The organism is Klebsiella sp. F11 (genome assembly GCF_056712265.1).
This window is the reverse complement of record NZ_CM160060.1, coordinates 169,284-226,236: the sequence shown is the minus strand read 5'-3', so window position 1 is coordinate 226,236 and position 56,953 is coordinate 169,284. Positions and strand designations below refer to the sequence as shown.

General features: G+C 58.8%; 52 protein-coding genes (2 of these 52 only partly in view). 30 read left to right on the top strand and 22 right to left on the bottom strand.

Annotated features, from left to right (window positions below):
- The 3 genes from eptB to AC1M2H_RS01185 all read right to left on the bottom strand — a co-directional run.
- On the bottom strand, positions 1-37 hold the 5' portion of the coding sequence (eptB, locus tag AC1M2H_RS01195) for a kdo(2)-lipid A phosphoethanolamine 7''-transferase (protein WP_480149997.1). Its footprint begins 1,655 nt before the window's first position; the window shows 37 of its 1,692 coding nt (coding positions 1-37); its start codon is at positions 35-37; its stop codon lies beyond the left edge, outside the window.
- A 231-nt stretch (positions 38-268) separates the two neighbouring features.
- Positions 269-1,471 carry an L-lactate MFS transporter gene (locus tag AC1M2H_RS01190; protein WP_480149996.1) on the bottom strand — a complete coding sequence of 401 codons (1,203 nt, stop codon included), beginning with the start codon at positions 1,469-1,471 and terminating at the stop codon, positions 269-271.
- Between the two features lie 338 nt (positions 1,472-1,809).
- On the bottom strand, positions 1,810-2,454 hold the full coding sequence (locus AC1M2H_RS01185; RefSeq protein ID WP_480149995.1) for an autotransporter outer membrane beta-barrel domain-containing protein: 645 nt from the start codon (positions 2,452-2,454) through the stop codon (positions 1,810-1,812).
- A gap of 158 nt (positions 2,455-2,612) precedes the next feature.
- Here AC1M2H_RS01185 and tag point away from each other — a divergent pair, with 158 nt between their 5' ends.
- Both tag and AC1M2H_RS01175 read left to right on the top strand, forming a co-directional pair.
- The gene (gene tag / locus AC1M2H_RS01180; protein ID WP_480149994.1) at positions 2,613-3,194 is read left to right on the top strand and encodes a DNA-3-methyladenine glycosylase I; all 582 of its coding nucleotides are present in this window, start codon (positions 2,613-2,615) and stop codon (positions 3,192-3,194) included.
- A complete protein-coding gene (locus AC1M2H_RS01175; RefSeq protein ID WP_480149993.1) occupies positions 3,172-3,618 on the top strand; it encodes an N-acetyltransferase in 447 nt (148 codons plus the stop codon). Before tag ends, AC1M2H_RS01175 begins: the two co-directional genes overlap by 23 nt.
- On the opposite strand, the gene AC1M2H_RS01170 is transcribed toward AC1M2H_RS01175, so the two are convergent.
- Positions 3,581-5,911: a molybdopterin guanine dinucleotide-containing S/N-oxide reductase gene (locus AC1M2H_RS01170; protein ID WP_480149992.1), complete on the bottom strand. Its 2,331-nt coding sequence runs from the start codon at positions 5,909-5,911 to the stop codon at positions 3,581-3,583. The genes AC1M2H_RS01175 and AC1M2H_RS01170 overlap by 38 nt on opposite strands.
- Positions 5,912-6,196: 285 nt before the next feature.
- Here AC1M2H_RS01170 and AC1M2H_RS01165 point away from each other — a divergent pair, with 285 nt between their 5' ends.
- From AC1M2H_RS01165 to ghrB, 5 genes are all read left to right on the top strand, one after another.
- Positions 6,197-7,213: a LacI family DNA-binding transcriptional regulator gene (locus AC1M2H_RS01165; protein WP_480149991.1), complete on the top strand. Its 1,017-nt coding sequence runs from the start codon at positions 6,197-6,199 to the stop codon at positions 7,211-7,213.
- 110 nt (positions 7,214-7,323) lie between these two features.
- On the top strand, positions 7,324-8,073 hold the full coding sequence (locus AC1M2H_RS01160) for a sugar phosphate isomerase/epimerase family protein (protein WP_480149990.1): 750 nt from the start codon (positions 7,324-7,326) through the stop codon (positions 8,071-8,073).
- 3 nt (positions 8,074-8,076) lie between these two features.
- Complete coding sequence (locus AC1M2H_RS01155) at positions 8,077-9,015, top strand: sugar kinase (RefSeq protein ID WP_480149989.1); 939 nt, start codon at positions 8,077-8,079, stop codon at positions 9,013-9,015.
- A 100-nt stretch (positions 9,016-9,115) separates the two neighbouring features.
- Entirely contained in the window at positions 9,116-10,396 is a 1,281-nt protein-coding gene (locus AC1M2H_RS01150) for an MFS transporter (protein WP_480149988.1), read from the top strand.
- A 24-nt stretch (positions 10,397-10,420) separates the two neighbouring features.
- Positions 10,421-11,392, top strand: coding sequence for a glyoxylate/hydroxypyruvate reductase GhrB (gene ghrB / locus AC1M2H_RS01145; RefSeq protein ID WP_480149987.1), 972 nt, complete (start codon positions 10,421-10,423; stop codon positions 11,390-11,392).
- A 98-nt stretch (positions 11,393-11,490) separates the two neighbouring features.
- Here the strand turns inward: ghrB and AC1M2H_RS01140 are convergent, their stop codons facing one another.
- The gene (locus tag AC1M2H_RS01140; RefSeq protein ID WP_480149986.1) at positions 11,491-12,201 is read right to left on the bottom strand and encodes a DUF3053 domain-containing protein; all 711 of its coding nucleotides are present in this window, start codon (positions 12,199-12,201) and stop codon (positions 11,491-11,493) included.
- A gap of 389 nt (positions 12,202-12,590) precedes the next feature.
- Between AC1M2H_RS01140 and AC1M2H_RS01135 the strand changes: the two genes are divergently transcribed.
- Together AC1M2H_RS01135 and cspE are read left to right on the top strand one after the other, a co-directional pair.
- Positions 12,591-12,881, top strand: coding sequence for an HTH-type transcriptional regulator (locus AC1M2H_RS01135; RefSeq protein ID WP_480149985.1), 291 nt, complete (start codon positions 12,591-12,593; stop codon positions 12,879-12,881).
- Between the two features lie 261 nt (positions 12,882-13,142).
- Entirely contained in the window at positions 13,143-13,355 is a 213-nt protein-coding gene (gene cspE / locus AC1M2H_RS01130) for a transcription antiterminator/RNA stability regulator CspE (RefSeq protein WP_004868803.1), read from the top strand.
- A gap of 100 nt (positions 13,356-13,455) precedes the next feature.
- Here cspE and AC1M2H_RS01125 read toward each other — a convergent pair whose 3' ends face one another.
- Positions 13,456-15,075 (bottom strand): ABC-F family ATP-binding cassette domain-containing protein, encoded by a 1,620-nt coding sequence (locus AC1M2H_RS01125; RefSeq protein ID WP_480149984.1) that lies wholly within the window; start codon positions 15,073-15,075, stop codon positions 13,456-13,458.
- A gap of 397 nt (positions 15,076-15,472) precedes the next feature.
- Between AC1M2H_RS01125 and AC1M2H_RS01120 the strand changes: the two genes are divergently transcribed.
- Positions 15,473-15,682: a YdgH/BhsA/McbA-like domain containing protein gene (locus tag AC1M2H_RS01120; RefSeq protein WP_426813807.1), complete on the top strand. Its 210-nt coding sequence runs from the start codon at positions 15,473-15,475 to the stop codon at positions 15,680-15,682.
- 87 nt (positions 15,683-15,769) lie between these two features.
- On the top strand, positions 15,770-15,958 hold the full coding sequence (locus AC1M2H_RS01115; RefSeq protein ID WP_480149983.1) for a hypothetical protein: 189 nt from the start codon (positions 15,770-15,772) through the stop codon (positions 15,956-15,958).
- Between the two features lie 98 nt (positions 15,959-16,056).
- Here the strand turns inward: AC1M2H_RS01115 and glyS are convergent, their stop codons facing one another.
- The 3 genes from glyS to AC1M2H_RS01100 all read right to left on the bottom strand — a co-directional run bounded on the left by glyS (position 16,057) and on the right by AC1M2H_RS01100 (position 19,490).
- Positions 16,057-18,126: a glycine--tRNA ligase subunit beta gene (gene glyS, locus AC1M2H_RS01110; RefSeq protein ID WP_480149982.1), complete on the bottom strand. Its 2,070-nt coding sequence runs from the start codon at positions 18,124-18,126 to the stop codon at positions 16,057-16,059.
- Positions 18,127-18,135: 9 nt separating this feature from the next.
- Positions 18,136-19,047 (bottom strand): glycine--tRNA ligase subunit alpha, encoded by a 912-nt coding sequence (glyQ, locus tag AC1M2H_RS01105; RefSeq protein WP_004126458.1) that lies wholly within the window; start codon positions 19,045-19,047, stop codon positions 18,136-18,138.
- Positions 19,048-19,184: 137 nt separating this feature from the next.
- Entirely contained in the window at positions 19,185-19,490 is a 306-nt protein-coding gene (locus AC1M2H_RS01100) for a YsaB family lipoprotein (RefSeq protein WP_480149981.1), read from the bottom strand.
- Between the two features lie 179 nt (positions 19,491-19,669).
- Between AC1M2H_RS01100 and AC1M2H_RS01095 the strand changes: the two genes are divergently transcribed.
- A complete protein-coding gene (locus AC1M2H_RS01095; RefSeq protein ID WP_480149980.1) occupies positions 19,670-20,665 on the top strand; it encodes an acyltransferase in 996 nt (331 codons plus the stop codon).
- A gap of 26 nt (positions 20,666-20,691) precedes the next feature.
- Here the strand turns inward: AC1M2H_RS01095 and xylB are convergent, their stop codons facing one another.
- Together xylB and xylA are read right to left on the bottom strand one after the other, a co-directional pair.
- A complete protein-coding gene (xylB, locus tag AC1M2H_RS01090) occupies positions 20,692-22,146 on the bottom strand; it encodes a xylulokinase (protein ID WP_480149979.1) in 1,455 nt (484 codons plus the stop codon).
- Positions 22,147-22,232: 86 nt separating this feature from the next.
- On the bottom strand, positions 22,233-23,555 hold the full coding sequence (gene xylA / locus AC1M2H_RS01085; protein WP_464415056.1) for a xylose isomerase: 1,323 nt from the start codon (positions 23,553-23,555) through the stop codon (positions 22,233-22,235).
- A 372-nt stretch (positions 23,556-23,927) separates the two neighbouring features.
- Between xylA and xylF the strand changes: the two genes are divergently transcribed.
- From xylF to xylR, 4 genes are all read left to right on the top strand, one after another.
- Positions 23,928-24,920 (top strand): D-xylose ABC transporter substrate-binding protein, encoded by a 993-nt coding sequence (gene xylF / locus AC1M2H_RS01080; protein ID WP_480149978.1) that lies wholly within the window; start codon positions 23,928-23,930, stop codon positions 24,918-24,920.
- A 65-nt stretch (positions 24,921-24,985) separates the two neighbouring features.
- Positions 24,986-26,527, top strand: a complete 1,542-nt coding sequence (locus tag AC1M2H_RS01075) for a xylose ABC transporter ATP-binding protein (protein WP_480149977.1) — start codon at positions 24,986-24,988, stop codon at positions 26,525-26,527.
- Positions 26,505-27,686 carry a xylose ABC transporter permease XylH gene (gene xylH / locus AC1M2H_RS01070; protein WP_480149976.1) on the top strand — a complete coding sequence of 394 codons (1,182 nt, stop codon included), beginning with the start codon at positions 26,505-26,507 and terminating at the stop codon, positions 27,684-27,686. The genes AC1M2H_RS01075 and xylH overlap by 23 nt, the downstream gene beginning before the upstream one ends.
- A 125-nt stretch (positions 27,687-27,811) precedes the next feature.
- Entirely contained in the window at positions 27,812-28,990 is a 1,179-nt protein-coding gene (gene xylR, locus AC1M2H_RS01065) for a D-xylose utilization transcriptional activator XylR (RefSeq protein WP_480149975.1), read from the top strand.
- Positions 28,991-29,053: 63 nt separating this feature from the next.
- Here the strand turns inward: xylR and AC1M2H_RS01060 are convergent, their stop codons facing one another.
- Positions 29,054-29,872 carry a protein bax gene (locus AC1M2H_RS01060; RefSeq protein ID WP_480149974.1) on the bottom strand — a complete coding sequence of 273 codons (819 nt, stop codon included), beginning with the start codon at positions 29,870-29,872 and terminating at the stop codon, positions 29,054-29,056.
- A 313-nt stretch (positions 29,873-30,185) separates the two neighbouring features.
- Between AC1M2H_RS01060 and AC1M2H_RS01055 the strand changes: the two genes are divergently transcribed.
- Together AC1M2H_RS01055 and avtA are read left to right on the top strand one after the other, a co-directional pair.
- Positions 30,186-32,219 carry an alpha-amylase gene (locus AC1M2H_RS01055; protein WP_480149973.1) on the top strand — a complete coding sequence of 678 codons (2,034 nt, stop codon included), beginning with the start codon at positions 30,186-30,188 and terminating at the stop codon, positions 32,217-32,219.
- 174 nt (positions 32,220-32,393) lie between these two features.
- Positions 32,394-33,650 carry a valine--pyruvate transaminase gene (gene avtA, locus AC1M2H_RS01050; RefSeq protein ID WP_480149972.1) on the top strand — a complete coding sequence of 419 codons (1,257 nt, stop codon included), beginning with the start codon at positions 32,394-32,396 and terminating at the stop codon, positions 33,648-33,650.
- 42 nt (positions 33,651-33,692) lie between these two features.
- Here the strand turns inward: avtA and selB are convergent, their stop codons facing one another.
- The 3 genes from selB to AC1M2H_RS01035 all read right to left on the bottom strand — a co-directional run bounded on the left by selB (position 33,693) and on the right by AC1M2H_RS01035 (position 37,631).
- Entirely contained in the window at positions 33,693-35,531 is a 1,839-nt protein-coding gene (gene selB, locus AC1M2H_RS01045) for a selenocysteine-specific translation elongation factor (protein ID WP_480149971.1), read from the bottom strand.
- Complete coding sequence (selA, locus tag AC1M2H_RS01040) at positions 35,528-36,916, bottom strand: L-seryl-tRNA(Sec) selenium transferase (RefSeq protein WP_480149970.1); 1,389 nt, start codon at positions 36,914-36,916, stop codon at positions 35,528-35,530. Before selA ends, selB begins: the two co-directional genes overlap by 4 nt.
- Positions 36,917-37,022: 106 nt before the next feature.
- A complete protein-coding gene (locus AC1M2H_RS01035) occupies positions 37,023-37,631 on the bottom strand; it encodes a glutathione S-transferase (RefSeq protein WP_480149969.1) in 609 nt (202 codons plus the stop codon).
- 496 nt (positions 37,632-38,127) lie between these two features.
- On the opposite strand from AC1M2H_RS01035, the gene AC1M2H_RS01030 reads away from it, so the two are divergent.
- The 9 genes from AC1M2H_RS01030 to trmL all read left to right on the top strand — a co-directional run bounded on the left by AC1M2H_RS01030 (position 38,128) and on the right by trmL (position 47,792).
- A protein-coding gene (locus tag AC1M2H_RS01030; RefSeq protein WP_480147878.1) for an IS5 family transposase occupies positions 38,128-38,933 on the top strand; the annotation gives its coding sequence in 2 pieces (ribosomal slippage) (positions 38,128-38,478 and positions 38,481-38,933; 804 coding nt in all).
- A 64-nt stretch (positions 38,934-38,997) separates the two neighbouring features.
- On the top strand, positions 38,998-40,911 hold the full coding sequence (locus AC1M2H_RS01025) for a PTS mannitol transporter subunit IICBA (protein WP_480149968.1): 1,914 nt from the start codon (positions 38,998-39,000) through the stop codon (positions 40,909-40,911).
- Between the two features lie 146 nt (positions 40,912-41,057).
- Complete coding sequence (mtlD, locus tag AC1M2H_RS01020; protein WP_480149967.1) at positions 41,058-42,206, top strand: mannitol-1-phosphate 5-dehydrogenase; 1,149 nt, start codon at positions 41,058-41,060, stop codon at positions 42,204-42,206.
- Positions 42,203-42,802 (top strand): mannitol operon repressor MtlR, encoded by a 600-nt coding sequence (gene mtlR, locus AC1M2H_RS01015; protein ID WP_480149966.1) that lies wholly within the window; start codon positions 42,203-42,205, stop codon positions 42,800-42,802. Before mtlD ends, mtlR begins: the two co-directional genes overlap by 4 nt.
- Positions 42,803-42,972: 170 nt before the next feature.
- Entirely contained in the window at positions 42,973-43,335 is a 363-nt protein-coding gene (locus AC1M2H_RS01010) for a YibL family ribosome-associated protein (RefSeq protein WP_426813792.1), read from the top strand.
- Between the two features lie 279 nt (positions 43,336-43,614).
- A complete protein-coding gene (gene lldP / locus AC1M2H_RS01005) occupies positions 43,615-45,270 on the top strand; it encodes an L-lactate permease (protein ID WP_480149965.1) in 1,656 nt (551 codons plus the stop codon).
- Positions 45,267-46,040, top strand: a complete 774-nt coding sequence (lldR, locus tag AC1M2H_RS01000; protein ID WP_480149964.1) for a transcriptional regulator LldR — start codon at positions 45,267-45,269, stop codon at positions 46,038-46,040. The genes lldP and lldR overlap by 4 nt, the downstream gene beginning before the upstream one ends.
- Positions 46,040-47,224, top strand: coding sequence for an FMN-dependent L-lactate dehydrogenase LldD (lldD, locus tag AC1M2H_RS00995; RefSeq protein WP_480152064.1), 1,185 nt, complete (start codon positions 46,040-46,042; stop codon positions 47,222-47,224). Before lldR ends, lldD begins: the two co-directional genes overlap by 1 nt.
- A 94-nt stretch (positions 47,225-47,318) precedes the next feature.
- The gene (gene trmL / locus AC1M2H_RS00990; protein ID WP_480149963.1) at positions 47,319-47,792 is read left to right on the top strand and encodes a tRNA (uridine(34)/cytosine(34)/5-carboxymethylaminomethyluridine(34)-2'-O)-methyltransferase TrmL; all 474 of its coding nucleotides are present in this window, start codon (positions 47,319-47,321) and stop codon (positions 47,790-47,792) included.
- Between the two features lie 100 nt (positions 47,793-47,892).
- Here the strand turns inward: trmL and cysE are convergent, their stop codons facing one another.
- From cysE to AC1M2H_RS00965, 5 genes are all read right to left on the bottom strand, one after another.
- Positions 47,893-48,714 (bottom strand): serine O-acetyltransferase, encoded by an 822-nt coding sequence (gene cysE, locus AC1M2H_RS00985; protein WP_480149962.1) that lies wholly within the window; start codon positions 48,712-48,714, stop codon positions 47,893-47,895.
- Between the two features lie 80 nt (positions 48,715-48,794).
- Positions 48,795-49,811 carry an NAD(P)H-dependent glycerol-3-phosphate dehydrogenase gene (gene gpsA / locus AC1M2H_RS00980; RefSeq protein WP_480149961.1) on the bottom strand — a complete coding sequence of 339 codons (1,017 nt, stop codon included), beginning with the start codon at positions 49,809-49,811 and terminating at the stop codon, positions 48,795-48,797.
- The gene (gene secB, locus AC1M2H_RS00975; RefSeq protein ID WP_041143201.1) at positions 49,811-50,278 is read right to left on the bottom strand and encodes a protein-export chaperone SecB; all 468 of its coding nucleotides are present in this window, start codon (positions 50,276-50,278) and stop codon (positions 49,811-49,813) included. Before secB ends, gpsA begins: the two co-directional genes overlap by 1 nt.
- 58 nt (positions 50,279-50,336) lie before the next feature.
- A complete protein-coding gene (grxC, locus tag AC1M2H_RS00970) occupies positions 50,337-50,588 on the bottom strand; it encodes a glutaredoxin 3 (RefSeq protein ID WP_041143202.1) in 252 nt (83 codons plus the stop codon).
- A 109-nt stretch (positions 50,589-50,697) separates the two neighbouring features.
- Complete coding sequence (locus tag AC1M2H_RS00965) at positions 50,698-51,129, bottom strand: rhodanese-like domain-containing protein (RefSeq protein ID WP_426813786.1); 432 nt, start codon at positions 51,127-51,129, stop codon at positions 50,698-50,700.
- 245 nt (positions 51,130-51,374) lie between these two features.
- Between AC1M2H_RS00965 and gpmM the strand changes: the two genes are divergently transcribed.
- Genes gpmM through AC1M2H_RS00950 form a run of 3 tightly spaced genes read left to right on the top strand, consistent with a single transcriptional unit; the run spans position 51,375 to position 55,151 of the window.
- Complete coding sequence (gene gpmM / locus AC1M2H_RS00960) at positions 51,375-52,919, top strand: 2,3-bisphosphoglycerate-independent phosphoglycerate mutase (protein WP_480149960.1); 1,545 nt, start codon at positions 51,375-51,377, stop codon at positions 52,917-52,919.
- A 9-nt stretch (positions 52,920-52,928) separates the two neighbouring features.
- A complete protein-coding gene (gene envC / locus AC1M2H_RS00955; RefSeq protein WP_480149959.1) occupies positions 52,929-54,200 on the top strand; it encodes a murein hydrolase activator EnvC in 1,272 nt (423 codons plus the stop codon).
- Positions 54,201-54,203: 3 nt separating this feature from the next.
- The gene (locus AC1M2H_RS00950; protein ID WP_480149958.1) at positions 54,204-55,151 is read left to right on the top strand and encodes a divergent polysaccharide deacetylase family protein; all 948 of its coding nucleotides are present in this window, start codon (positions 54,204-54,206) and stop codon (positions 55,149-55,151) included.
- Here AC1M2H_RS00950 and AC1M2H_RS00945 read toward each other — a convergent pair.
- Together AC1M2H_RS00945 and tdh are read right to left on the bottom strand one after the other, a co-directional pair.
- Complete coding sequence (locus tag AC1M2H_RS00945) at positions 55,148-55,945, bottom strand: glycosyltransferase family 2 protein (protein WP_480149957.1); 798 nt, start codon at positions 55,943-55,945, stop codon at positions 55,148-55,150. The two genes, AC1M2H_RS00950 and AC1M2H_RS00945, sit on opposite strands and share 4 nt — an antisense overlap.
- A gap of 192 nt (positions 55,946-56,137) precedes the next feature.
- A protein-coding gene (gene tdh, locus AC1M2H_RS00940) for an L-threonine 3-dehydrogenase (protein WP_480149956.1) crosses the window boundary here: on the bottom strand, positions 56,138-56,953 show its 3' portion. Its footprint extends 210 nt past the window's final position; 816 of the gene's 1,026 nt are visible here — the last part of the coding sequence; its start codon lies beyond the right edge, outside the window; the stop codon is at positions 56,138-56,140.

Here is a 56,953-nt window from a genome sequence, read left to right as displayed (position 1 = left end):
TGAGCGTCTGCTGCGTCATCGTTCTAATATATTTCATGCAAGAAAACCTGGAAAAAGATGAGATAAAACCCCCCTCACTTACGCGATATAAGCAAGCAGGTTAATAGAGTGCGTTAAGGTTAGTTATGAGAAACCTCTACAAAGCGCGGTAAGTAGACCACAGAGGAAGGAAAAAGTATCAGGAGGGAATGTGATCCAACCAAATATTTACAAAATATCTGGTCGGATTGGCATTATTCGCTTAGTGAATTGATGGTCCGCCGCGCCGTCAGGCGTGCGCAGCGCTGTAAACTTCGCTTTTCGGCTGGCGAATGGTCGTGGAAAGCGCCAGAGAAAGAATCAGCAGCGCGAAGATCACGCAGAAGGTGACGTAGAATCCGCCGAACAGCGAGGCGATCAGCGACCCGCAGATGCTGCCGATACCGAAGCCCAGATAAATCACCCCGTAGTTTTTCGCCAGGTTATTCAGGCCAAAGAATTCGCTGACCAGGGACGGGAACACGGTAATTGTACCGCCGAAGTTAAAGGCCACGCAGGCAATCGCGGCAAAGAAGGTCGTGGCGTTCAGCGGGGCGAACAGCAGCGCCGCCATACCGACCAGCGAAACGACCTGACCAATCGTAATCACGCGGATGCGGGAAATTTTATCCGACAGGATCCCCAGCACCAGACGCCCGCTCAGGTTAGCGATAGAAATAATGGTTACCGCATTCGCCGCCGTCGCCACGTCCAGGTGCACCATCCCCTGCGCGATATCCTTCGCCACGCCGATAACGTACAGGCCGCTCATGCAGGCGGTGAGGAACATCACCGCGAGCATCCAGTACTGCGGTTTGCGCATCGATTGCGCCAGCGTAAAGTCGTTCTCCACCACCCCATTGCCGGTGCTGACGGCGTGGTTCGGCGCATCTTTCATCAGCGTTGCGCCAAAGATAATCATCACCAGCACAATCGCGCCCCAGATAATGAAGGTCTTCTCCAGCCCGACGGTGGCCAGCAGATGGCTATCGATAAATTTAAACCCGAGGCTGCCGAGACCGTAGGAGCCGATGGAGAAGGCGGAAATCAGCCCTTTACGTTCGGGGAACCACTTCACGCAGTTGGAGAGCGTCAGCAGATAGCCTGCGCCGTCGGCCAGACCGACCAGCAGGCCGGCGCTCAGCCACAGCATCATCAGGCTGTTGGCGTGGGCGGTGAGGAAAAAGCCGAGTCCAAGCAGCACGCCGGACGCCATCGTCACGCGTTTTACGCCAAAGCGTTCCTGCAGCTTGCCGGCGACCGAGGAGGAGAGCGCCAGGCCAAGGCTCAGCAGGCCAAAGGAGAACGCCACCTGGCTCACCGGCTCATCCAGCTTGGCGGAAAGAGAACTATTGAACAAACTCCATGTATAAACCGATCCCAGCGCGAATTGCGTCACGATCGTGCCGAATAGCGTAAGCCAGCGGGTATATTGCGTATTGGTAGCGTTCATAGCGGATGTCCTGAAATATTAACTGCCGCCACAATAGCGAAGTCCCCTCAGGTGCAGGGGAGAAAAGGCATGAAATGCCGTCAGCGGGGAATGAAATGCATGAATGCCGGAATGAATGACATTGAGAATCGAGCGCGCGTTTGATAACAGGAGATAAGTTAGCACCTACTATCTCACCACGGCGCGCCAGTTCTGTGATCGCTAAGTTAAAGAGTCGGACTAAACGCGCTACATATGGACGACATAATTAACATTACGGCAGCAAAATAGCCGCAGCGTATTCGCCTGACGATCTTATGCCAGCGGCGAGGTCGGCAGCCGCCGCACGGAAATACGCGTTAGAAATTGGCGCTGACCCCCATCAGATACTGATAGTTCGCCCCGGTTGGCAGGTTATCCGCCTGCGAGAGCGCCGCCCACGCCGCAAGGTGCGAATTGAGCGACATATCCGCCCCAAAGGTCACGTCCCGCCAGCCGCCGTCCTGGGTACGGCCAGGCCAGGGCGGCTCTGAGGCGAGCGCCTGGTTGTAGCTCACCTGCGCCCACGGGTGAATCCCCCACCGCTGCTGATAATCCACGCGCCAGCCGAGCGTATTGACGTAGCTACTTTCCGCAGCCCGGCGAACCGGGGGCGGCTGCAGCAGATCGCTGCGCAAGCTTGCTACCGGCCCTGACGTCACGCCGTTGGCTAAGGTAAAGTTCCAGCCCACGCTCATGCCGTGGCCGGTATCCGGCGGCGCCAGCCCCTGGTTGAAGGCCAATCCGGCGGCGTCGCCGGTTGAATTGATGCGCTCGGCCAGAATGTCCTCATAGCGCGGTTGGTGATCGCTATCCCACGTGTAGCGTTCAGGGGTATTACTTTTCGTATCGATAGCGATATATTCCTGTTGCCAGGCGTTCGCCCCACAGACGCACGATACCCATACGGATACGCATGCCGGGAGGAAGTATCCCCACAAGCCATTGCATTTCTTTATTATCATTAAAGCGACTCCATAAAGAGCCAAACCGGAAGTATTGCTGTGTTTTTTATGGGATCTGATACCCCTGTATTTGGGAGTGGTATCCCTGTATTAACTATTATCTTTATCTTTCAGCCGTCAAGGTGAACGCGTAAGTTTTATTGCTAAGGGAGAAGGACATGCAGCGTTGCGGATGGGTTAGCCAGGACCCGCTCTATATCCAGTACCACGATAGCGAATGGGGCGTAGAGCAAAGAGATCCCCACAAGCTGTTCGAAATGATCTGCCTTGAGGGCCAGCAGGCCGGGCTTTCGTGGATTACGGTACTAAAAAAACGTGAAAACTATCGCCGGGCGTTTCATCAGTTCGACCCGGTTCGCGTCGCCGCGATGGATGAGGCCGACGTTGAGCGTCTGCTGCTGGACGCCGGGATTATTCGCCATCGCGGTAAAATTCAGGCCATTATCGGCAACGCGCGGGCCTTCCTTGCGATGGAAGAAAAAGGCGACTCCTTCGCTGATTTCGTCTGGTCCTTTGTCGACAATCATCCGCAGGTATCGCACGCCGCAACGCTGGCGGAAATCCCCACCACGACTCCCGCTTCCGACGCGCTATCGAAAGCGCTGAAAAAACTCGGCTTCAAGTTTGTCGGTTCGACTATCTGCTACTCCTTTATGCAGGCCTGTGGGCTGGTGAACGATCACGTCACGGGCTGTTTCTGTTACCCCGGAGGTCCCGATGATCCGCAAGTGGGAGGCTAAAGAGTTCCGTCCGCTGCTCGCGCTATGGCTGGAAAGCACGACCCAGGCGCATCCGTTTATCAAAGAGACGTACTGGCATGAAAGCGTCGCGGTCGTGCGCGACGTTTACCTTCCCGCCGCCAGCACCTGGGTGTGGGAGGAAGGCGAGGAGATAAAAGGCTTTATCAGCGTTCTGGAGTCACGCTTTGTCGGCGCGCTTTTCGTCGCGCCGGGGGCCGTCCGCCGCGGGATCGGCAGCGCGCTGCTGAACGAGGTCAAGCGGCACTATCCCTGGCTGAGCCTCGAGGTGTACCAAAAAAACGTCCAGGCGGTGAATTTCTACCATGCGCAGGGCTTCCGGATAGAAGACTGCGCATGGCAGGACGATACCCTGCAGCCGACGTGGATTATGCGTTGGCCGGCGGATCAAACGCCGTTAACGTAAGCGCCGGGCCGGCGTATTTTTCCAGCCACGCCAGCGCCGTGTTGCCGGCGCAGCCGTTACCGAGACGCGAGGTTGGAATATCTTTGGTCAACACGTTCACCGCGCCGTTTTTACAGATCCCCGCCTGCGGGTCGATATCGGGCCAGGCCCCCTCGTGCAGGCAGATAACCCCGGGGCGGATCCCTTCCGTCACCACCGCTCCGGCCAGCACCTGACCGCGTGAATTCCATACCCGCACCAGATCGCCGTCGGCAATCTGCCGCGCCTCGGCATCCAGCGGATGGATGGTTAACGGCTCGCGGCCAGCCACCGCGTACTGCTCCCGCAGGGTCGTATGATTCAGCTGGCTGTGCAGACGATGGGCCGGATGGGCGGAAAGCACCTGCAGCTGGCCCGGCTGCGCGCTGCCGTGCCATTCGTCCGGCGCCAGCCACATCGGATGCGGCGGGCAGTCGGGATAGGCAAAACCGGCAATCGTCGGCGAGTGGATCTCAATTTTTCCGCTCGCCGTTTTCAGCGGATTAGCCTGCGGATCGGCGCGGAAAGCGGCAAAGCGGGCGAAACGGGCGTTATCGGGGTTTTCCGGCATCTCAATCAGCTGATTATCCTGCCAGAACTGCTCAAACGGCGGCAGCGTAATCTGCTGGCTCGCCCCGCGCTGAGCCGCAATGCGGTAGAAGCTTTCCAGCCACTGGATGTCGTTTTTCCCTTCGGTAAAACGGGCGCGGCCGCCCTCTTCCCAACGCTCGCTAAGATCGGCAAACACCTCAAAGTCATCCCGGGCCTCGTCGCGCGGCGCAACCACGCGCTTCATCGGCACCAGATGCTGGTTGCTGTAATCGCCGGTCATGGTCATATCGTTGCGCTCAAAGGAGGTCGTTGCCGGCAGGACGATATCGGCATGGCGGGCCGCGGCGGTCCAGAAGCACTCCGAAATGACGATAAGCTCCGGCTTCTGCCAGGCGCGGATCAGCCGGTTGGTATCCTGATGATGGGTAAAATTGGCGCCGCCCGCCCACCAGATAAAGCGAATATCCGGGAAGCATCGATCCATGCCGTTGTGCTGATACGGCGCGCCGGGGTTCTCCAGCGCTTCGACAATGCGCGCCACCGGAATTTTTTCTACCGCCTCAATGCCGTCCGCCACGCAGCCCTGCATCGAGGCCAGCACCGCCGCCCGGCGGGTCGGATTGCCGCCGTTGGCGAAGTGATAGGAGAGGCCAAAGCCGCCGCCGGGGGTGCCAATCTGCCCCAGCATCGCGGCCAGCGTCACCAGCATCCAGTGCTTCTGCTCGCCGAACTGCTGCCGCTGCATGCCCCAGCCGGACATCAGCATGGTGGTATTTTCGTGGAACAGTTGCGCTAGTTCGCGGATTTTATCCGCGCTTACGCCGCAAATTTCCGCCGCCCACTCGGCGGTTTTCGCCACGCCGTCGCTCTCGCCGGTCAGGTAGCGGGCAAAAATCTCATAGCCGCTGGTATAGCGCGCCAGGAACGCATCGTCCTGCCAGCCGTTTTCGACCAGGGTACAGGCGATACCGAGCATCATCGCCACATCCGTTCCCATATGCGGGGCCACCCAGTCGATATCCTCGCCAAAGAAATCAACGGTTTCCGATCGCATAGGATCGATGCAGATCACCCGCTTGCCGCTCCTGCGCAACCGATCGAACCAGGTCACTCCCTGCTCGTCGGAGGCGTTCCAGGCAATTTTTAGCGTATTCAGCGGATTAGCGCTCCACAGCACCACCACCTCGCTATGTTCCAGCACCATCGGCCAGCTGGTTTGCTGCTGATAGACCTCGTTTCCGCCCACCACATACGGCATGATTGCCTGCGCCGCGCCGGTAGAATAATCCCCGAGGTGGCCGGTATAGCCGCCGGCCAGGCTCATATAGCGCTGCAGCAGCGTCGCCGCTTTATGCAGTACGCCGTTTGAACGCCAGCCATAGGAGCCGGCAAAAATGGACGTCGGGCCGTAGCTTTCCCGGATCCGCCGATGCTGAGCATGAATAAGATCCAGCGCCTGCTCCCAGCTCACCCGGACGAACTCATCCTGCCCGCGTACGCCCTGCGGGCTATCCGGCGAGGCGAGAAAACCTTTACGCACCATCGGGTAGCGCACCCGGGTCTTGCTATGCACCTGGTCCCGCACGGCGGTTTGCAGAGAGTTGGCAAAGGGGGTTTCCAGCGCGCCGCGGGAAGAGAGGACGTTTTCACCATCGGTTTCAACCAGCATCGGTCCCCAATGGGCCGCGGTGAGGATGGTTTCAGTTGCAGATGAGGTTGGCAAAGCGGGCTCCTGGTCAGCGAATGCAGGTGTGGTGACGGCCTGTTATTCGGCCGTTCAATTGTTACGTACAAACAGGGACGTTATCCGGGGAATTTTCTCCACATCCGGGCGCCATAATCAACCGTCGCGCGCCTGGTGACAAAGAATAAAATGGATTAAGGAAATAATCGTCGCGTGAAAATTCGCCTTATCCCGCTGCGCGAAGAGGCGCCTGGCGGGCAAAATGCTTGATATAGCGGATTTTCGCGCTAAGGTGTTCTCCAGATTTCAGCAAAGGAAGCCATCATGGCGAAAGCGGCGCGAGCAACCATTAGCGATGTGGCAAAAGCCGCAAAAACCGGTAAAACCAGCATTTCACGCTACCTCAACGGCGAAAAGCATCTGCTTTCCGATGACCTGCTGGCGCGCATTGAAAAGGCGATTGCCGAACTTAACTATCGCCCCAGCCTGATGGCCCGCGGCCTTAAGCACGGCCGTACCCGGCTGATTGGCCTGATCATCGCCGATATTACCAATCCCTACTCGGTTAACGTGCTGAGCGGCATCGAGGCCGCCTGCCGCGAGAAAGGCTTCACCCTGCTGGTGTGTAATACCAACAACGAGCTGGATCAGGAGCTGCACTATCTCGACCTGCTGCGCAGCTATCAGGTTGAGGGGATTGTGGTCAACGCCGTCGGCATGCGCGAAGAGGGGCTCAATCGCCTGCAGCAGTCGGCGCTGCCGATGGTGCTGATCGACCGAAAAATTCCCGATTTTGCCTGCGACGTGGTCGGGCTGGATAACGCCCAGGCCGCTACCACCGCCACCGAACATCTGGTGGAGAAAGGCTTCGAGGCGCTGCTGTTTCTGAGCGAGCCGCTAGGCTCCGTCAACACGCGACGGGAGCGGCTGAGCGCCTTCCGCGCCACCGTCCAGCGCCACGCCGGGATCGTCGCGGAAAATGCCGAAGTTCCGCTCAACGACGGCGCGATGCTGGACGCCGCGCTGCGCCAGTTTCACTTCGGCCATCGCGGAATGCGCAAAGCGGTTATCTCCGCCAACGGCGCCCTGACGCTGCAGGTCGCGCGCGCGCTTAAGCGAGTTGATCTGATTTGGGGGAGCGACATCGGCCTGCTCGGGTTTGACGAGCTGGAATGGGCGGAGCTCGCCGGCGTCGGGATCACCACCCTCAAGCAGCCGACGTGGCAAATCGGCTACGCCGCCGTTGAACAGGTGATACGCCGCATCGAAGGCAGCCATGAGCCAATCTGCGAGCGGGTATTTTCCGGGGAGCTGATCGTCCGCGGATCGACCTCCCGTTAATTATCCTTCGTGATGACGATCATAAATTAGACATCCTCCCCTTTTCTTTGGAACCGGTACCATCTAGCGTAATAGAGAGATTCGCTACAGAACCACCGGGAGTTTGTCAGATGGCCAGAAAAATCATTGTCGTGACCGCCGCTTATGGCAACGATCGCGTTAGAGAGCTTGGCGGGCAGTCCGCCGTACTGCCGTTCATTGCCGGTTCCGGCGCCGACGGCGTGGAGATTCGCCGCGAGCTATTCAGCCCCGGCGAGCTGAGCCGCCTGCCCGCGCTCGCCGCGGAGATAGAGAGCCACGGCCTGCTGGTCTGCTACTCCGCGCCGGAAGCCCTGTTTGCCGCCGACGGCTCGCTTAATCCGCACCTCGCGGCGCTGCTGCAGGAAGCGCAAACCCTCAACGCCCTATGGTTAAAACTCTCCCTCGGCCACTTCATCCATAACAACCAGCTGGAGACCCTGCGCCGCACGCTGCAGGAGAGCGGCATGGCGCTGGTGGTGGAAAACGATCAGACCGATTGCGGCCAGCTGGCGCCGATGCAGCGCTTTAAGGCCGCCTGTCGGGTCAATAGCCTGCCGGTGACGCTGACCTTTGATATGGGCAACTGGCTGTGGGTCGGTGACTCGCCGGAAGAGGCAGCGCGCCATCTTGCGCCCGCCGTCAGCTATATTCACGTGAAGGCGGCCCAGCCGCATCGCGAGCAGTACCGCGCCGTTCCTCCCGATGAGGCCGCTCCGCGCTGGATGGCGCTGCTGGATAACCTGCCTGCCGACGCCCCACGCGGCATCGAGTTTCCGCTGATCGGCCATGACCTGACGGCCGTCACCCGCCGCTATGTCAACCTGTTACGCGAGGATTAAGCCATGGAAAACAGCCTGGATGTCATCACCATCGGCGAAGCGATGGCCATGTTTGTCGCGACCCAAACCGGGGACCTCGCGGAAGTTGAACATTTTATCAAACGCGTCGCCGGCGCCGAGCTGAACGTCGCCACCGGACTGGCGCGCCTGGGGCTGAAGGTTGGCTGGGTCAGCCGCGTCGGCGAGGATAGCTTCGGCCGTTTTGTCCTTAACTCGCTGGCAAAAGAGGGAATCGACGCCCGCGGCGTGACCACGGACCCGCGCTACGCCACCGGCTTCCAGATGAAATCTAAAGTTGAAAATGGAACCGATCCCATCGTGGAGTATTTCCGCAAAGGATCGGCCGCCAGCCACCTGTCGCCGGATGATTTCCACGCCGATTACTTTACCAGCGCCCGCCATCTGCACCTGAGCGGCGTCGCCGCCGCGCTATCGGAGAGCTCATACGCGCTGCTGGATCGCGCCGCCGGCGCGATGAAGGCCGCGGGAAAAACGATCTCTTTCGACCCCAACCTGCGGCCGGTGCTGTGGAAAAGCGAAGGCGAGATGGTGGAAAAGCTCAACCATCTCGCTTTCCAGGCCGACTGGGTTTTACCCGGCCTGAAGGAGGGAACCATCCTGACGGGCCAGCAAACGCCGGAGGCTATCGCCGACTTCTATCTCAACCGCGGCGTGCGCGCCGTGATTATCAAAACCGGCTCCGATGGCGCCTGGTATAAAACGGCCGCGGGCGAGCAGGGTGCCGTCGCGGCGATAAAGGTCGATAACGTCGTCGATACCGTCGGCGCGGGCGATGGCTTTGCCGTCGGGGTGATTAGCGCCCTGCTGGAAGGCAAAGCGCTGGAACAGGCGGTACGACGCGGGAACAAAATCGGCTCGCTGGCGATTCAGGTTCAGGGCGATAGCGAAGGATTACCGACGCGCGAAGCGCTGGGCGAATAACGTTTAATGCAACGATCGTAGCCACTCTGTACCCTACATACAGCGCGGCATAAGACACCTTTCTATCGGTGAGTGTTACCTCACATACAGAGGCAAGCCTATGAACAGCTTAACCAATGCAACAAAACGCTGGTGGTACATCATGCCTATCGTGTTTATCACGTATAGCCTGGCGTATCTCGACCGTGCCAACTTTAGCTTCGCCTCCGCGGCGGGCATTACCGAAGATTTGGGGATCACTAAAGGTATCTCGTCGCTGCTGGGCGCCCTTTTCTTCCTCGGCTACTTCTTCTTCCAGATCCCTGGGGCAATCTATGCTGAACGCCGCAGCGTGCGAAAACTTATTTTTATCTGCCTGATCCTGTGGGGCGCCTGCGCCTCGCTGACCGGTATGGTGCACAATATTCCGGCGCTGGCCGCTATCCGCTTTATTCTCGGCGTCGTCGAAGCCGCGGTGATGCCCGCGATGCTGATTTACATCAGCAACTGGTTTACTAAGTCCGAACGCTCGCGCGCCAATACCTTTTTAATCCTCGGTAATCCGGTCACGGTGCTGTGGATGTCGGTGGTTTCCGGCTATCTGATTCAGTCCTTTGGCTGGCGCGAGATGTTCATCATTGAAGGCGTTCCGGCGGTGATCTGGGCCTTCTGCTGGTGGGTGCTGGTAAAAGATAAGCCGTCGCAGGTGAGCTGGCTGTCGGAGAGCGAAAAAGCCGCGCTGCAGGAGCAGCTGGAGCGCGAGCAGCAGGGCATCAAGGCCGTACGTAACTATGGCGAAGCCTTCCGCTCGCGTAACGTCATTCTGCTGTGCATGCAGTATTTTGCCTGGAGCATCGGGGTATACGGCTTCGTGCTGTGGCTGCCGTCCATTATCCGCAGCGGCGGCGAAAATATGGGCATGGTCGAGGTTGGCTGGCTCTCCGCGGTGCCTTACCTGGCGGCAACGATTGCGATGATCGTCGTCTCCTGGGCCTCGGACAAACTGCAGAACCGCAAGCTGTTCGTCTGGCCGCTGCTGCTGATTGGCGGGCTGGCCTTTATCGGCTCCTGGGCCGTCGGCGCGAACCACTTCTGGACCTCTTATACCCTGCTGGTGATTGCCGGCGCAGCGATGTACGCTCCCTATGGCCCCTTCTTCGCCATCATCCCGGAGATGCTGCCGCGCAACGTCGCCGGCGGCGCGATGGCGCTGATTAACAGCATGGGCGCGCTGGGCTCCTTCTTTGGCTCGTGGTTCGTGGGCTACCTGAACGGTTCGACCGGCAGCCCGGCGGCCTCGTACATTTTTATGGGAGTGGCGCTTTTCGTCGCGGTATGGCTTACTTTAATTGTTAAGCCTGCTAATAATCAAAAACTCCCGCTTGGCGCTCGTCACGCCTGACATCCTAATACTACGGAGATCCGCATGAAGCCGTCCGTTATTCTCTATAAAACGCTTCCCGACGACCTGCAGCAACGTCTGGAAAAACACTTTACCGTCACCCGGGTGAAAAACCTGAGTGCCGAAACCGTCGCGCAGCACGCCGAGGCGTTTGCCCAGGCTGAGGGCCTGCTGGGCTCCAGCGAAAAAGTTGATACCGCGTTACTGGAGAAAATGCCCAATCTTCGTGCGGCCTCAACGGTCTCCGTGGGCTACGACAACTTCGACGTTGCGGCGCTGAACGCGCGCAGGGTCCTGCTGATGCATACGCCCACCGTGCTGACCGAAACCGTTGCCGATACGGTGATGGCGCTGGTCCTCAGCGCCTCGCGCCGGGTGGTGGAAGTCGCCAACCGCGTGAAGGCGGGTGAATGGACCAAAAGCATCGGCCCGGACTGGTTCGGCAGCGATGTGCACCACAAAACGCTAGGTATCGTGGGAATGGGGCGCATCGGCATGGCGCTGGCCCAACGCGCGCACGCCGGCTTCGGGATGCCGATTCTCTATAACGCGCGCAGCCAGCATCCGCAGGCGGAAGAGCGCTTCAACGCCCGCTACTGCGATCTCGATACGCTGCTTGAGGAAGTCGATTTTGTCTGCCTGATCCTGCCGCTGACCGCCGAGACTCATCATCTTTTCAATGCGGAGAAGTTCGCCAAAATGAAGCCCTCCGCCATCTTTATTAACGCCGGGCGCGGCCCGGTCGTCGATGAGAAAGCGTTGATTGCCGCGCTGCAGAATGGCGAAATCCATGCCGCCGGCCTCGACGTGTTCGAGCAGGAGCCGCTGGCGCAGGACTCCCCGCTGCTCAGCATGCCGAACGTTGTCGCGCTGCCGCATATTGGTTCCGCCACGCATGAAACACGCTACAACATGGCGGCCTGTGCGGTGGATAATTTGATTGATGCGCTGCAGGGCAACGTCGATAAGAACTGCGTGAATCCGCAGGTAAAATAGGCAGGAATGGGGCATTCTCGCCCGGCTGAGCGCTGCGTCAGCCGGGAAGAAACCCGGGGGACGGCGCGATAAACGCCTTCCCCGGGCCTGGGCTACGGCTAGCGCGTAGCGTTAACGGCAGCAGTCCACGCCTGATTGAACGCCTGGTGCTGAGCCGCCAGCGGGCCAATCAATGCGTTGTACTGGCTGGCCTGCTGCGAGGTCGGGAACTGAATCCCGTTCGCCGCGAAGCTCACCTGCGTATTCTGCTGAGCAACAAAATCACCCACCTGCACCAGCTGCTGGGTAAAGACCTGTGCCGCAGGGATCAACGGCTGCAGAGCATTTGCCGGCGCGGTAACCACTTTGTTGTAAACCTGGTCAAAGACCGGCTTCAGATCGTCACCCTGCTTCAGCGCGCTGTGCGCGCCGTCGGCCTGCATTTTGGCATTTTCCAGCTGCTGGCTCAGCACGCCCAGCGCGCCGTTTGCCTGACGCAGCGGCTCACGCTGGGTGATATAGTCCTGCGGGACGCGGATCGCGTTCACGCTATCTACCACCGGGCGCAGACCCGCGTCCATCGCCTGACTTACCTGCTGCGAATAGCCGTAAATCACCGCATAATCGGACACAAAAGGACCGAACTGTTTTTTCTGATCGGCGGTCAGCGTCGGCAAACGTTCGCCGCTTCGCATCGCCGTATTTTGCAGGAAGTCGATGAACGCTTTGCGCTGATCGCCTTCTTTATCAAAACACCCACTCAGGCTAACCACCATTAATAAGGCCGCAACAGCCGCAAACCAGCGAGAGCAGGACTTTCCTGTCGCCATTTTTTTACTCCTTTCAGCCAAAAAAAGCGCAAACAGACACACGTGCCAGACGCTGACAAGGATAGTCCAGGTCGGCCTCGCAGGATACACTTTCCTGACAATCTTGCGCAGGAAATAGCCCGCTGGCGGCGTTTATCGCCGTTGCGATGCGAGGCGGCGGGGAGCCGCTGGCCTCGCTTTTACACTATCGTTTACAAATATTTTCCAAAGCCTCGCGTCTGATGATTAATCATCGGCTTATCTCCAGCTCCCGCCGGGCTGTCCGGCCGCAAAAGAAAGTCTGCTGGCATATAATCACCTCCGTAATCGTTGTTCACGCTTTTTTCTGACTATTCTTAAGAGGACTCAGCAAACCCTACCCTTTACTGTGCAACAGAAAGGAGTCCTCAATGGAATATAAAGATCCAATATTCGAATTGCTTAGCAGCCTGGAACAAATTGTTTTTAAAGATATTCCCCGCACGACCGCCTCAACGCCCAAGCCAACCGCGTTCAGCGAATTCGACCGGCTGCGTAAAGGGACCGGGCTGAAAATTGACGATTTCGCCGATGCCATGGGCGTCAGCGTAGCGATGGTGCAGGAGTGGGAATCAAGACGCGTCAAGCCCTCTTCTACCGAGCTCAAGTTAATGCGTCTGATCCAGGCTAATTCGAAGCTTTCAAGGCAAGTTCTCGAGTAAAGTTCTATAATCTTATTGGACACTGATTACGGTCCTGCTTCAGGACCGTTTTAATTCCTATGAAAAAAACGTTTGCTATCGCATCTCAAAAATGAGTTAATGCTCGCAGGTTTGATGTACAGACCACAGAGCATTAGTATAGAGTAGTCCTTGAGCGGTTATCCTAGATACCCCGGTAGTGAACTTTCCCTTTATAGCTTCAAATCTGTAGTCCAGACCGTATCGCCGAAAGGTTCATTTATTATTTAAAGGTATTTCGCTATGTCCGGTAAAATGACTGGTATCGTAAAATGGTTCAACGCTGATAAAGGCTTCGGCTTCATTACTCCTGATGACGGTTCTAAAGACGTGTTCGTACACTTCTCCGCTATCATGAACGATGGCTACAAATCTCTGGATGAAGGTCAGAAAGTTTCCTTCACCATCGAAAGCGGCGCTAAAGGCCCGGCAGCTGGCAACGTTACCAGCCTGTAAGCTTAAATAAGCTCAGAATTTAAGATCCCTGCCTGACGGCGGGGATTTTTTTTATCTGAACGTCAGAAAACCGCCACGTCGCACGGCGGTTTTTTGGCTTTTAGCTCGCCTCAAAATGCCAGCCGCCGTCCCGCCACGCTAAAACGTGGGTGAGCTTCAGCCCCTGCAGAAAAGCCTCATCATGCGACACAACCAGCATCGCGCCGGGAAACCCGGCCAGCGCCGCTTCAATAGCCTGAGCAGAGGCTAAATCAAGATGGTTAGTCGGCTCATCGAGCAGCAGAAGCTGGGCGGCGTCCCGCCGCCACAGTACGCAGGCCAGCGCCGCTTTCAGTCGTTCTCCCCCGCTCAGCATCGCCAGCGGTAGATTGATTTTATCCGCTCCCAGCTGCAGCTGCGCAAGCCGGCTGCGCAGCACGCCCTCCTCCAGCGGCGTATCGTCAAGATTAAGTTGCCTTAAAACCGATAGCGACAGGTCCAGCTGCGTCAGGTGCTGATCCAGCCAGGCCGCATGAACCGACAGCCGGCACTCTCCGCCAGCGGGCTGCTCGAGACCGACCAGCGTTTTCAGTAACGTGGTTTTTCCACAGCCGTTAGGCCCGCGCAGCGCAACGCGCATCGGCCCATCAAGACGCCAGCTAAGCGGCGCCGCCGCCGAGTGCGCCAGCCGTAAGGCCTCCAGCGCCAGAACCTGTTTACCGGCGGCGATCTGACTCCCCGGTAGAGTGAACATCACCGACGCCTCATCTTCTACCCGCTCGTACGCCTGGGCGACGGCGGCGTTAAGCGCGCTGTTTTGTTCCCAATGCTGCCGCTGGAGCGTCCCGGGGCGCTCCTTCGCCGCGCCTTTGTACTTCACGCGTTCAAACGAGGCAATATTCAGCGTATCAACAATCCGCAGCGTCTGCGCAGACCGCCGCTGGCTGGCATCATGCTCTTTTTGCATCCGCGCCCTGGTGCGACGGCGTTCGGTCGCGGCATGCTCCAGCGCCGATCGCGCGGCCTGCTGCTCGGCATCACGCTGCTGCCGGTAGTCGGCGTAGCTCCCGCCGTAACTTCGCAGCGCCGTCGGCGTAAGCTCAAGGATACGCGGCATTTGCGCCAGCAGCTCACGATCGTGACTGGCGATAATTCCCCCGCCGCGCCGGCGCTCAAGCTGCCGGTACAGCCATTCGCGGCCCTGCCGGTCGAGATGGTTGGTCGGCTCATCCAGCAGCAAATAGTCTGAGCCTGAGAGAAAGGCCCCGCAGAGCAGGGCCTTCACCCGCTCGCCGCCGCTCAGCGACGATGCGGGTCGTTCGGGAGAGAACTCGGGCAGGCCGGCATCCGCGAACGCCGCGCTCAGGCGCTCGCGCAGATCCCAGAAACCCTCCAGGCGCTCGACGTCGTCAGCGAAACCTTCTCCGCGCTCAAGCCGCCGTAGGGCGGAGAATATGGGCTCATAGCCCAGCAGGTCGGCCAGCGTGGTATCGGAAGCAATGGCCGGATGTTGGGCAACGTAGGCCAGCGAGGTAAAGCGTTCAATATGTCCGCCGGAAGGAGAATCAGCGCCCGCCAGCAGCCGAAGCAGGCGAGTTTTGCCAACGCCATTACGGCCGACCAGGCCGCAGAACGACGTCTCCAGCGATAGATTTAGCGGGCCAAACAGCGTGTCTCCCGTCGCAAACTGACAGGTGAGCTGATGCAAAATAAAAGCGGGGGATTGGGCACAATGGGCCATAAGCACTCCTGAATGAAATCGATACTTCCCCTGCCGCACGTGGCGCTGGCAAGGAGTGAATTCAGCAGGCGTGGTTATCCATTTTCAGTGTGCTCTCAGTAAGACGAGGGATTCGTCGGGACACAGAATAGCCACACCGACAGCCACATTTCAAGACTATTTTTTCCGCGCCCGCGCCGCTACGGGGCAAAAACAGCCGCGCCGATGGACAAATTGCCGGGCGCATTTACCGTCGGTCATAACGATTAGCGCCGTGATTTATCGATCAAATTTTATTCTATTTTTTTGAATAAGATGCGCAAATTGTTCCGATTTTAATCACCAGTAGATCGGCCTATTATTTATCACATCAGGGCAAAACGCCCTATTACAGATAAACAACCTCAGGAATACGACCATGAAATCCATCAAAACTTTAGTTGTAGTTACCGCGCTTTCCATGATGTCCTTCGGCGCATTCGCTCAGAGCATCAGCACCACCGCCTCCACCCTGGATCGCGCAGAAGCCAAAATTGCCGCCCAGGCCGCTGAGCAAGGTGCGTCCTACAAAATTACCAGCGCCCAGTTCAACAACCGCGTTCATATGACCGCCGAGCTGACCAAATAAATCGCATTGATAGCTCTCGTAGAGAGTGCCGGCCGCCGGAACCCGCTGCACAGGCGACAACAACAGCACGATGAAAAGGAATAAAAGATGAAAAATATCAGCGTGATGACCGCCCTGTTTCTGGCAGCCTCACTGTCAACCGGCGTCATGGCGGCAGAACGTCATGCCGTAGCGCCGGAAGCGGGCTCAAACATCGATACGTCGGGGCATCAAAACCGCATTAACGTCAGCCATGCTTTCGACAAAGAGAGCCTGACGGCAGGCAACCTGGAGTAATTAAAGGCCAGCCTGCGGGCAACGAGATTGCTCCATGAGCGTCTTCGCGCCATAAAAAAACCTGCCGGAAGGCAGGTTTTTTTGTTGCCAAAAGGCGCTTACTGCAGCAGAGAAATATCCGCTACCTGCAGGAAGAGCTCGCGCAGTTTGGACAGCAGCGTCAGGCGGTTGATACGCACGTCCCGATCTTCGGCGTTAACCATCACGTTCTCAAAGAACTCATCCACCGGTTCACGCAGGGAGGCGAGCTCGATCAGCGCTTCCTGGTAGTGGCCTTCGGCGAAGAACGGCTGCAGCTTATCGCGCAGCACGACCAGATGGGTCGCCAACTTGATCTCTGCGGCCTCTTTCAGCACCGAGGCGTGAACGGTATCGTTTAGCGTCTCTTCAGATTTTGCGAGGATGTTGGAGACACGCTTGTTGGCTGCCGCCAGCGCCGAGGACTCTTCCAGCGTGCGGAAGTGCGAAACCGCCTTCATGCGCGCATCGAAATCAGCCGGGCGGGTTGGGCGACGCGCCAGTACCGCCTGAATGGTATCAACGCCGTAGCCTTCGTCCTGGTACCAGGCGCGGAAGCGGCCGAGCATAAAGTCGATGACGTCATCCACAACCCTGGCGTTGGTCAGCTTATCGCCGTACAGATGTACCGCTTCTTCGGTCAGCGTTTGCAGATCCAGATTCAGGTTCTTCTCAACGATGATGCGCAGCACGCCCAGCGCGGCGCGGCGCAGCGCGAACGGGTCTTTGTCCCCTTTCGGGTGCTGACCAATGCCGAAGATACCGGCAAGCGTATCCATCTTATCGGCAATCGCCACCGCGCAGGCAACCGGGTTGGACGGCAAATCGTCGCCGGCAAAACGCGGCTGGTACTGCTCGTTCAGCGCCACGGCCACGTCTTCCGCTTCGCCATCATGACGCGCGTAGTGCATGCCCATCACGCCCTGGGTATCGGTGAACTCGAAGACCATATTGGTCATCAGGTCGCACTTCGACAGCAGGCCCGCGCGGGTCGCATGGTTAACGTCCGCGCCGATCTGCTCGGCAATCCAGCCGGCAAGAGCCTGAATGCGGTCGGTTTTATCGCGCAGGGTGCCCAGCTGCTGCTGGAACAGGACGGTCTGCAGGCGCGGCAGGTTATCTTCCAGGCGCTTTTTACGGTCGGTATTGAAGAAGAACTCGGCATCCGCCAGGCGCGGGCGCACCACCTTCTCGTTACCGGAAATAATCTGGATCGGATCTTTGGATTCGATGTTCGATACGAAGATGAAGTTCGGCAGCAGCTTGCCGTCGTTGCCGTAAACCGGGAAGTATTTCTGGTCGCCCTTCATGGTATAGACCAGCGCTTCCGCAGGCACCGCGAGGAATTTCTCTTCGAACTTCGCGGTCAACACCACCGGCCACTCCACCAGCGAGGTCACTTCTTCCAGCAGGCTTTCGCTCAGGTCGGCGTTACCGCCGATTTTGCGAGCGGCTTCTTCAGCGCCCTGTTTGATAACGGCTTTGCGCTGCTCGTAGTCGGCGATGACCTTGCCGCGCTCCAGCAGGATTTGCGGGTACTGCTCGGCGCTATCGATGGTGAATTCCGGCTCGCCCATAAAGCGATGGCCGCGAATGACGCGATCTGAGTCGATGCCGAGAATGGTCGCCGGAACAACTTTGTCGCCAAGCAGCAGGGTCACGGTGTGAACCGGACGCACGAACTGCACGTCGGACGCGCCCCAGCGCATCAGTTTAGGGATCGGCAGTTTGGACAGCGACGTCGCGACCATGTTCGGCAGCAGCGCTTCCGCGCTTTCGCCCTTCACATGGGCGCGATACAGCAGCCATTCGCCTTTATCGGTCGCCAGACGTTCGGCCTGCTCGACGGTGATACCGCAGCCGCGCGCCCAGCCTTCAGCCGCTTTGCTCGGTTTACCTTCGGCGTCAAACGCCGCAGAAACCGCCGGGCCGCGCTTTTCGATTTCGCGATCCAGCTGGGAAGCGGCCAGGCCGGCCACCTTCAGCGCCAGGCGGCGCGGGGCGGCAAACCATTCAACGGCGCCGTGGGCGAGGCCGGCGCTATCCAGCTCGGCGGTAAAGTTCGCAGCAAAAGACTCAGCCAGGCTGCGCAGGGCTTTTGGTGGCAGCTCTTCGGTGCCGATCTCCACCAGGAAAGTTTTCTCAGACATGGCCGCCTCTTATTTGTTTTTGTTGCACATCGGGAAGCCAAGGGCCTCACGGGAAGCGTAGTAAGCTTCCGCCACCGCTTTCGTCAGGGTGCGGATGCGCAGAATATAGCGCTGACGCTCGGTGACGGAGATGGCCTTACGCGCATCCAGCAGGTTGAAGCTGTGGGCGGCCTTCAGAATACGTTCGTAGGCGGGCAGCGGCAGCGGATTTTCCAGCGCCAGCAGCTGCTGGGCTTCTTTCTCATACTGCTCAAAGCAGGAGAACAGGAAGTCCACGTCGGCGTATTCAAAGTTGTAGGTTGATTGCTCGACTTCGTTCTGATGGAACACGTCGCCGTAGGTGGTTTTACCCAGCGGGCCGTCGCTCCAGACCAGGTCGTAAACGCTGTCTACGCCCTGAATGTACATCGCCAGACGCTCCAGGCCGTAGGTGATCTCACCGGTAACCGGCTTACACTCCAGACCGCCCACCTGCTGGAAGTAGGTGAACTGCGTCACTTCCATACCGTTCAGCCACACTTCCCAGCCCAGACCCCAGGCGCCCAGAGTTGGGTTTTCCCAGTTGTCTTCCACGAAGCGGATATCATGAATAGTCGGGTCCATACCCAGCTCTTTCAGAGACCCGAGGTACAGCTCCTGGATGTTGTCCGGCGATGGCTTAATGACCACCTGGAACTGATAGTAGTGCTGCAGGCGGTTCGGGTTTTCGCCGTAGCGACCGTCGGTCGGACGACGCGAAGGCTGCACATAGGCGGTCGCCATCGGCTCTGGCCCCAGCGCGCGCAGGCAGGTCATTGGATGGGAGGTGCCGGCGCCAACTTCCATGTCCAGTGGTTGAACAATGGTGCAGCCCTGACGAGCCCAGTAATCCTGTAAGGTCAGGATCAGGCCCTGGAAGGTCCTGGTATCAAACTTTTGCATATTATTTCGTGCTGGATACGTGTGGATTTAAAGGAAGGGATCAGTATACCCGCTGGCTGCGAGATATACAGTACGAAACGGCGTTGTTTAAGCAAAATGGGGGAAATTAGCGCCATCATGCGGCGCCTGCGGGGCATTTAGCGCATCGAAAGATGTAAAAACTGGCCGTCCGGATCGAAAGAACAGATAAAGCGCTCATTCTGCTCGGTATGGCCAGACAGCTCATAGCTTCCCTGGAACTGTTCAAAATGGCTGACGTCAACCAACCTCGCCCCGGTGCTGTAGCGCCTTGCCGCCTTATCCTTACACAGCTGCTCCATATTCAGGGTAATTTGCGGCGTAATCCGCGCTCTTTGCGCTTTTTGCTGCGGCTGGGGCGGCGTCTGGCTGCAGCCGGCAAGCGCAAGCAGCAGCAGTCCAGAAAAGAAATATTTCATCACCATTATCCTCAACCGCCCTGTTAGCAAATTGTTATTTTGCAGATTACGTGAAATCACCGGAACATTGTGCGAATCTCTCCACATCTCTACAAGCAGGCGGCGGAAAACTCAGAATATTCCATTGCGACACCGCCGTATCAGGGAAGTCAGACCCTGTTTAAGCAGGAACCACTGAGGTACTGATGCAGGAAAAAATAAACTGGATTACGAGCCTGCGGGGCATCGCATGCATGATGGTGGTGATGATCCACAGCACAACCTGGTACATCACCCATCCCCACGCCATCAGCCTGGTGGAATGGGATATGGCCAACCTGCTCAACTCCGCCTCTCGCGTCAGCGTCCCGCTCTTCTTCATGATGTCAGGGTATCTGTTTTTCGGCGAACGCAGCGCCCGGCCGCGGCACTTTCTGCGCATCGTGCTGTGCGTGCTGTTTTACAGCGCCCTGTCGCTGCTCTACATCTCCCTGTTTACCCATATCAACGTCGAACTTTCGCTAAGAAACCTGCTGCAAAAGCCGGTGTTCTATCATCTGTGGTTTTTCTTCGCGATTATCGTCATCTACCTGCTCTCGCCGCTCATTCAGGTTAAGCAGACCAGCGGCAAGATGCTGCTGGCGCTGATGCTGGTCATCGGCATTCTCGCCAACCCCAATATGGTGAGCGTAAAAGCGGGCGGTATCGAATGGCTGCCGCTCAATCTCTATATTAGCGGCGACGCCTTTTATTACGTGCTGTACGGCGTGCTTGGCCGGGCGATTGGCATGATGGAGACGGATAAAAAATGGCTGACTCTGCTATGCGCCGCGCTGTTTGCCAGCGCCGTCTGGGTGATATCACGCGGTACGCTGCACGAGCTCAAGTGGCGCGGCGACTTCGGCGATACCTGGTATTTATACTGCGGTCCGGCGGTGTTTGTTTGCGCGGTATCCCTGCTGACGCTGGCGAAAAATACCCTCAACGGACGTCAATTCCCCGGCCTGGCGCTTATCGCCCGCCACTCTCTGGGGATCTACGGTTTCCACGCGCTGATTATCCACGCGCTGCGGGCCAGCGGCCTGGAGCTCACCCGCTGGCCGCTGCTGGATATTCTGTGGATTTTTAGCGCCGCGCTGCTGGGCAGCCTGCTGCTGTCGGCGCTGGTGCAGCGCATCGACACGCGCCGGCTGGTGAGCTAGCGCAGCGCTAAAATCCGCTTTCGCCGCTACGACATCAGCGGCAGGAGCTGCTGATAAATCTGGCGGAACGTTTCGCGACGCGGGGCATAGCGCGCAAAGCGTTCACCGTTAGGAAGGTGAGCCTGCTCCAGCGGCAGCTGGGGCAGCAGGGCTGAATACGACTCGCCTTGATGTAGCGCCAGCTGCGCCAGCCGCGCGGCGCCTAGCGCCGGCCCGACGTCGCCGCCGGTGCGGTAATCCAGCTGCTGTCCGCTGATGTCGGCCAGCATCTGCCGCCACCACGGGCTGCGTGCGCCGCCGCCAATCAGGGTAATGCTCTCGGGCTTAATGCCGCAGGCGTGAACCACGTCCATCCCGTCCGCCAGCGCATATCCCACGCCCTCCAGCACCGCGCGCGCCAGCTCCGCCGGACCATGCTGATGGGTCAGGCCGAAAAAGACGCCTTTTGCCTGCGGATTGTTATGCGGCGTCCGTTCGCCGGAAAGATACGGCAGAAACCACACCGGGCCCGCGCTCTCTTGCGCCGATTCGGCCGCGCCGATCAGCGCCGGAACCGTACCGAGGCCGGTCAGCTTCGCCGCCCAGTCGAGGCAGGACGCTGCGCTGAGCATAACCGACATCAAATGCCAGCGCCCGGGAAGCGCGTGGCAGAAACTGTGCACCGCGCTTTCGGGCTTGCTGAGAAAACCGTCGCTGACGGCAAAATAAACGCCGGAGGTGCCCAGAGATAGCATCGCCTGTCCCGCGTCCGCCATCCCCACGCCGACGGCCCCGGCGGCATTATCGCCGCCGCCGGCCACCACCAGCGCCTGGGGCATATTCCACGCCGCGGCGATAGCCGGGCGCAGCGCTCCCGTCACTTCGCTGCCTTCAAATAGCGCGGGCATGTTATCGCGGCTCAGGCCGCAGGCGGCGAGCATCTCGTCGCTCCAATCGCGTTTTGCCACGTCCATCCACATCGTCCCGGCGGCGTCAGACATATCGCTGGCGAACTCGCCGGTCATGCGTAAACGGAGATAATCTTTCGGCAGCAGGACCTTATCAACCTGGCTAAACACCTCCGGCTCGTGCCGCGCAACCCACAGCAGCTTCGGTGCCGTAAAGCCGGGCATCATCAGGTTGCCGGTGATCTGCCGCGACCGCCCCACCCGCTCTTCCAGCAGGACGCACTCGTCGCCGCAGCGCCCGTCGTTCCATAAAATGGCCGGACGCAGCACCCGCTGCTGCTTATCCAGCAGCGTGGCGCCATGCATCTGCCCGGCGATGCCGATAGCCTTCACGTCGCGCAGGGAGCGCTGCTCCCCCAGCGCTTTGATCGCGCCATCCGTCGCCTGCCACCAGCGCTCGGGATCTTGTTCGGACCACAGGGGGTGCGGGCGCGATACGCTGAGCTTTTCAGTATGCGAAGCCAGTACCTCACCCTGCTCATTGAGCAAAATGGCCTTCACGCCCGAGGTACCTAAATCAATCCCGATGTACATACAGACTCTCCTTAACGGCGCGCCACGGCTGGGCGTGGCGCGAAGCATGCTAAATAGCCTATGCCCGGACGCGCCGGGCACGATCGTCACTTATCAAAAAGATAGTGATTCACCAGATTTTCCAGCTGCTCCTGGTGGCCGCTCTGATGCTGAGGCGCCAGATTATGCTGCGTGGCATGCTGAGCAATTTCCTTCAGCGTCATCTGCCCCTTGAGGATTTGCTGGCCCAGATCGCCGTTCCAGCCGGCATAGCGTTTTGCCACGCGCTTATCCAGCCCGCCGTCTTCAATCATGCGCGCCGCCACCTTCAGCGACAGCGCCATCGTATCCATCGCCCCAATATGACCATAGAACAGGTCGTACTTATCGGTGCTTTGACGACGCACTTTGGCATCAAAATTCAGCCCGCCGGTAGTGAAACCGCCGGCCTTGAGAATCTCATACATCACCAGCGCGTTTTCTTCCACGCTATTCGGGAACTGATCGGTATCCCAGCCCAGCTGCGGGTCGCCGCGGTTGGCATCGACGGAGCCAAACAGGCCCAGCGCGATGGCGGTGGCAATCTCGTGGTGGAAACTGTGGCCTGCCAGGGTCGCGTGGTTCGCTTCGACATTCAGCTTGATCTCTTTTTCCAGACCGAACTGCTTGAGGAAGCCATAGACGGTGGAGGCGTCGTAGTCGTACTGGTGCTTGGTCGGCTCCATAGGCTTCGGCTCAATCAGCAGCGTCCCCTGGAAGCCGATTTTATGTTTGTGCTCGACCACCAGCTGCATAAACCGGCCAATCTGCTCGCGCTCCTGGCGCAGGTCGGTGTTGAGCAGCGTTTCATACCCTTCACGGCCGCCCCACAGGACGTAGTTTTCGCCGCCCAGCTTGTGGGTGGCGTCCATGGCGCTCACCACCTGCGTCGCCGCCCAGCTGAACACCTCCGGATCCGGGTTGGTGGCCGCACCTGCGCCGTAGCGCGGGTTAGTGAAGCAGTTCGCGGTGCCCCACAGCAGCTTCACGCCGCTGTGCTCCTGTTTTGCCGCCAGCACATCGACCATTTGCGCGAAGTTGTTCAGGTATTCCTTCAGCGAAGCGCCTTCCGGCGAGACGTCGACGTCGTGGAAGCAGTAGTAGGGGACGTTGAGCTTGTGGAAAAACTCAAAGGCGACGTCGGCTTTACGTTTGGCCATTTCCAGGGCGTCGCCCGGCTGCTGCCACGGACGGTTGAAGGAACCGACGCCAAACATATCGGCCCCGTTCCAGCAGAACGTGTGCCAGTAGCAGGCCGCAAACCGCAGGTGCTCTTCCATGCGTTTGCCCAGCACCAGCTCATCCGGATTATAGTGACGGAAAGCCAGCGGGTTGGTGGATTTAGGGCCTTCATAACGAACGCGATCGAGTTGATCGAAATAGGTCTGCATAATGAACTCCATATTCAGGGATGCGGCGGGTAATAAGTCATAAGCCAATATAGAGTTGCTGTTTTACTTTCCTCAATTACGTTATTTCACACCGCGATTGAGAGAATCCGCAAACGTGCACCAGATCGCATAAACACCCCCTCAATTCGTTATTTATAGCGTATCCCAATGAAAAACAGAGACAATTTCTGAAGCCCTGATGATTAAAATAAGATCGCGGTCATAAATCAGCAAATAAACTAAATTTCATAACGCCAAAATAAGCACAGGTAATTGCCAGCACCCTTTTCCCCGTTAAGAATCTTCAACGTATCAGGCCGTCTGCCTTTACCGCTTGTGTTATCCTGCACTTTACAAAAAGGTATTATTATTATGAAGATAAAGAACCTTTGCCTCACGCTCTGCGCTTCGCTCATTCTCACCAGCATGGCGGGTATTGCTAAAGAAGTTAAAATTGGTATGGCCATTGACGATCTGCGCCTCGAGCGCTGGCAAAAAGATCGCGATATTTTTGTCAACAAGGCCGAATCATTAGGCGCAAAAGTATTTGTGCAGTCTGCTAACGGTAATGAAGAAACGCAGATGTCGCAAATTGAAAATATGATAAACCGTGGCGTCGACGTGCTGGTTATTATTCCTTACAACGGCCAGGTTTTAAGTAACGTTATTAAAGAAGCGAAGCAGGAAGGGATCAAAGTCCTCGCCTACGACCGTATGATTAATAACGCAGATATTGATTTCTATATTTCCTTCGATAACGAAAAAGTCGGCGAAATGCAGGCCCAAAGCCTGGTCAATAAAGTGCCCGAGGGAAATTATTTCCTGATGGGCGGCTCGCCTGTTGATAATAACGCCAAGCTCTTCCGCGCCGGGCAAATGAAGGTGCTCAAGCCCTATATCGATGGCGGCAAAATCAAAATTGTCGGCGATCAGTGGGTCGACGGCTGGCTGCCGGAAAACGCGTTAAAAATTATGGAAAACGCGCTGACCGCCAACAATAACAAAATTGATGCGGTCGTGGCCTCAAACGACGCCACCGCCGGCGGGGCAATCCAGGCGCTCAGCGCCCAGGGGCTGGCGGGGAAAGTGGCGATCTCGGGTCAGGATGCCGACCTTGCGGGAGTGAAGCGCATTATCTCCGGCACCCAGACGATGACGGTTTATAAACCCATCGTGACGCTTGCCACCACGGCGGCAGAAATTGCCGTCGAGCTCGGTAACGATAAGGCGCCGCACGCCGACGCGACCTTAAATAACGGGCTGAAGGACGTCCCGTCGCGGCTGCTGACGCCCATCGAAGTCAATAAAGACAACATCGACCAAACGGTTGTTAAAGACGGTTTCCACAAAAAGAGCGAACTGTAATCCCCGACGCCCCTTCGCGGGGGCGTTATTCTCGTCCAGCCGGATATCGCTTATGCGGAGCATCTATGTCCTGGTTACTTGAAATGAAGAACATTACCAAATCTTTCGGCGCGGTGAAGGCCGTTGATAATGTCAGCCTGCGGCTTAACGCCGGGGAAGTTGTCTCATTGTGCGGCGAAAATGGTTCCGGCAAATCTACCCTGATGAAGGTGCTGTGCGGCATTTACCCGCACGGCAGCTATGAGGGCGAGATTATCTTCTCTGGCGAAACCCTGCAGGCCGCCCATATTCGCGATACCGAGCGTAAGGGCATCGCCATCATTCACCAGGAGCTCGCGCTGGTTAAACACTTAACGGTGCTGGAGAATATTTTCCTCGGCGCGGAAATTTCCCGCCACGGCCTGCTGGATTATGAAACCATGACCCTACGCAGCCAGAAGCTGCTGGCTCAGGTCAATTTAGCGATCTCGCCCGATACGCGCGTCGGGGATTTAGGCCTTGGCCAGCAGCAGCTGGTTGAAATTGCCAAAGCGCTCAACAAGCAGGTGCGCTTACTGATTCTCGATGAGCCCACCGCTTCATTGACCGAACAGGAAACGGCAATCCTGCTGAACATTATTCGCGATCTGCAAAATCACGGCATCGCCTGTATTTATATCTCTCACAAGCTCAACGAAGTCAAAGCCATCTCCGACACCATCTGCGTGATCCGCGACGGTCAGCATATTGGCACCCGCGACGCCAGCGGCATGAACGAAGATGACGTGATTACCATGATGGTCGGCCGCGAGCTTACCGCCCTTTATCCCAGCGAACCCCACGCCCACGGCGATGAAATTTTACGCGTCGAGAATTTAACCGCCTGGCATCCGGTCAACCGTCATATCAAACGGGTGAACGATATCTCCTTTTCGCTGCATCGCGGCGAAATTCTCGGCATTGCCGGGCTGGTCGGCGCCGGACGTACCGAGGCGGTCCAGTGCCTGTTCGGCGTCTGGCCGGGGCGCTGGGAGGGGAAAATCTATATCGACGGCCAGCCGGCGGCGATTCATCACTGCCAGCAGGCGATTGCCCACGGTATCGCCATGGTGCCGGAGGATCGCAAAAAAGACGGCATCGTGCCGGTGATGGCGGTTGGCAAAAACATCACTCTGGCCGCGCTGGACCAGTTTAGCGGCCCGCTAAGCAGCCTCGATGACGCCGGGGAGCAGCTGTGCATTCAGCAGTCGATCCAGCGGCTGAAAATCAAAACCTCGTCGCCGGATCTGGCCATCGGCCGACTCAGCGGCGGTAATCAGCAGAAGGCGATCCTCGCCCGCTGCCTGCTGCTGAACCCGCGCATTTTAATCCTTGATGAGCCCACCCGCGGCATCGATATCGGCGCGAAATACGAAATCTACAAGCTGATAAATCAGCTGGTGCAGCAGGGGATCGCCGTGATCGTTATCTCGTCGGAGCTGCCGGAGGTGCTCGGACTCAGCGATCGGGTGCTGGTCATGCACGAAGGCAAACTGAAAGCCAACTTAATCAACCAGGGTCTAACCCAGGAACAGGTAATGGAAGCCGCACTGAGGAGCGAACACCATGTCGAAAAACACGTCGTCTGAGATAAAACTGGCCCCATCAGCCTCCGCCACCCTGCCCGGATTAAAGGGCCTGAATCTTCAGGTTTTCGTCATGATCGCCGCCATCGTGGTCATCATGCTGTTCTTTACATGGGTTACTGACGGGGCCTACCTAAGCGCGCGCAATATTTCGAACCTGTTGCGGCAGACGGCCATTACCGGCATCCTCGCGGTGGGGATGGTCTTTGTGATTATCTCCGCCGAGATTGACCTCTCCGTCGGCTCAATGATGGGGCTGCTCGGCGGCGCGGCGGCCATCTTCGACGTCTGGCTCGGCTGGCCGCTGCCGCTCACGATCCTCGTGACGCTGGCGATGGGGCTGCTGCTGGGCGCGTGGAACGGCTGGTGGGTCGCCTACCGCAAGGTGCCCTCGTTTATCGTCACACTCGCCGGCATGCTGGCGTTCCGCGGGATTCTGATCGGCATCACCAACGGCACCACGGTCTCCCCGACCAGCCCGGCGATGTCGCAAATCGGCCAGAGCTACCTGCCGGACGGCATTGGCTTCGGTATCGGCGTCATCGGCATGGCCGCTTTTATTATCTGGCAGTGGCGCGGTCGCCTGCGCCGCCAGGCGCTGGGCTTAACCACGCCCGCCTCAACCGCTACCGTCGGCCGCCAGACCCTGACCGCCGTTTTTGTCCTCGGCGCAATCTGGCTGCTGAACGACTATCGCGGCGTCCCGACGCCGGTGCTGATCCTCGCCGCGCTGCTGCTGGCGGGGATGTTTATGGCCACCCGTACCGCCTTTGGCCGGCGGATTTACGCCATCGGCGGCAACCTTGAGGCGGCCCGCCTGTCGGGGATCAGCGTCGAGCGGACCAAGCTGGCGGTGTTCGCCATCAACGGCCTGATGGTCGCCATTGCCGGGCTGATCCTCAGCTCGCGGCTGGGGGCCGGCTCGCCGTCCGCAGGCAACATCGCCGAGCTGGACGCCATCGCCGCCTGCGTGATCGGCGGCACCAGCCTTGCCGGCGGCGTCGGCAGCGTGGCCGGCGCGGTAATGGGGGCCTTTATCATGTCGGCGCTGGATAACGGCATGAGCATGATGGACGTCGCTACCTTCTGGCAGTACATCGTTAAAGGCGCCATCCTGCTGCTGGCGGTGTGGATGGATTCCGCTACCAAGCGGCGCGCCTGACGCACCGGACAGCAGAATGCCCGAATTATTTGCGCTACCGCCGGATTCCCGCATAAGTCGCTTGTAATAGTTCGGGCATTGGCCGGTATTGTATGGCCAGCAAGAGATGACCAGGGAACGAGATTATGTTTGAAAAGCGCCACCGTATTACGCTGTTATTCAATGCCAACAAAGCCTACGATCGGCAGGTCGTGGAAGGCGTTGGCGAATATTTACAGGCGTCGCAGCTGGAGTGGGACATCTTTATCGAAGAGGATTTCCGCGCCCGGATAGAGAACATCAGAGAGTGGCTGGGAGACGGGGCGATCGCCGATTACGACGATCCCGAAATTGAAAAGCTGCTGGCCGGCGTCGAGATACCGATCGTCGGCGTGGGCGGCTCCTACTATCACCCCGAGGATTACCCGCCGGTTCACTATATCGCCACCGATAACGCCGCTCTGGTTGAGAGCGCCTTCCTGCATCTTAAGGAGAAAGGGGTTCATCGTTTCGCCTTTTACGGGCTGCCCACCTCCGGCGGCAAACGCTGGGCCGTTGAGCGCGAGCACGCGTTTTGCCAGCTGGTCGCCAAAGAGAAGTATCGCGGCGTGGTCTACCAGGGGCTGGAGACGGCGCCGGAAAACTGGCAGCACGCGCAGAACCGTCTGGCGGACTGGCTGCAAACGCTGCCGCCGCAAACCGGGATCATCGCCGTTACCGACGCCCGCGCGCGCCACGTTTTGCAGGCCTGCGAGCTGCTGCATATTCCGGTACCGGAGAAGCTCTGCGTCATCGGCATCGATAACGAAGAGCTGACCCGCTACCTGTCGCGCGTGGCGCTATCGTCGGTGGCGCAGGGCACCCGCCAGATGGGCTATCAGGCGGCAAAGCTGCTGCACCGCCTGCTGGATAAAGAAGCGCTGCCGCTGCAGCGCAGGCTGGTTCCCCCCATGCGCGTCATTGAGCGACGCTCGACGGACTACCGCTCCCTCTCCGACCCTTCGGTTATTCAGGCCATGCACTACATCCGCAATCACGCCTGCAAGGGGATAAAGGTTGAGCAGGTGCTGGACGCGGTCGGGATCTCGCGTTCGAACCTCGAAAAGCGCTTTAAAGAGGAGGTAGGCGAAACCATTCATACGGTCATTCACAGCGAGAAGCTGGAAAAGGCGCGCAGCCTGCTGGTTTCGACGACGCTCTCGATCAATGAAATTTCGCAGATGTGCGGCTATCCGTCGCTGCAGTATTTCTATTCCGTGTTTAAGAAAGAGTACGACGTCACGCCGAAGGAGTACCGCGACCGGCACAGCGAGGTGATGATGTAGCGGAAAAAGCGCGAAAAAAATGCCCGGGCCTGCGCGCCGGGCATTTTTATTACGGATTTTACGTTACATATGTGCGGCAATCAGACGCTGGTTATCCTGATACATCGCGAAGAGATAGTTGTTATAGCTCGACCCTTTGGTCGAATAGCCCTTCAGCTTATGAATCATGGTGCTGGCGGTCACTTCCTGGTCCGTTTTACGCAGCTGCGCGCGGGAGGTGCGGAAGGATTTATACGCCGGATGCGTGTTCAGGTTGGTCACGTAGGCCTGCACCGACTGCTCTACCGAATCAAACTGAGAATAGCCTTTCATCGCGCCGCTGCAGTTGCCGCCGCCGCACTTCATACCAAACAGGTTGTTGTTCATGCGCGCCAGCTTCGAGGTACCCCAGCCGCTTTCGGCCGCCGCCATCGTGGCAACCATGCTGTTAGGGATAATGTCAACGCGGTCCATCAGCGTATTCCACGGAATATGACGCGTGTTGCCGGCCCATTTCACCTTATAGCGAGAGGTAATGTCTTTCAGACGCGCGCGCTCGCTCGGCGACCAACGGGAATCATACTGCTTGGTAACAAGCCAGCTACGATCGGCGGTAATCACCTGATTCTGTTTGGTAATATAAGGCATAACTGTCCGGAGAAACGCTTTTTTCCTTGGGGTTCCGGAAGGGTATTTTCGCAAATCAGGAAGTGAACTGCTCTTTACACTATTGCGAGAATACTCTTGTTTACTGCTGACCTTAACACTACTTTTTTTCTTTACTATCGGGGCTTTATGACTCGTTGTTGCCGTGTGGGTTGTTGCCAACACACTACCTGAAAATATGCAGGTAAGTAACATGAGTATCGCAGCCCCATATCGTCGAATGGGAATCGATATCATTAGATCTCCTGGTCGGATATATGCATTCCAACGCCTTGTTTTATGCGAAAAAACGTTAATTGAATCGCGAATAGTATCAAAAATACCCAGTGAGAGCACTAACAGAAATAGTCCAATTCCTAAAAGCTGTCATCTGAAATCGGTTTCGGCCCGCGGGAAACGTCGCAAAAATGCTATCCCGGTCGCATTTTTTGGCTATTTTTTGAACTGAATCACTCACCCCTTTTCATCCTCCTCGTAAAAGCGCGGGTGGGATGAGTTCATCCCCGGGCCAAAAGAGCAAACTGAACAAAAAACCTTACAGGACTTCGGCATGAAACTCGCTGCTCTCGCGTCGCTACTGTTGCCTGGGATGGCCTTCGCCGCCTGGAACACCGCTAACTTTCCCACCTTCACCGAAGAAGGCGCCGGCCGATTTATTAGCCAAAACGAGGTGGCGAAGGGTACACGTCCGCTGCAGATAAATTTTGACCAGCAGTGCTGGCAGCCCGCCGGAGCCATAAAGCTTAACCAAATGCTCTCTATGGAACCCTGCCGCGGCGCGCCCGCCCAGTGGCGAGTTTTCCGCGAAGGGCTGTACACCCTTGATGTCGACACCCGCTCCGGCACGCCGACGCTGATGATCACCCTCAAGGAGAGCGAAACGGCGTCAGCGGCGACGCCCCAGCTGCGCCAGTGCCCGAAATGGCAGGGCCAGCCGCTGACGATTGCCGTCGGTCAGACCTTTGCCGAAGGCAGCAAGGTGCGTGATTTCTATAGCGGCAACGTCGCGACGGTGAGCGGCGGCAAAGTGACCCTCCAGCCGGCCCCCAACAGCAACGGTCTGCTGCTGCTCGAACGGGCGGAAACCGACGCCGCCGCGCCGTTTAGCTGGCATAACGCCACGGTCTATTTCGTGCTCACCGACCGCTTCGTTAACGGCAACCCCGCCAACGACAATAGCTACGGGCGGCACAAAGACGGCATGCAGGAGATCGGCACCTTTCACGGCGGCGACCTGCAGGGCCTGACCAGCCGGCTCGACTACCTCCAGCAGCTGGGCGTCAACGCGCTGTGGATCAGCTCGCCGCTGGAGCAAATACACGGCTGGGTCGGCGGCGGCACCAAGGGGGACTTCCCGCACTACGCCTATCACGGCTACTACGCGCAGGACTGGACCAGGCTGGATGCCAACATGGGTACCGAAGCCGACCTGCGCCGTCTCGTCGATGAGGCCCATAAGCGCGGCATGCGCATCCTGTTTGACGTCGTGATGAACCACACCGGTTACGCGACACTCGCCGATATGCAGGAGTTCAAATTTGGCTCCCTCTATCTGCAGGGCGACGAGCTGAAAAAGACGCTCGGCGAACGCTGGACCGACTGGAAGCCCGGCCCGGGGCAGAGCTGGCACAGCTTTAACGATTACATCAACTTCAGCGATAAGGCCGGCTGGGAAAAATGGTGGGGGAAAAAGTGGATCCGTACCGATATCGGCGACTACGACAACCCCGGCTTTGACGATCTGACCATGTCCCTGGCCTTCCTGCCGGACCTGAAAACGGAGTCGACCACGCCTTCCGGCCTGCCGAACTTCTATCAGCAGAAAGCGGATACCGCCGCCAAAGAGATCCCCGGCTTCACGCCGCGCGACTACCTGACCCACTGGCTGAGCCAGTGGGTGCGCGACTACGGCATTGACGGTTTCCGCGTCGATACCGCCAAGCACGTCGAGCAGGCCGCCTGGCAACAGTTGAAAACCCAGGCCACCGCCGCGCTGGCGGAGTGGAAAAAGGCCAACCCCGATAAGGCGCTGGATAATGCGCCGTTCTGGATGACCGGCGAAGCCTGGGGCCACGGCGTTATGCAGAGCGATTACTATCGCCACGGTTTTGACGCCATGATTAACTTCGATTATCAGGATCAGGCGGCGAAGGCCGCGGATTGCCTGGCCAATATGGATCTGACCTGGCAGCAGATGGCGGACAAGCTGCAGCAGTTTAACGTCCTGAGCTACCTCTCATCGCACGATACGCGCCTGTTCCGCGAAGGCGGCAGCTCGGCGGCCGAACTGCTGCTGCTCGCCCCTGGCGCGGTGCAAATCTTCTACGGCGATGAGTCCTCGCGGCCCTTTGGCCCGACGGGTTCAGATCCGCTGCAGGGCACGCGCTCGGATATGAACTGGCAGGACGTCACGGGTAAAGCCGCGCTTAGCGTGGCGCACTGGCAGAAGCTCGGCCAGTTCCGCGCCCGCCATCCGGCCGTCGGTATGGGCAAGCAAACCACCCTTTCCCTGCCGCAGGGCTACGGTTTTGTGCGCGATAGCGGCGATGACAAAGTCATGATCGTTTGGGTGGGTCAGCGCTAGTCAGTGGATAAGCGACGCCCTCGGCTACCGAGGGCGTCTCAACAGAATAAAAATCTACAGAAACACAAAAATTCAGCATATTAACAAACCCCTCCCCGCATCCGCAGATTTGCACCTCGCCAACGCTGGCGTTATGGTTACCCACTTTCCAGACATACCGACAGATAATTCGCGATGACATTTTCACTTTTCGGCGACAAATTCACCCGCCATTCGGGCATTACCCGTTTGATGGAAGACCTTAATGACGGCCTGCGTACGCCGGGTGCAATCATGCTGGGTGGCGGCAACCCCGCGCAAATCCCGGAAATGAATGACTACTTCCACGACCTGCTTGCCAACATGCTGGCTAACGGTAAAGCCCTTGATGCGCTTTGTAATTACGACGGCCCGCAGGGCAAAAGCGAACTGCTGAGCCTGCTGGCGCAGATGCTGCGTGAAGAGCTGGGCTGGGAGATTGAACCACAGAACATTGCACTAACAAACGGCAGTCAGAGTGCATTTTTCTACTTATTTAACCTCTTTGCCGGACGCCGTGCGGATGGTACCACCCGTAAGGTACTGTTCCCGCTGACCCCGGAATATATCGGTTACGCCGATTCGGGCCTCGAAGAGGAGCTGTTCGTCGCCACCCGCCCGAACATCGAACTGCTGCCGGAAGGCCAATTTAAATATCATGTGGATTTCGAACATCTGCAGGTGACGGAAGAGACGGGCATGATTTGCGTCTCCCGCCCGACCAACCCCACAGGTAACGTGATTACCGACGAAGAGCTGATCAAGCTGGATGCGCTGGCCAATCAGCACGGCGTGCCGCTGGTGATTGATAACGCCTACGGCGTTCCCTTCCCGGGGATTATTTTCAGCGACGCCAGGCCGCTATGGAATCCCAATATCGTGCTGTGCATGAGCCTCTCCAAGCTCGGTCTGCCGGGCAGCCGCTGCGGGATTATCATTGCCAACGAGAAGATCGTGACCGCCATCAGCAATATGAACGGCATTATCAGCCTTGCTCCCGGCGGCATGGGGCCGGCGATGATGTGCGAAATGATTAAGCGCAACGATCTGCTGCGCCTGTCGGAGACGGTGATTAAGCCGTTCTATTACCAGCGGGTTCAGGAAACCATCTCCATTATTCGCCGCTACCTGCCGGCGGAGCGCTGCCTGATCCATAAGCCGGAAGGCGCTATTTTCCTCTGGCTGTGGTTTAAGGATCTGCCGATCTCCACCGAGCTGCTCTATCAGCGCCTGAAAAAGCGCGGCGTGCTGATGGTGCCGGGCGACTACTTCTTCCCGGGCCTTGATAAGCCCTGGCCGCACACCCACCAGTGCATGCGCATGAACTACGTCCCGGACCCGGAGAAAATTGAAGCGGGCGTGAAGATTCTCGCCGAAGAGGTTGAACGCGCCTGGGGCGAACAGGACGCGTAGCCGCGCGTTTTGTCGCCCGGCGACATCGCCAGCGCCGTCCAGCTAAAGAAACAGCGCCTTATCGCGCAGAATATGATCGTTTCCGCGCCGGCGGGTAAAGCCAATACGGTCAAAATACTCGAGGATTTGGATCGCCAGCTTTCTGCCGATGTTCAGCTTATCGCGAAAATCAGCGGCGCAGGTCGATCCCCTCTCGAGATCCAGCTCGCGAATCAGCCCGGCGAATTCGACGATCCGATCGTTACGGTAATAGCGATCTTTAACGATCGCGGTAATCACTCCCTGCTGCGCCGCCTGGCGCAGCACCGCACGCATTAAGGGCTCTTCAACGCCGCCCTCTTTTGCCAGATCCCGCACCCACCAGGGCTCATCGGCAAACAGGCCGGCCACCCGCAGCCAAACGGCCTGCTGCTCATCGGTAAAGCCCGCTTTGTGTTCCGGCAGATGCAGCCAGCCGTGGTGGCTGTGGAAAACCCCGCTTTCGCGCAGCAGCTCAATCAGCAGCAGCACCAGCGCTTCGTCCTCCATCGGCAGGGCGATACGCCGCAGGCGTTCGCGTCCCGTCCCCGGCTCATCGCGATGCTGATCGTGATAGCGCGTCAGCGCATCGACTAATTTGCTCTGCCAGCGCGCCGCCAGCGGGGCGCTGAGCAGGCCGTTGCCCGCCTGCAGATAGCCGGGCCGGCCTATCAGCGCGGCCAGCCCGGTTTCGCTAAGCTGCCGGGCCCAGGCAAAATCATCCAGACGCACCGCATCGCGCTGCAGATGCACCTCCAGCGCCCGGGCGTCGTCGGCGGCGCTCGCCAGCGTATGCAGCCACTGCAGGTATTCCGGCTTACGCTTGCCGCGGCGCGGCGGATTGAGCGTCACTACCCTGGCGCCTGCCAGCGTCGTGCGGGCGGAGATATCGCGCAGCACCAGGCGATCGTTATCCGCCAGCCACAAAGGGCTATCGAGCACCAGCTCGGCCAGCGTTCCCTCCAGCAGCGACACGCGTCCGGTAATGTGGCGGGCAGCATGATGGAGATGTAATGACTGCCACTGGGTGAGCGGCACGTGGCACTGCAGTTCGACAATCACTCGCCCGGCCGGTTCGGGAGGCTGAACCGACAGCAGCCAGTCGCCGCGGTTTAGCGCCTCTTTTTGCGCATCGCCGACGATATTCAGCGCGATGCGCTGACCGGCCCGCGCCTGCTCGACCGGCTGATTCTGCGCATGCAGGCCGCGCACGCGCACGGGCTTATCAACGCCGGTAAGCCATAGCGTATCGCCGACCTTAACTTCCCCGCTGAGCGCCGTGCCGGTCACGACCAGCCCCGCGCCTTTAACGGTAAAGGCGCGATCGATCGCCAGGCGAAAGCGCTGATGCTGCGGATGCTCGCGCCCGGAGAGCTGCTGCAGATGCTCCCGCAGCTCGCGAATTCCGCGCCCGGACGGTACGGCGGTGGCAAACAGCGCGGCGGGCGTAAAACCAAACTCCGCCAGCACCGCTTCGACGTCGGCGCGTACCTCGTCAACGCGCTGCGCCTCCACGCGATCGGCCTTCGTCAGCGCCACCGTCAGCGACGGCTTTCCCGTCAGCTGCAGGATCGCCAGATGCTCGCGGGTCTGCGCCATCACGCCATCATCGCAGGCCACCACCAGCAGCGCGTGATCGATCCCGCCCACCCCCGCCAGCATGTTGGACAAAAACTTTTCGTGGCCCGGCACGTCGATAAAGCCCAGCACCCGGCCGTCGGGCTGCGGCCAGTAGGCATAGCCCAGATCGATAGTCATCCCGCGGGATTTCTCTTCCGGCAGGCGATCGGCGTTCACGCCGGTAATCGCCTGCAGCAGCGTGGTTTTGCCGTGGTCAACGTGTCCGGCGGTGGCAATAATCATGGTAATAACATCTCCATAAACCGCGATTCATCTTCAAGGCAGCGCAAATCCAGCCACAGGCGGCCATCGCTAACCCGGCCAATCACCGGTACCGCCAGCGCCCGCCAGCGCGCGGCCAGCGCCTCCAGCCGGCTGCCCCGGCCGTCGCGCGGGGTGAAGGTCAGGGCGGCGCCGGGCAAGCGGTCCACCGGCAGCGAGCCGCTGCCGATTTGCGACTGACAGGGCTCTATCCGCACCTCAAAGTCAGGGTAACGCGCGGCAAGCCGCGTCTGCAGGCGCGCCGCCTGCGCGTGGATATCTTCGGCGCTGCGGGTCAGCAGGCGCAGGGTTGGCAGGCGCTCGCCCAGAGTTTCCGGATGCAGATAGAGGCGCAGGGTGGCCTCCAGCGCCGCAAGGGTCATTTTATCGGCGCGCAGCGCGCGCTTGAGCGGGTGCTGCTGCAGGCGGGCAATCATCGCCTTTTTACCGACGATAATCCCCGCCTGCGGGCCGCCCAGCAGCTTATCGCCGGAGAAGCTCACCAGGCTGACGCCGGCGGCAATCATCTCCTGCGGCATCGGCTCCTTAGGCAGGCCGTACGCGCTCAGATCCACCAGCGAACCGCTGCCCAGATCGACCACCAGCGGAATATCCAGCTCGCGGCCCAGCGCCGCCAGCTCCGCCTCATCCACGCTTTTAGTAAAACCTTCAATGCTGTAGTTGCTGGTATGCACCTTCATCAGCAGGCCGGTATTCTCACCCACGGCCTGGCGATAATCTTTCGCGTGGGTACGGTTGGTGGTGCCCACCTCGTGTAAAACGCAGCCCGCCTGGCGCATCACGTCAGGGATGCGAAACGCGCCGCCAATCTCCACCAGTTCGCCGCGCGAGAGCACCACCTCTTTGCCGCCGGCCGTTGCCGCCAGCATCAGCAGCACCGCCGCGGCGTTGTTATTGACGATGCAGGCGTCTTCCGCACCGGTCAGGCGGCACAGCAGATCCGCCAGCGCGCGGTCGCGATGGCCGCGTCCGCCGTCGTCGAGGCTATATTCCAGGGTAACCGGCGCCCGCATCGCCTGCGTAACCGCCTCCACCGCGGCCTCGGCCTGGATCGCGCGGCCTAAATTGGTATGCAGCACCGTTCCCGTCAGGTTGAAAACCGGGCGCAGCGCGCTTTCCGTCGTCTGCGCCAGCCGCCGCTCGGCCTCCTGTGCCCAGCCGGCACACCAGTCGGGCAGCGCGTGCCGCAGGCGGATGTGTTCCCGCGCCTGCTCCAGCATCTGGCGCAACAGGGCGACAACCTGGGCATGGCCGTATCGAGCCAGCACGGACGAAAAAGCGGGATCGCGGAGCAGACGGTCGGTGGCCGGAAGCTGGGTGTAAAGCGCACGAGTATCGGTAGTCATGAATGAGCCTGGCGATAGGTTATTTTCCCCCCTCCCGACGGGAGAGGGAGTCAACAATTGAGCGACAATTGTAACGCCTGCGCGCAGAAACTGTTACCTGCCTGGGTCAACTCCTTGGCGGTTCCGTGCGGGCAAAACTGGCGCGCTGAAAGAGCGCCTCAACCAGCGCAATCAGCCGGGGCCGCGTCGCGCACCAGCCCGGCGCCACGCGGCGGAAGTTAAGATAGGCAATGGCGCAGGCCGCAGAGATCGACGCCAGGTTAATCTCATCCCCGCGCAGGGTGCCGTCGGCCGCGTAGGCCTCCAGCGCATCAAGGCCGCGAGCCACCTTCTCCCGCTGGCGCAGCAGCTCCGTTTCCGACTGCTGGGCCGGCGGGCGCGCCTTTTCGCGCACCAGCGCCTGCGCCGCCTCCATCACGCCGTCTGCCAGCGCCTCCAGCTGGCGTACCTTCAGCGCCGCCTTCGGGTCGGTCGGCAGCATTTCCGGCATCACGCCGAGCAGTTCCAGATATTGCGCAATAATCGGCGAGTCGAACCAACACTCGCCGTCGTCGGTGACCAGCGCCGGGACCTTGCCTAAAGGATTATATTTTGCGACGCCGCTGGTTTCGCTCCAGGGGAATTCATTGACGAACTCGAAGGGAATATCTTTTTCCAGCAGTATGACGGAGATTTTGCGCACAAAGGGACTGGTGTAGCTGCCGATCAGTTTCACTGCCTGCTCCTTTCGCCAACAAAAATCTAAGTATGGTTCAGGAGCGGACAAAAGGCAGGCGGGACATTGTGGCAATCAGCCCGGGCCGCTGCGCGACCGATCCGCATGGGCCAACGCCGGCCCGCGAAATCTGCCGGAGATCACAGGTGCTAAAAACAAGCGACGATATTTTGTGACAAGCATCACATATAAATAATTATTATCAGATACAAAATTGTGACATTTATCACATTAAAGCGCGTTTCTGGCGACAAATTATCCCTCAGCCGCTTTTTTGCACAGCCATTATGTGACGCATATCACTATATACACCTCTCGATCGCCTATATTCATGTGATCTGCGTCACACAAAAGCCCGGTGACTGGACAGTTTTACGATTCGGTGCCAGATTTCGCTTTATCAATCAGGGTCCGGCTTCCTCTGCCGCCACATTAAGAGCCTATCCCAAAAGGAATTATCGTATAATACGTTACGGTAATTTCTGAGGGGGAATGTATGGCGGGTAGCAAGTGGCAGATCAGCGACGAACTATGGGAAAAAATGGCTCCACTCATCCCGGAGCATAAAACCAGCCACCCACTGGGGACTCATCGTAGACGCGTTGATAACCGTGCTGCCATGGATGCCATATTCTTCGTCCTCAGGACCGGTTGCCAGTGGAACGCCCTGAACGCCACCGGGATATGTTCATCGAGTTCTGCACACCGACGCTTCCAGGAATGGCGCGATGCGGGAGTCTTCGAACGCTTCTGGCAGAACGGTTTGCTTGCCTGCGAACATCTGGACGGCATTGACTGGTCCTGGCTGTCGATGGACGGCTGTATGACCAAATCGCCATTGTCAGGAACAAAAAAACAGGCCGTAATCCCACGGACAGAGGGAAACAAGGCGTAAAGCGTAGCCTGCTGACAGACGCCAACGGGCTTCCTCTGTCGCTGGTTGTTGCAGCAGCGAACACGCACGATATCAAACTGGTTGCAGATACGCTCGATGCACTTCAGACGGGGCGTCCGGGGCAAAAACTCAGACTCTGCCTGGACAAAGGTTACGAAGCTGGCTGGCTGAAAACGTATCTACAGAGCCGCCGCTACGAGCCGCATATCCAGTCCCGTAAAGAGGAGTCTGATGCAGGTAAAAACACCGACTTCAAAGCCCATCGCTGGGTTGTCGAGAGGACTCATAGCTGGATGAATCGCTTTCGCCGGGTTCTGACCCGATGGGAAAAGAAGGCCGAAAATTACGAGGCCATGTTGCATTTTGCCTGCGGCATCATTGTCTGGAACAAAATCCTATTGGGATAGGCTCTAACAACAAGCCTCGGGCTTTTAGCCTACGCGATAAGCAAAACAGAAAAAGGGGTGTTTTATGTCATCCGATATCAAGATCAAGGTGCAAAGCTTTGGTCGTTTCCTTAGCAATATGGTGATGCCAAATATCGGCGCGTTTATCGCGTGGGGTATCATCACCGCACTTTTCATTCCGACAGGATGGCTGCCAAGCGAGACGCTGGCGAAGCTGGTCGGCCCGATGATTACCTACCTGCTGCCGCTGCTGATCGGTTACACCGGCGGTAAGCTGATTGGCGGCGAGCGCGGCGGCGTGGTCGGCGCGATTACCACCATGGGCGTGATCGTCGGCGCCGATATGCCGATGTTCCTCGGTGCGATGATTGCCGGGCCGCTGGGCGGCTGGGCGATTAAGCATTTTGACAGCTGGGTAGACGGTAAGATTAAATCCGGCTTCGAGATGCTGGTGAATAACTTCTCCGCCGGCATCATCGGGATGATCCTGGCGATTCTGGCGTTCCTCGGCATTGGCCCTGCGGTTGAAGTCCTGTCCAAAATTCTGGCGGCGGGCGTTAACTTCATGGTCGTGCACGACATGCTGCCGCTGGCGTCTATCTTCGTAGAACCGGCGAAAATCCTGTTCCTGAATAACGCCATCAACCACGGTATCTTCTCGCCGCTGGGTATTCAGCAGTCCCACGAGCTGGGCAAATCAATCTTCTTCCTGATTGAAGCGAACCCGGGTCCGGGGATGGGCGTGCTGCTGGCGTACATGTTCTTTGGTCGCGGTAATGCTAAGCAGTCCGCAGGCGGCGCGGCAATTATCCACTTCCTCGGCGGTATTCACGAAATCTACTTCCCGTACGTGCTGATGAACCCGCGTCTGATCCTCGCCGTTATCCTCGGCGGTATGACCGGCGTGTTCACCCTGACCATCCTCAACGGTGGCCTGGTGTCTCCGGCTTCTCCGGGCTCCATCCTGGCCGTACTGGCAATGACGCCGAAAGGCGCCTACTTTGCTAACATCGCTGCGATTATCGCCGCTATGGCCGTCTCCTTCGTGGTCTCCGCCATTCTGCTGAAAACCAGCAAAGTGAAAGAGGAAGAGGATATCGATGCGGCAACCCGCCGTGTGCAGGATATGAAGTCCGCCTCCAAAGGCGCGGCAACGCCGCTGGCCGCTGGCGATGTCGCTAACGACCTGAGCCACGTGCGCAAAATCATCGTTGCCTGCGACGCCGGTATGGGTTCCAGCGCAATGGGCGCAGGCGTGCTGCGTAAGAAAGTACAGGATGCGGGACTGAGCAATATCTCCGTCACCAACTGTGCGATTAACAACCTGCCGCCGGACGTCGACCTGGTGATTACCCACCGCGACCTGACCGAACGCGCCATGCGCCAGGTCCCGCAGGCTCAGCATATTTCGCTGACCAACTTCCTCGATAGCGGCCTGTACACCAGCCTGACCGAACGTCTGGTCGCGGCGCAGCGCCATACCGATAACGAAGAGAAAGTTCGCGACAGCCTGCAGGACAGCTTTGACGCTGCCGATACTCACCTGTTCCGACTCGGGGCGGAGAATATCTTCCTCGGTCGCCATGCGGCAACCAAAGAAGAGGCCATCCTCTTTGCCGGCGAGCAGCTGGTCAAAGGCGGCTACGTTGAACCGGAATACGTGCAGGCGATGCTGGATCGCGAAAAGCTGACCTCCACCTACTTGGGTGAGTCCATCGCGGTACCGCACGGCACTATCGAAGCGAAAGATCGCGTCCTGAAAACCGGCGTGGTGTTCTGCCAGTATCCGCAGGGCGTACGTTTCGGCGAAGAGGAAGATGAGGTTGCCCGTCTGGTCATCGGCATCGCCGCCCGCAATAACGAGCACATCCAGGTCATCACCAGCCTGACCAACGCGCTGGACGATGAGACGGTGATTGAGCGCCTGACGCACACCACCAGCGTGGAAGAAGTGCTGGCGCTGCTGAACAAAGCGTAATCCGTTGCCCGGACGAGGCGCTGACGTCGGCGTCCGGGATAACGAGAAACGCCAGCCTCTCTCCGCGTGTCGGAGAGAGGGTTCGGGTGAGGGACAGGCCTCACCCGAACCCTCTCAGGTAAAAACATTAATTGAAGGTTAATACTATGAAAGCATTACATTTTGGCGCAGGTAATATCGGGCGCGGCTTTATCGGTAAACTGCTGGCCGACGCGGGAATCACCTTAACATTTGCCGATGTGAATCAGGTCGTTCTGGATGCCCTGAACGCCCGTCATAGCTATCAGGTGCACGTTGTCGGCGAAAACGAGCAGGTGGACACCGTCTCCGGTGTCAACGCCGTGAGCAGCATCGGCGATGAGGTCGTTGAGCTGATTGCCAGCGTGGACCTGGTCACCACCGCCGTCGGCCCGGTCGTGCTGGAGCGCATCGCCCCGGCCATTGCCAAAGGGCTGGTCAAGCGTAAAGCGCAGGGGCTTGAAGCCCCGCTGAACATCATCGCCTGCGAGAACATGGTGCGCGGAACCACGCAGCTGAAGGGCCACGTGTTTAACGCGCTGGCCGAAGAAGACAAAGCCTGGGTAGAAGCCCACGTCGGCTTCGTCGATTCCGCCGTTGACCGTATTGTGCCGCCGTCCGCGTCCGCAACCCACGACCCGCTGGAAGTCACCGTGGAGACCTTCAGCGAATGGATTGTCGATAAAACCCAGTTTAAGGGCGCCCTGCCCGCGATCCCGGGCATGGAATTAACCGACAACCTGATGGCATTTGTCGAACGTAAGCTATTCACCTTAAACACCGGACATGCTATAACCGCCTACCTCGGAAAACTGACGGGTCACCAGACGATTCGCGACGCGATCCTCGATGAGAAAATTCGCACCATCGTCAAAGGAGCCATGGAAGAGAGCGGCGCGGTGCTAATTAAGCGCTACGGCTTTGATGCCCAAAAGCACGCCGCCTATATCCAGAAGATTCTCGGTCGTTTCGAGAACCCGTATTTGAAAGATGACGTTGAGCGCGTTGGCCGCCAGCCGCTGCGTAAACTCAGCGCGGGCGATCGCCTGGTTAAGCCGCTGCTCGGCACGCTGGAATACGCCCTGCCGCACGCCAATCTGGTGAAAGGGATTGCGGCGGCGATGCACTTCCGCAGCGCAGAGGATCCGCAGGCGCAGGAGCTGGCGGCGCTGATTGCCGAGAAGGGCCCGCAGGGCGCGCTGGCACAGATTTCCGGTCTGGATGCCGCAAGCGACGTGGTGCTGGAGGCCGTTAACGACTATAACGCCATCAAATGAGGCACGAACAGGCGCGGCACGAACCGCGCCCACGACTACTCCTGTCAGATATGCAGGCAATAATGGAAGAAACACAGGCATTTGAAAACCGTGTGCTTGAGCGTCTGAATGCTGGCAAAACCGTACGAAGCTTCCTGATCGCCGCCGTCGAGCTACTCACTGAGGCGGTTAATATCCTGGTGCTTCAGGTATTCCGCAAAGATGATTACGCGGTGAAATACGCAGTGGAACCGTTGCTGGACGGCGACGGGCCGCTGGGCGACCTTTCCGTACGCCTGAAGCTAATTTACGGCCTTGGGGTGATTAGCCGCGCCGAGTATGAAGACGCCGAGCTGCTGATGGCCCTGCGCGAGGAGCTCAACCACGACGGCAACGAGTACGGTTTTACCGACGACGAGATCCTCGGGCCTTTTGGCGAACTGCACTGCGTCAGCGCGCTGCCGCCTCTGCCGCTATTTGATGAGAGCGATGCGGAACTGCTGGCGATGCAGAAGCTGCGCTACCAGCAGGTTGTACGCTCAACGATGATGCTGTCTCTGACCGAGCTGATTTCCCGAATCAGCTTAAAAAAAGCTTTTCAGAAACTCACGCTCTGACTACCACGCCTGTGCGCATCGCACGCTGCCGATACAGCTGCCCGCAATACTCCCGACGACAATGCTTCGCGGGGCAAAGCCGCGAGATTTCGATAAATAACTACCCACAGCACAACTCACAGCCCATACTATATGGCGTTGACCCCCCTTTATTAATAGATTAAATCACCATGAAAGAAGTCGAAAAGAATGAAATCAAGCGTTTGAGCGACCGTCTCGACGCCATCCGCCATCAGCAAGCCGATATGTCGCTGGTTGAAGCCGCGGACAAATACGCCGAGCTGGACAAAGAAAAAGAGACCATTGAAGCGGAAATCGTGCGCCTGCGCGCCGTTCAGGGCCAGAAGCTGAGCAAAGAGGCGCAAAAGCTCATGAGCCTGCCGCACCGCCGCGCGATCACCAAAAAAGAGCAGGCCGACATGGGCAAGCTGAAAAAAAGCGTGCGTGGCCTGGTTATCGTTCACCCGATGACCGCTCTGGGTCGTGAAATGAAGCTCACGGAAATGACCGGCTTCTCTAAAATCGCATTCTGATCCCCCTTCCCTCTCCGCCCGGAGAGGGGATTTTCTCTGCGTAACACACTCCCCCAGCATTTCGCCAAATTGGCCCAACCAATGATTTCTTAAATCGTCCAATAGTTCACATATCCATCATTTTTAGTCACAACTATATTGCCCATCAATAACATTTGGTTAACCATTCGTTGTCGTTAATCCTATAACACCCTATTGGCTGGGCCAGTTTTACAAATGATGTGACCTGCAAGGAGCGCAGACTCTGCACGGCATCATGGTGGCCCGATGGAGACCTGCATGAACCTCTGGCAACAAAATTACGATCCGGCCGGTAATATCTGGCTCTCGAGCTTTATCGCATCGCTACCGATTCTGTTTTTCTTTTTTGCCCTGATTAAGCTCAAGCTCAAAGGGTACATCGCAGCCACCTGGACCGTCGCCATTGCGCTGGCGGTGGCGCTTTTGTTCTATAAAATGCCGGTCGACCGCGCGCTGACCTCCGTGGTCTACGGCTTCTTCTACGGCCTGTGGCCCATCGCCTGGATTATTATTGCCGCCGTATTCGTCTACAAAATCTCGGTGAAGACCGGGCAGTTCGAGATTATCCGCTCGTCCATTCTCTCCATTACCCCGGACCAGCGCCTGCAGATGCTGATCGTCGGCTTCTCCTTCGGCGCCTTCCTCGAAGGGGCGGCGGGCTTCGGCGCGCCGGTGGCGATCACCGCCGCGCTGCTGGTGGGTCTCGGCTTTAATCCCCTCTACGCCGCGGGCCTGTGCCTGATTGTCAACACCGCGCCGGTAGCCTTCGGGGCGATGGGGATCCCCATTCTGGTCGCCGGGCAGGTCACCGGTATCGACAGCTTCGCTATCGGCCAGATGGTCGGACGCCAGCTGCCGTTCCTGACGATTATCGTGCTGTTCTGGATTATGGCGATTATGGACGGCTGGCGCGGCGTCAAGGTGACCTGGCCTGCGGTCATCGTCGCCGGCGGCTCCTTCGCGATTGCGCAATACCTCAGCTCAAACTTCCTCGGCCCAGAGCTGCCGGATATCATCTCCTCGCTGGTATCGCTGGTCTGCCTGACCCTGTTCCTCAAGCGCTGGCAACCGGTGCGCATCTTCCGCTTTGGCGATATGGGCGCCGCGCAGGTCGATCAAACCCTGGCGCGCACGCACTACACCGCCGGCCAGGTCATTCGCGCCTGGTCGCCGTTCCTGTTCCTGACCGCGACCGTCACGCTGTGGAGCATCCCGCCGTTTAAGGCCCTGTTTGCGCCAGGCGGGGCGATGTACGACTTCGTGATTAATATCTCCGTGCCGTTCCTCGATAAGATGGTTGCGCGCATGCCGCCGGTGGTCAGCGCCGCGACGCCTTACGCCGCGGTGTATAAATTCGACTGGCTGTCGGCCACCGGTACCGCCATTCTGTTCGCGGCTATACTTTCCGTAGTCTGGCTGCGCATGAAGCCGAAGGACGCGCTGATCACCTTTGGCAGCACGTTCAAGGAGCTGGCGCTGCCGATTTACTCTATCGGTATGGTTCTGGCGTTCGCGTTTATCTCGAACTACTCCGGGCTGTCGTCAACGCTGGCGCTCGCTCTGGCGCATACCGGCCACGCGTTTACCTTCTTCTCGCCGTTCCTCGGCTGGCTGGGGGTGTTCCTGACCGGTTCAGATACCTCGTCGAACGCGCTGTTCGCCGCGCTGCAGGCCACGGCGGCCCAGCAAATCGGCGTTTCCGATATTCTGTTGGTTGCCGCCAACACCACCGGCGGAGTTACCGGGAAGATGATCTCCCCGCAGTCCATCGCCATCGCCTGTGCGGCGGTAGGCCTGGTGGGCAGGGAGTCTGACCTGTTCCGCTTTACCGTAAAACATAGCCTGATCTTTACCTGTATGGTCGGCGTCATCACCACGCTGCAGGCCTACATCTTAACCTGGATGATCCCGTGATAGTCATGCCTAAGCGCCTTGCCGACGACGTCGCCCGTCGCGTGCGGGAGCTGATTGAAGAACAAAACCTCGAGGCGGGCATGCGATTGCCCGCCGAACGGCAGCTGGCCGCCCTGCTCGGCGTATCGCGTAACTCGCTGCGCGAGGCGCTGGCGATGCTGGTTAACGAAGGGCTCCTGCTGAGCCGACGCGGCGGCGGGACCTTTGTCCGCTGGCAGCACGAGCCGTGGTCGGAACAGAATATCGTGCAGCCGCTGAAAACGCTGCTCGCCGACGACCCCGACTACAGCTTTGATATTTTGGAAGCCCGCCACGCCATTGAGGCCAGCACCGCCTGGCACGCGGCGATACGGGCAACCGATGGCGAAAAAGAGAAAATCCGCCTCTGCTTTGAAGCCACCCAGAGCGAAGATCCGGACCTGGCCTCCCAGGCCGACGTCCGCTTCCACCTGGCGATTGCCGAGGCGTCGCACAACGTGGTGCTGCTGCAGACCATGCGCGGCTTTTTCGACCTCCTGCAATCGTCGGTCAAGGAGAGCCGCCAGCGGATGTACCTTGTGCCGCCGGTTTTCGCCCGCCTGACCGAACAGCATCAGGCCGTGATGGACGCCATTTTTGCCTCCGACGCCGAGGGCGCGCGCCAGGCGATGATGGCCCACCTGGGCTTTGTCCACGCCACGATTAAACGTTTTGATGAAGATCAGGCCCGCCAGGCGCGCATTACCCGCCTGCCCGGCGCCCACAATGAAAATTCCAGGGAGAACTCGTGATGATTATTTCAGCCGCCAGCGACTACCGCGCCGCCGCCCAGCGGATCCTGCCGCCGTTCCTGTTTCACTATATCGACGGCGGTGCCTACGCCGAGCACACGCTGCGCCGCAACGTTGAGGACCTCTCCGACGTGGCGCTGCGCCAGCGGGTGCTGAAAAATATGTCGGACCTGAGCCTGGAAACCACGCTGTTCAAAGAAAAGCTCACCATGCCGGTGGCGCTGGCCCCGGTCGGCCTGTGCGGGATGTACGCCCGCCGCGGCGAAGTGCAGGCAGCAGGCGCGGCGGATGATAAGGGCATTCCGTTTACCCTCTCCACGGTTTCCGTGTGCCCAATTGAAGAAGTGGCGCCGACCATCAAGCGCCCGATGTGGTTCCAGCTGTACGTCCTGCGCGATCGCGGCTTTATGCGCAACGCGCTGGAGCGCGCGAAGGCCGCGGGCTGTTCCACGCTGGTCTTTACCGTGGATATGCCGACGCCGGGGGCCCGCTATCGCGACGCCCACTCCGGCATGAGCGGCCCAAATGCGGCGATGCGCCGCTACTGGCAGGCGATGACCCACCCGCAGTGGGCGTGGGACGTTGGCCTTAACGGTCGCCCGCATGACCTCGGCAATATTTCCGCCTATCTTGGCAAGCCGACCGGTCTTGAAGACTATATCGGCTGGCTGGCCAACAACTTCGATCCGTCTATTTCATGGAAAGACCTGGAGTGGATCCGCGAATTCTGGGACGGCCCGATGGTGATCAAGGGGATCCTCGATCCGCAGGACGCGCGCGATGCGGTGCGCTTCGGCGCCGACGGTATCGTGGTTTCCAACCACGGCGGCCGCCAGCTCGACGGCGTCCTCTCCTCCGCCCGCGCGCTGCCCGCCATCGCCGATGCGGTGAAGGGCGATATCGCGATTTTTGCCGATAGCGGAATTCGCAACGGCCTCGACGTGGTGCGGATGATTGCCCTGGGCGCCGATAGCGTACTGCTCGGCCGCGCCTATCTGTACGCGCTGGCCACCCATGGCAAGCAGGGCGTAGCCAACCTGCTGAACCTGATTGAGAAAGAGATGAAGGTGGCGATGACCCTGACCGGGACCAAAACCATCGCTGAAATCAGCCGCGACTCGCTGGTGCAGAACGCCGACGCGCTGCAGACCTTCGGCGCGCTGAAGCAGGGTAACGCCGCGTAATTCGCCCGCCCGGCGCTCTCCCGCAGGGATGAGGGCCGGGGAAATATCTGCTATTCTGCCCCCCGCCATCAAGAGCCTAATGAGACAGGGCAGCATGCTGAACATTGTACTATTCGAACCAGAGATCCCGCCGAACACCGGCAATATTATCCGCCTGTGCGCCAACACCGGCTTTAGCCTGCATATCATCGAGCCGATGGGCTTCGCCTGGGACGATAAGCGTCTGCGCCGGGCCGGGCTGGACTATCACGAGTTTACCGCCGTTCAGCGACATCACGACTACGCGGCGTTTGTCGCAAGCGCCAGCCCGCAGCGCCTGTTTGCGCTCACCACCAAAGGCACGCCGGCCCACAGCGCGGTAAGCTATCAGGAGGGTGATTTTTTGCTGTTTGGCCCGGAAACCCGCGGTCTGCCGGCCAGCATTCTTGATGCGCTGCCGGCAGAGCAGAAAATCCGTATTCCGATGATGCCGGACAGCCGCAGCATGAACCTGTCAAACGCGGTGTCGGTGGTGGTATATGAGGCCTGGCGCCAGCTGGGATATCCGGGCGCGGTATTGCGTAGTTAACTACTCGGGCGTTTCGGCGCAGTCTGGAATGGACTGCGCGCAGCGCGTGAGGGCGGCTAGCGCGGCCCGACGCCGGGCCGGCCGCTAAGATAGCCCGATGCTAGATCCCGTCGCCGTACTCAAACGTATGGTGGATGCCGTTAAAGTGCTGATCCATATCCATCGCCGGCTTATCGCTCTCCGGCTTGCCGACGATGCGCGCCGGCACGCCGGCGGCGGTGGTATGCGGCGGAACGGGCTGCAGCACCACAGAACCGGCGCCGATTTTAGCCCCGCGCCCCACTTCGATATTGCCGAGGATCTTCGCCCCGGCGCCAATCATCACGCCTTCGCGGATTTTCGGGTGGCGATCGCCGCTGGTTTTACCAGTACCGCCGAGGGTGACGGACTGCAGAATCGAGACGTCGTTCTCGATCACCGCCGTTTCGCCAACCACAATGCCGGTGGCGTGGTCGAGCATGATTCCACGGCCAATATTCGCCGCCGGGTGAATATCAACCTGGAAGGAGACGGAAACCTGGTTTTGCAGGAAAATCGCCAGCGCGCGCCGGCCCTGATTCCACAGCCAGTGGCCGATACGATAGGCCTGCAGCGCGTGAAATCCTTTGAGGTAGAGCAGCGGCGTGGAGTATTTATCGACCGCCGGGTCGCGGGTACGCACGGCCTGAATATCGCAGGCGGCGGCGGCGATCATTTCCGGGTCGGCGGCATAGGCCTCTTCCACCACTTCACGAATCGCGATGGCGGGCATAATCGGCGAGGCCAGCTTGTTAGCCAGCATATAGCTCAGCGCACTGCCGAGGTTTTCGTGCTTCAGCAGCGTGGCGTGGTAGAAACTGGCGAGCATCGGCTCACAGTCAGCTAAAGCCCGGGCTTCGGCTTTAATATTATTCCAGACGATATCCAGTTCTTCACACGACATTGCTGACTCCAGGCGATAGCATAATGACCGGCCAGTTCTATGCTGACCGGGTCATCGAGGTGACAAAGGTTCCTTTAAGGCTAATTGCTGCGCTCGTCCTTGCGCGCGCGACCTAATAGGGTCAATGCTGCCTCGCGCGCAATTTTTCCGCAATACAATACCTGATAAATTTCCTCGGTTATTGGCATTTCAACGCCTAAACGCTGTGCCAGAACGCGAACTTCCTTAGTATTGCGATAGCCTTCAACCACCTGACCAATCTTATCCTGCGCGCTTTGCACATCCATGCCCTCGCCGAGCATCATGCCGAAGCGGCGGTTACGCGACTGGTTGTCGGTACAGGTCAGGACCAAATCGCCCAGGCCCGCCATCCCCATAAAGGTTTCCGGATCGGCGCCCAGCGCCGCGCCCAGGCGAGACATTTCGACCAGACCACGGGTAATCAGCGCGGTGCGCGCGTTGGCACCAAAGCCGATCCCGTCGGACATCCCGGCGCCAATGGCGATAACGTTTTTTACCGCGCCGCCAAGCTGGACGCCAATAAAGTCTGGATTGATATAGACGCGGAAGCTTTTACCGCAGTGCAGCAGGTGCTGGAGATCGTCGGCAAACTGCGGGTCCGTCGAGGCCAGGGAGATGGCCGTCGGCAGCCCTGCGGCCAGCTCTTTCGCAAAGGTTGGACCGGAGATCACCGCCAGCGGAATATTCTCCCCCAGCGCTTCCCGCGCCACGTCCTGCAGCAGGCGGCCGGTTTCAGCTTCGAGACCTTTCGTCGCCCAGACCAGGCGCGCGTCGGAACGCATCAGCGGCTTAATCTGGCGCAGCACCTGGCCGAAGACGTGGCTCGGCACGACAACCAGAATATCGCGGCTGGCGGCCAGGGCGGTCGACAGGTCGCTCTCCAGATGCAGCGTATCAGGGAAGGGAACGTCAGGAAGAAAAGCGGCGTTGCAGCGATCGTTTTGCAGCGTCGCGATGTGCTTAGGGTCATGGCCCCAAAGCACAACGTGATGGCCATTTCTTGCCAGGGTGATGGCAAGAGCGGTGCCGTACGAGCCGGCACCGATCACAGTCATTGCAGCATTAAGTTCGTTCATCAGGCATCCTGATGCTGTTCGGCACCTTCGCCAGCCTGCTGCTGCAGATAGTTCATAAACAGCGCATCGAAGTTCACTGGCGCAAGGTTCAGTTGCGGGAAGGTACCGCGAGAAACCAGGCTGGTGATGCACTCACGCGCGTACGGGAACAGGATGTTCGGGCAGTATGCGCCGAGGCAGTGCGCCATCTGGTTGCCGTCAATGCCTTCGATGGAGAAGATGCCGCCCTGCTGTACTTCGCACAGGAATGCGGTTTCTTCGCCCAGCGCGGCGGTTACGGTCACGCGCAGCACCACTTCATAAACGCCTTCAGCCAGCTGGCTGGAAGCGGTATCCAGATCAAGTTTAACTTCTGGCTGCCAGTCTTTCTGGAAAACTTGCGGAGCATTCGGCGCTTCGAAGGAGATATCCTTGGTATAAATACGCTGGATCTGGAAAGTCATTTCGGTGCTGTTTTGTTCTGACATAGTAAAACCCTTTCGTGTTGTCCTTAAATACGCCTACCCGGCCTGGGTGGACGCAAAATTAGCGCAGCAGGGGATCAAGTCCACCACGTGAATCAAGCGCATACAAGTCGTCACAGCCGCCAATGTGCTGCTCATCAATAAAAATCTGCGGAACCGTGGTGCGACCGCTGCGTTGAATCATCTCTTCGCGCTTCGTCGCGTTGCCATCGATCGGCAGCTCGTTGAACGTCACGCCTTTGCTGTTCAGCAGCGCTTTAGCACGCACGCAGAACGGGCAGGTCGCTTTGGTATAGATATCAATATTGGCCATGACTTCACTCCTGTTTTTACCCTGAGGATTTTAGAACGCAGGCAAAGCGCGCGCTCTGCGGATAGCCGCAATGCGGGAACCCTGCTACGTCATAAAGGCGCGGGGTAAATTATTTGCCGCGTACCAGCGGAAGGTTTTCGCCACTCCAGCCGGCAATGCCTTCTTTCAGTACAAAGACCTTTTCGAATCCGGCTTTATTCAGCGCGCTCGCAGGCTCCTGCGCCTGCATACCGGAACCGTCTACCACTATAATGGGTTGTGCTTTGTGCTTTTCCAACTCACCCACGTTATTTGCCTTAATCTCGCTCGGCAGCAGGTTGAGGGAGCCGGCAATATGGCCTTTACGGAAATCGTCACGCTGACGCAGGTCGACAACCACCGCGTCCTCTTTGTTGATCAGACGCGTCGCTTCACCGCGGGTAATGACTTTAATTTTCGACGTCAGCCCTTTAAAGGTGGTGAACAGCACCGCACCCAGCAGCGCGATCCACGCGATGCTCAGGACGGGGTGACGGCCGACGAATTGCATAATTTCTTGCATGGGGGGTTACAACTCCCGACTAAGTGATAAAAAAACCAGGCAAGGAGTATACCTGTGCATTGCGGCAAATACAGCCAGTGAGCGCGATGTAATGCATTTTCTGCGGCACGCCGCGAAAAAAACGCCTCCTTGCCGTGTCCCTGCGGCCTGGCCGCTCCCTTTCTTTGATCTTTCACGGTGAATTGAACGATTCAGCTGTAGTAAAATTACGCAAATTTTCTGTCTTTGAGCATGAGGTTGTCGCAATGTCGGTTTCTAAAAAACCTATGGTACTGGTCATTCTGGATGGCTATGGCTACCGTGAAGAGCAGCAGGATAACGCTATTTATAGCGCAAAAACCCCCGTCATGGACGCGCTGTGGACGAAACGTCCTCATATGCTGATTGACGCTTCGGGCCTCGAAGTGGGCCTGCCGGATCGCCAGATGGGCAACTCCGAAGTGGGCCACGTTAACCTTGGCGCCGGTCGTATCGTTTACCAGGACCTGACCCGTCTTGATGTCGAAATCAAAGAGCGGACGTTCTTTGCTAACCCGGTACTGACCGCGGCGGTAGACAAAGCGGTTGCCGCAGGTAAAGCGGTGCACATCATGGGCCTGATGTCTCCCGGCGGCGTTCACAGCCACGAAGACCACATCATGGCGATGGTTGAACTGGCGGCAGAGCGCGGCGCGGAGAAAATCTACCTGCACGCCTTCCTCGACGGCCGCGATACTCCGCCGCGCAGCGCGCAAAGCACGCTGGCGAAGTTCGAAGACAAATTTGCCGCCCTCGGCAAAGGCCGCGTGGCCTCGATTATCGGCCGCTACTATGCCATGGATCGCGACAACCGCTGGGATCGCGTCGAGCAGGCATATAACCTGATGACCCTGGCGCAGGGCGAGTTCCAGGCCGATAGCGCCGTTGCCGGTCTGCAGGCCGCCTACGCGCGCGATGAGAACGACGAATTCGTCAAAGCCACCGTGATTCGCGCCGCGGGCCAGGCCGATGCGGCAATGGAAGACGGCGACGCGCTGATTTTCATGAACTTCCGCGCCGACCGCGCTCGTGAAATCACCCGCGCCTTCGTCAACGCCGATTTCGACGGCTTTGCGCGTAAGAAAGCGGTTAAGCTCGATTTCGTGATGCTGACCGAATACGCCGCCGACATCAAAGTCGCCTGCGCCTATCCGCCGGCCTCACTCGCAAATACCTTCGGCGAGTGGATGGCGAAAAACGATAAAACGCAGCTGCGTATCTCGGAAACGGAAAAATACGCGCACGTGACCTTCTTCTTTAACGGCGGCGTCGAAGAGCCGTTTAAGGGCGAAGATCGTATTTTGATCAACTCGCCGAAAGTCGCGACCTACGATCTGCAGCCGGAAATGAGCTCCGCCGAGCTGACGGAAAAACTGGTTGCGGCCATCAAAGGCGGCGAGTACGACACCATTATCTGTAACTATCCGAACGGCGATATGGTCGGCCACACCGGGGTCATGGAAGCGGCGATTAAAGCCGTCGAAACGCTGGATAACTGTATCGATCAGGTGGTCAACGCGGTCGAATCCGCCGGCGGCCAGCTGCTGATCACCGCCGACCACGGCAACGCGGAGCAGATGCGCGATCCGGCGACGGGCCAGGCCCACACGGCCCATACCAACCTGCCGGTACCGCTGATCTACGTCGGTGATAAAACCGTAAAAGCGGCCGCCGATGGCAAACTTTCCGACATCGCGCCGACCATGCTGTCGCTGATGGGAATGGAAATCCCGCAAGAGATGACTGGCAAGGCGCTGTTCATCGTGGAATAATCCTTCCCCATGAGGGGAAAGGCGACTTATTCAAATACATGGATCGCAACGACAGTACGATCCGTTCTTTACGCCAGCGCGTTCAGCGCTGGCGTATTGCTGTGCGCCGTACCAGCCCATGCGGACGATCGCGATCAGCTAAAATCCATTCAGGCCGATATTGCCGCTAAACAGCGGGCGATACAGCAGCAGCAGCAGCAGCGCTCTTCCCTGCTCGCTCAGCTAAAGACCCAGGAAGAAGCCATCTCCGCCGCCGCCCGCAAGCTGCGCGAAACCCAGGCCACCCTGACCCAGCTGAACAAGCAGATTGACGAGATGAACGCCTCTATCGCCAAACTGGAGCGCCAGCGCGCCTCGCAGGAGCGTAACCTCTCCGCCCAGCTGGACGCCGCGTTTCGTCAGGGGCCGCACACCGGCATGCAGATGATCCTCAGCGGCGAAGAGGGCCAGCGCAACCAGCGTATCCAGGCCTACTACGGCTATCTCAACCAGGCCCGCCAGGAGACTATCGCGCAGCTGAAGCAGACGCGCGAAGAGGTCACCGCGCAAAAGGCCGAGCTGGAAGAGAAGCAGAGCCAGCAGCAAACGCTGGCTTACGAGCAGCGCGCGCAGCAGGCTAAGCTTGAGCAGGCGCGCAACGAGCGTAAAAAGACGCTTTCAGGCCTCGAATCCTCCATCCAGCAGGGTCAACAACAGCTGAGCGAAATGCGGGCTAACGAATCGCGTCTGCGCGGCCGCGTTGCCCAGGCAGAAGCGGCGGCTAAGGCTCGCGCGGAGCGCGAAGCCCGCGAGGCGCAGGCGGTCCGCGATCGCCAGCAGGATGCATCCCGCAAAGGCACCACCTATAAACCATCCGAAAGCGAACGTTCCCTGATGTCCCGTACCGGCGGACTGGGTTCGCCGCGCGGCCAGGCCTACTGGCCGGTTCGCGGCACGCTGCTTCACCGCTATGGCGAACAGCTGCAAGGTGAACTACGTTGGAAGGGGATGGTTATCGCCGCGTCTGAAGGCACCGAGGTCAAAGCGATAGCGGATGGCCGGGTGATCCTCGCCGACTGGCTGCAGGGCTACGGCCTGGTGGTGGTCGTGGAGCACGGTAAAGGCGATATGAGCCTGTACGGCTATAATCAAAGCGCGCTGGTCAGCGTCGGAGCTCAGGTCCGTGCGGGCCAGGCGATTGCCCTCGTCGGCAGCAGCGGCGGTCAAGGCCGTCCGTCGCTCTATTTCGAAATTCGTCGCCAGGGTCAGGCGGTCAATCCACAGCCGTGGTTGGGAAGATAAGTTTTGCTTCAATTTCGCAGAATTGCACTCGCGGTAGCCGGTACGCTGGCTTTCGCTGCGCCAGCTTTGGCTGGCAAACTCTCTATTGTTATTGACGATTTTGGCTATCGTCCACAGACGGAAAACCAGGTGCTGGCGCTGCCGGCCACGATCTCCGTCGCCGTGTTACCCAATGCCCCGCACGCCCGGGAAATGGCGACCAAAGCGCACGGCCTCGGCCATGAGGTGCTCATTCACCTGCCGATGGCGCCGCTCAGCAAGCAGCCGCTGGAAAAAGACACTCTGCGTCCGGACATGAGCAGCGCCGAGATCGAACGCATCATCCGTGAAGCCTATGGCAAAGTGCCGTACGCCGTGGGTCTGAACAACCATATGGGCAGCGCGATGACCTCTAACCTGTTCGGGATGCAGAAGGTGATGCAGGCGCTGGAGCGCTACAATCTCTACTTCCTCGATAGCGTGACCATCGGCAATACTCAGGCGATGCGCGCCGCGCAGGGTACCGGTGTGAAGGTGATTAAGCGCAAGGTGTTCCTCGACGATACGCAGAATGAAGCGGATATCCGCGTCCAGTTCAACCGGGCGATCGCCCTGGCGCGGCGTAACGGTTCGGCGATTGCTATCGGCCACCCGCACCCCACCACGGTGCGCGTGCTGCAGCAGATGGTCTATAGCCTGCCGTCGGACATTACCCTCGTGCGCCCGAGCAGCCTGCTAAACGAGCCGCAGGTGGATACCTCCACGCCGGGTACCGTCCCGCCGTCGCAGAGCGTGCCGCCGACGAAGCCGCATAATCCGTTCCGCGGCGTGAAGTACTGCAAGCCGCAGCGTCCGCTGGAGCCGGTGAACGCCGGCCGCTTCTTTACGATTCTGAGCGAAAGCATTAGCCAGAGCACGCTGGTGCAGTATTACCGGCTGAAATGGCAGGGCTGGGATAATCCGACGAACTAAACGGAACGGGAATCCGGATGCTTTTCTGCCGCGGATTCCCGTTTATCCCCATCGGCATACCAGGCTTTAAAATATTTCAGGAAGCTGTAGAAGGTGGCATACAGCCCGGTCACCAGCCCAACCTTTCCGCTACGCCACGCCCCGCTGAACAGATACCACTTAAAAAATGCGCCAATCGCGCTGATAGCTCCGCGAGCCAGCGACGGCCGGATCTTCTGGTGTTTAACCAGCCGGGTGGTATAGCTATTGAGCTTATTGAAGACTTCATGCAGCGAGTAGAAGGTATCGTGGCGGACGCGGCCGGGCAGCCTGATTGAGCGGCCGTAGCCGACGACGCGATCGTCCACCGGGCGATCGTTAAAGGCCGCCGCGGTGCGGTTGAACAAGCGCACCGGATAATCCGGCGATGAAACGGGGTAAATGGTTCTCACCGCCTCCCCCAGCACGTACCAGTAGCGCGGCAGGCGCCACGCGCAGCCGGGATCGATATCCGGCCCGGCTTTGAGCCTGAGAATGACGGCAACGACCTCGGCATCGAGGATTTCGTCGCTATCCATACACAGCACCCAGTCGTGGCTGGCCAGCGCCGTAGCGTAGTTCATCTGCGCGCCGTGGGTGGTATAGGCGTGGTGATGGACCTGCAGCCCGAACTGCCGGCAGATATCCAGCGTCGCATCCGTGCTGCCCGAATCAACGACAATACACTCATCCGCCACCTGTAATAGCGGCGGCAAAACGTCCCTCAGCAGGCGGGCGGAGTCACAGGTTAGCAGGCAGACGGCGAGTTTAGGCATAGCATTTATAAGGTTAAAGCATGGGTAAACAAACTGTATAAACGACCTGGCAAAAAATCGATTTAGAAATAGTGCGTTTGCAATGAAGTATGTTTGAAATGTTATCCACATCCCAATAAAAAAGCGCCCGCAGGCGCCTGGAGATGCGCCAGCAAACGGGTTTCATCTGCTGGCGCGGCGGATAACGGACGTTTAATCCCAGCTCAGAATCACTTTACCCGACTGGCCGGAGCGCATCGCGTCAAAGCCCTGCTGGAACTCATCGATGCCGAAACGGTGGGTGATAATCGGCGACAGATCTAAACCAGACTGGATCAGCGCCGCCATCTTGTACCAGGTTTCAAACATTTCGCGGCCGTAAATCCCCTTGATGAACAGTCCCTTAAAGATAACTTTGGTCCAGTCGATAGACATATCGGAAGGCGGAATGCCCAGCATCGCAATCCGGCCACCGTGGTTCATGGTATCCAGCATGGTACGGAACGCCGGCGGCGCGCCGGACATCTCCAGACCCACGTCGAACCCTTCGGTCATCCCCAGCTCGGCCATCACGTCGGCAAGGCTCTCCTGCGCAACGTTAACCGCGCGGGTGACGCCCATCTTGCGCGCCAGGCTCAGGCGGTATTCGTTGACGTCGGTGATCACCACGTTGCGCGCGCCGACGTGCTTAGCGACCGCCGCCGCCATGATGCCAATCGGGCCGGCGCCGGAAACCAGCACGTCTTCGCCGACGAGGTCGAAGGAGAGCGCGGTGTGGACGGCGTTGCCGAAGGGGTCAAAAATTGACGCCAGATCGTCAGAAATGTTGTCAGGAATTTTGAAGGCATTGAAGGCCGGGATCACCAGATACTCGGCAAAACAGCCGGGGCGGTTAACGCCAACCCCGATGGTGTTGCGGCACAGGTGGGTGCGCCCGGCGCGACAGTTACGGCAGTGGCCGCAGGTAATATGACCTTCGCCGGACACGCGATCGCCCAGCTTAAAGCCGCGCACTTCCTGACCGATACC

What these genes read in the sequence shown, in the direction of transcription:
- AC1M2H_RS01185 (WP_480149995.1), bottom strand. Translation starts at nt 2,454, where the DNA reads ATGATAATAAAGAAATGCAATGGCTTGTGGGGATACTTCCTCCCGGCA.
- AC1M2H_RS01135 (WP_480149985.1), top strand. Translation starts at nt 12,591, where the DNA reads ATGGAATATAAAGATCCAATATTCGAATTGCTTAGCAGCCTGGAACAA.
- xylR (WP_480149975.1), top strand. Translation starts at nt 27,812, where the DNA reads ATGTTTGAAAAGCGCCACCGTATTACGCTGTTATTCAATGCCAACAAA.
- AC1M2H_RS01075 (WP_480149977.1), top strand. Translation starts at nt 24,986, where the DNA reads ATGTCCTGGTTACTTGAAATGAAGAACATTACCAAATCTTTCGGCGCG.
- AC1M2H_RS01160 (WP_480149990.1), top strand. Translation starts at nt 7,324, where the DNA reads ATGGCCAGAAAAATCATTGTCGTGACCGCCGCTTATGGCAACGATCGC.
- AC1M2H_RS01025 (WP_480149968.1), top strand. Translation starts at nt 38,998, where the DNA reads ATGTCATCCGATATCAAGATCAAGGTGCAAAGCTTTGGTCGTTTCCTT.
- xylB (WP_480149979.1), bottom strand. Translation starts at nt 22,146, where the DNA reads ATGTACATCGGGATTGATTTAGGTACCTCGGGCGTGAAGGCCATTTTG.
- AC1M2H_RS00945 (WP_480149957.1), bottom strand. Translation starts at nt 55,945, where the DNA reads ATGCCTAAACTCGCCGTCTGCCTGCTAACCTGTGACTCCGCCCGCCTG.
- lldD (WP_480152064.1), top strand. Translation starts at nt 46,040, where the DNA reads ATGATTATTTCAGCCGCCAGCGACTACCGCGCCGCCGCCCAGCGGATC.
- AC1M2H_RS01125 (WP_480149984.1), bottom strand. Translation starts at nt 15,075, where the DNA reads ATGGCCCATTGTGCCCAATCCCCCGCTTTTATTTTGCATCAGCTCACC.
- mtlD (WP_480149967.1), top strand. Translation starts at nt 41,058, where the DNA reads ATGAAAGCATTACATTTTGGCGCAGGTAATATCGGGCGCGGCTTTATC.
- avtA (WP_480149972.1), top strand. Translation starts at nt 32,394, where the DNA reads ATGACATTTTCACTTTTCGGCGACAAATTCACCCGCCATTCGGGCATT.
- AC1M2H_RS01010 (WP_426813792.1), top strand. Translation starts at nt 42,973, where the DNA reads ATGAAAGAAGTCGAAAAGAATGAAATCAAGCGTTTGAGCGACCGTCTC.
- secB (WP_041143201.1), bottom strand. Translation starts at nt 50,278, where the DNA reads ATGTCAGAACAAAACAGCACCGAAATGACTTTCCAGATCCAGCGTATT.
- glyS (WP_480149982.1), bottom strand. Translation starts at nt 18,126, where the DNA reads ATGTCTGAGAAAACTTTCCTGGTGGAGATCGGCACCGAAGAGCTGCCA.
- gpmM (WP_480149960.1), top strand. Translation starts at nt 51,375, where the DNA reads ATGTCGGTTTCTAAAAAACCTATGGTACTGGTCATTCTGGATGGCTAT.
- mtlR (WP_480149966.1), top strand. Translation starts at nt 42,203, where the DNA reads ATGAGGCACGAACAGGCGCGGCACGAACCGCGCCCACGACTACTCCTG.
- AC1M2H_RS01115 (WP_480149983.1), top strand. Translation starts at nt 15,770, where the DNA reads ATGAAAAATATCAGCGTGATGACCGCCCTGTTTCTGGCAGCCTCACTG.
- envC (WP_480149959.1), top strand. Translation starts at nt 52,929, where the DNA reads ATGAGGGGAAAGGCGACTTATTCAAATACATGGATCGCAACGACAGTA.
- cysE (WP_480149962.1), bottom strand. Translation starts at nt 48,714, where the DNA reads ATGTCGTGTGAAGAACTGGATATCGTCTGGAATAATATTAAAGCCGAA.
- AC1M2H_RS01190 (WP_480149996.1), bottom strand. Translation starts at nt 1,471, where the DNA reads ATGAACGCTACCAATACGCAATATACCCGCTGGCTTACGCTATTCGGC.
- selB (WP_480149971.1), bottom strand. Translation starts at nt 35,531, where the DNA reads ATGATTATTGCCACCGCCGGACACGTTGACCACGGCAAAACCACGCTG.
- xylH (WP_480149976.1), top strand. Translation starts at nt 26,505, where the DNA reads ATGTCGAAAAACACGTCGTCTGAGATAAAACTGGCCCCATCAGCCTCC.
- glyQ (WP_004126458.1), bottom strand. Translation starts at nt 19,047, where the DNA reads ATGCAAAAGTTTGATACCAGGACCTTCCAGGGCCTGATCCTGACCTTA.
- selA (WP_480149970.1), bottom strand. Translation starts at nt 36,916, where the DNA reads ATGACTACCGATACTCGTGCGCTTTACACCCAGCTTCCGGCCACCGAC.
- trmL (WP_480149963.1), top strand. Translation starts at nt 47,319, where the DNA reads ATGCTGAACATTGTACTATTCGAACCAGAGATCCCGCCGAACACCGGC.
- gpsA (WP_480149961.1), bottom strand. Translation starts at nt 49,811, where the DNA reads ATGAACGAACTTAATGCTGCAATGACTGTGATCGGTGCCGGCTCGTAC.
- AC1M2H_RS01175 (WP_480149993.1), top strand. Translation starts at nt 3,172, where the DNA reads ATGATCCGCAAGTGGGAGGCTAAAGAGTTCCGTCCGCTGCTCGCGCTA.
- tag (WP_480149994.1), top strand. Translation starts at nt 2,613, where the DNA reads ATGCAGCGTTGCGGATGGGTTAGCCAGGACCCGCTCTATATCCAGTAC.
- AC1M2H_RS01155 (WP_480149989.1), top strand. Translation starts at nt 8,077, where the DNA reads ATGGAAAACAGCCTGGATGTCATCACCATCGGCGAAGCGATGGCCATG.
- AC1M2H_RS01120 (WP_426813807.1), top strand. Translation starts at nt 15,473, where the DNA reads ATGAAATCCATCAAAACTTTAGTTGTAGTTACCGCGCTTTCCATGATG.
- grxC (WP_041143202.1), bottom strand. Translation starts at nt 50,588, where the DNA reads ATGGCCAATATTGATATCTATACCAAAGCGACCTGCCCGTTCTGCGTG.
- xylF (WP_480149978.1), top strand. Translation starts at nt 23,928, where the DNA reads ATGAAGATAAAGAACCTTTGCCTCACGCTCTGCGCTTCGCTCATTCTC.
- ghrB (WP_480149987.1), top strand. Translation starts at nt 10,421, where the DNA reads ATGAAGCCGTCCGTTATTCTCTATAAAACGCTTCCCGACGACCTGCAG.
- AC1M2H_RS01100 (WP_480149981.1), bottom strand. Translation starts at nt 19,490, where the DNA reads ATGGTGATGAAATATTTCTTTTCTGGACTGCTGCTGCTTGCGCTTGCC.
- AC1M2H_RS01140 (WP_480149986.1), bottom strand. Translation starts at nt 12,201, where the DNA reads ATGGCGACAGGAAAGTCCTGCTCTCGCTGGTTTGCGGCTGTTGCGGCC.
- cspE (WP_004868803.1), top strand. Translation starts at nt 13,143, where the DNA reads ATGTCCGGTAAAATGACTGGTATCGTAAAATGGTTCAACGCTGATAAA.
- AC1M2H_RS01095 (WP_480149980.1), top strand. Translation starts at nt 19,670, where the DNA reads ATGCAGGAAAAAATAAACTGGATTACGAGCCTGCGGGGCATCGCATGC.
- AC1M2H_RS01165 (WP_480149991.1), top strand. Translation starts at nt 6,197, where the DNA reads ATGGCGAAAGCGGCGCGAGCAACCATTAGCGATGTGGCAAAAGCCGCA.
- AC1M2H_RS00965 (WP_426813786.1), bottom strand. Translation starts at nt 51,129, where the DNA reads ATGCAAGAAATTATGCAATTCGTCGGCCGTCACCCCGTCCTGAGCATC.
- AC1M2H_RS01060 (WP_480149974.1), bottom strand. Translation starts at nt 29,872, where the DNA reads ATGATATCGATTCCCATTCGACGATATGGGGCTGCGATACTCATGTTA.
- AC1M2H_RS01150 (WP_480149988.1), top strand. Translation starts at nt 9,116, where the DNA reads ATGAACAGCTTAACCAATGCAACAAAACGCTGGTGGTACATCATGCCT.
- AC1M2H_RS01055 (WP_480149973.1), top strand. Translation starts at nt 30,186, where the DNA reads ATGAAACTCGCTGCTCTCGCGTCGCTACTGTTGCCTGGGATGGCCTTC.
- xylA (WP_464415056.1), bottom strand. Translation starts at nt 23,555, where the DNA reads ATGCAGACCTATTTCGATCAACTCGATCGCGTTCGTTATGAAGGCCCT.
- lldP (WP_480149965.1), top strand. Translation starts at nt 43,615, where the DNA reads ATGAACCTCTGGCAACAAAATTACGATCCGGCCGGTAATATCTGGCTC.